Source organism: Bacillus sp. AF62, assembly GCF_050312695.1.
Lineage (GTDB): Bacteria > Bacillota > Bacilli > Bacillales > Bacillaceae_G > Bacillus_A > Bacillus_A cereus.
On sequence record NZ_JBNPJZ010000065.1, the window covers coordinates 1 to 57,671 of the forward strand.

Genomic DNA, 57,671 nt, shown 5'->3' on the forward strand with positions numbered 1-57,671 from the left:
CACTTGAAAATAGCAGACAGAGTTGCTTATTGGCAGGTGTAGCGATTTTATTAAAAAGATTTTAAACAGGTTCTAAGAGGCCATACCCCCAGAAGGGTAACGATAGACATTTTCCATTTTGGAGGTGGAACTGGCGTTTTCGGAGTAACAAACCAATAAGCCAAACTGCTTTCAGTTTTGTAAGTTGGATTATTGGCTTGAAATTGCTCGGCCGTTTTTAACAAATCCCGGCGAACATCTGATTCTTGCCAAGCACGTAGATGCTCATACGTATCAAAGCGAAAAATAACAGTATACTCTCTGGATTCGTTACTTGGGACTATTAGATTTACACCTAAATGTCCTGGGAATTTAGTAGCCGCAGCCTCAATTTCATGTCTCCATGTTTCAAACTGTTTTTCTCTACCTTCTTGAATTTCCCATGTAACAATCGTTGTTACTGGATTGCCAGCATCCATCGTGTTCCCTGTATAAGTCTCTTCGACAGCTACTCCTTCTTGTTTCATATTTTCCTGCTTGGAAGCGCGCCATGCACCATAGTATATGCGTATTCTACACCTTGACCATAAGCACCAGTGTGTTCCTTTACAATCTCCATTACAGCATCATAAGTGTCTTTGTGTGCCCAGTCACGTTGGTATTCAAGTAAAACTTGAATTGCTGTCACTGGAATTGCACCAGCTTGTTCTACACGACGCATAGCAGCGTTATGTGCTGTCAAACTAGTACCACCTGAAGCATCATCAACTGCATACACCTCATAGCCAGCTTTAATTGCTTCAAGCACAGGGAATGCAAGGCAAACTTCAGTCCAAAGTGCTGCAAATATTAATTTCTTTCTACCGGTTGCTTTAACTGCCTCAACAAATTTCGGATCTTCCCAAGAATTCATTGAACTACGTTCTATAATTTCATGGTTTGGGAATATATCAAGAATTTGTGGCCAAAAATAACCAGAAAAGCTGCGTGTTTCAACTGTAGTAAGAATAGTAGGTACGTTAAAAGTTTTTGCTGATTTAGCAAGCAGCATAACGTTATTAATCAATGTTTGTCTATCAATACTTGCAACTCCAAAAGTCATTTGAGGTTGAAAATCAATTAAATTAATGCACTGTTCTCCGGATTTAACAATTCTAAATTACTCATAATAAACAGCTCCTTTTGTAATTGTTTAAAATTAATATTATTGAAAAAATATGTTTTCTGTTAATTAAACCTGTAATCGTAAAAATAAAATATTTGCTATACCTTTTAATTTAAAAGAGAGTGCTGATTTAATCAGCACTAAATGTATACTATCTAGTTTTTTGAAAGAAAAGCTATTATGCATTTTGTTTACTAAGATCTCGCTGCGCGCCCATATAGCTTCCAATTATATTTTGATAGCCTGGAAGATTGCTAGCAAGCAAATTGCCAAAACCTTCGACATCGTTGCGCCAATCGCGTTGTAATTCGCAAGCTACGCTAAACCAGTTCATAAGTTGCACACCACTATGTGCCATACGAGTATTTGCAGCATCTGCAACTTGTTTACTGAAAGTTCCTGAAGCATCAGTAACAGCAAATACTTCATATCCAGCTTTTATAGCGGAAAGTGCAGGGAAAGCAACACAAACGTCCGTAACTACGCCCGCGATGATAAGTTGCTTTTTTCCAGTTTCTTCGATTGCTTTTACGAAATCATCATTATCCCATGCGTTAATTTGTCCAGGTCGAGCTATTTTTGGTGCATGAGGAAAGAGATCAACCAATTCTTGCATTAAAGGTCCGTTAGGTCCGTTTTCAAAACTTGTTGTTAAAATAACTGGTAAATCAAAAAACTTAGCAGTATGAGCAAGAGCTAAAACATTGTTCTTGAATTCATCAACACCATAGTCACGTACTAGACCGGACATAAGACCAGTTTGATGATCTACTAAAAGAACGACAGCATCATCTTTGTTAATACGAGAATAGAGATCAGTCATTATGTATTCCTCCTAAAAATTAAGTAATCGAAGAAAGTTTAAATAGTCGAATACTATCATAAGTTTCTTCGTTTATAACTAAGCTGACCAATAATATTGGTCATAGCAGCATTCACAGAACATGAAGTGCTATACAAATTTATAGTATTTGAAAACTGATTCATTAATCAATTCTAAATTATCTATAATTTGTATAGGTCGTAACTATAGTTGTTTTCACTATAAAATAGATTGGTTTTACCTATACATCCTATAGATAGAACAATATTGATAGTCACCTATTTTTGTTATTACAATTGAATATAAGTAATGTTCAGTAATTATTTTATGATGAAAAAGGTATTAGAGGGGGGATTGTTCCAAAAGGAGAAAATGAATGCATTGGAACAATAGAGTTTCATACTTAGAGTTCACAACATAAACGTGCATAAATAGATTGTGAGATTCATCCGGATTATTGAAGAAAAGGATACATATTAGAATACTTTTTGGAGGTAGAAGCATGGCTAAAATTACTGTGGGAACCGAAAATCAAGCACCAATTGAGATATATTATGAGGATCATGGCACAGGAAAACCAGTTGTACTAATTCATGGTTGGCCGTTAAGTGGTCGATCTTGGGAATACCAAGTTCCAGCTCTTGTTGAGGCTGGATACAGAGTTATAACGTATGATCGTCGAGGGTTTGGAAAATCATCTCAGCCGTGGGAAGGGTATGAATATGATACCTTTACTTCTGATTTACATCAACTATTAGAACATTTAGAGCTTCAAAATGTCACACTTGTTGGTTTTTCTATGGGTGGAGGCGAGGTAGCCCGGTACATTAGTACGTATGGAACAGATCGTATTGAAAAGGCTGTTTTTGCTGGAGCAGTTCCTCCATATTTATACAAATCAGAGGAACATCCTGAAGGGGCATTAGATGATGCTACAATTGAAGCATTCAAAAGCGGTGTGATAAATGACCGCCTTGCATTTCTTGATGAATTTACTAAGGGATTTTTCGCGGCTGGTAATCGAACAGATTTAGTTAGTGAACCATTCCGTTTATATAATTGGGATATTGCAGCCGGTGCATCACCTAAAGGAACGCTTGATTGTATTACCGCCTTTAGTAAGACAGATTTTAGAAAAGATTTGGAGAAGTTTAATATACCTACTCTTATTATTCACGGTGACTCTGATGCAACTGTACCTTTTGAATTAAGTGGAAAACGTACATATGATGCCATTCCTGGTAGTAAACTCGCTTTAATACAGGGCGGTCCTCATGGGTTAAACGCAACTCATGCTAAAGAATTTAATGAAGCACTCCTATTATTTTTAAAGGACTGATTACAACTATATAATTGTTAATTGATAAATTATAAACAAGTAAAAAATAAAGCTTTATAAAAGATGCTCTTGGATAAATCCAGGAGCATCTTTTTAAATGGTAATATTGAGATGTTAGGTTGATAAATCTCCATTAATTTTGGATTGAATATTCTTCTTAACAGCTAAAATGTATTGATTAGAGTTTTTTAGATTTCTTAGAAGTATTGTTATATTACTATCAAGATAATATTTTGAATAATCCTCAAAACAAAGAAATGTACATTTTTTTGAGGAAGAAATATCTTGTCAGAAAACAATAAAATCTTATTAATTTTTATAATTGGTAGAATTTTTATGGAAATAATTCTCTTAATATATTAAAATAACATCGTATTATGTCAGATTTTAATTAGGGGAGAGAAATTTTATGTTGAAAAAAATCATTCCAGTTGCTTTAGCATTAAGTACAGTTACTTTTACTAGTGTATTTGCTATGCCTTCAGCCCAAGCAAGTACAGAATCAAACCGCTACATAGATGTACAAATGCTCGGTATTAACGATTTTCATGGGCAACTAGACACGGTAAAAAAAATTAACAATAAAGATGCAGGGGGAATTGAGTACTTAGGGGCTTATTTACGTGATCGTGAAAAACAAAATCCGAATATATTAAAGGTACATGCTGGAGATGTTGTTGGAGCAAGTACTCCTGTTTCAGCATTATTACAAGACGAACCTACAATTGAATTTCTAAATGATTTGAAATTCGATGTTGGAACGATAGGAAATCATGAATTTGATGAAGGTGTTGAGGAAATGCATCGCCTTATTTATGGTGGATACCATGAGAAAACAGGTAATTTTAAAGGAGCAAAATTTCCATATGTTGCTGCAAATTTCTATAATAAATCCACCGGGCGTCTATTTTTACCACCATTCACTATAAAAAAGGTACAAGGAGTTCCAGTTGGCTTTATTGGAGTCGTAACAACGGATGTTCCTAACCTTGTTATGCCTACTATGCTAAAGAATGTAGAAATTACAGATGAAGTTGAAGCTATTAACAAATCCGTAAAGCAATTAAAAAAACTAGGCGTTAAATCTATCGTTGTTCTTGCACATAACGGAGGTACAACAGATGGGAACGGCGTAACAAATGGTGATATCGTCCGATTAGCAAATGAGACTGATCCAGAAGTCGATGTTATTTTTGGTGGCCATAGCCACACTTATGTAAATGGAACTGTTAATAATAAACTTGTCGTACAAGCAAATTCTTATGGTATGGCTTTTGCTGATGTTGATGTAAAGATTGATCGTAAGACACAAGATATTGTTGAGAAAAAAGCAGAAATTGTTACAACTTACCATGAAGGCATGGAGCCTGATAAAAAAATAAAGAAGAAGATGGAGAAATATCAAGCAAAAATCGCACCTCTTGTTAATGAAGTTGTAGGTAAGTCTATTGCTCCACTAGATCGCAAACTCAATACGGCTGGTGAATCTACTCTGGGAAATTTGGTTGCTGATGCCCAGCGTGCAACAATGCAATCCCAAATTGCACTTATGAATCCTGGTGGTATTCGTAATGACTTAGATGCTGGTGATATTACATGGGGAGAGATATATGGTATTCAACCATTCGGAAATCAATTAATAAAAGTAAATTTAACAGGTCAAGACATTCGTGATATTTTAAATCAACAATGGCAAAAAGATATAACAAGAATGCTTCAAATTTCAGGGATCCAATACACTTGGGATGCGAACAAGCCTAATGGAGAAAAAGTAACAAATATTCGCTTAACAAATGGAGAAGAAATTACTCCATCTAAAACTTACAGCGTCGTTGCTAACGCATTTCTAGCTTCAGGTGGAGATGGATTTGTATCCTTTAAAAACGGTAAAGATGCTGAAACAGGACCAACTGATTTTGAAGCATTAGTAGATTATATAAAAAAATCAAAAGAACCAATTCAGTCTGTTATTGATGGAAGAATTCAAAAAATAAATTAGTGTTTTATTAATCTCAAAAACAACTAGATTATCTGTGCGCTATACTTTTTAGTGTACAGGTAATCTATTTTTTTGATTTGAAATAGTCTAACTGTGGCCAATGGGTATACTGTCTAGATGCAGAGTGCCGAAAAAAATGAAGTGAACAAAAAATAACCCCTAAATTAACTCTATGATAAAGAGACTACAAACAATCAAAATTTGGAACTTCATATTAACCATATATTAACTACGTTAATAATACATACTGAAATTGAATACTTTAGATAACATCATTTATAACGAATATCTATACATTATAATATTATGCGATGAGGAGTTTACACTACAATGGATTGAAGCTTATGTAGTTTTATATTCGCATAAGTGAATTAAGAATTTCTTAAGAACCTATTAAGAAATAAGTGAGTTTTAGGAACTAGAATAAATGTATCTGAACAGTAATAAGAAAATGAATGTTTTAAATGGAAGTTGGCAGAGTATGTCAAAAAGCTATAAGTAAATATTTCAGGAGGTTTTTTATGAAAAAGAAAATAATTATTGCAATTGTTGCTTCTGCTATAACAATGACTCATTTTGTAGGAAATACTTATGCAGATTCGAAAACAGAGGTTTCTGTTACAGCTCCCTACAATACAAATCAAATAGCAAAATGGTTAGAAGCACATGCAAAGCCTTTAAAAACAACTAATCCAACTGCATCTTTTAATGATTTGAAACCACTTAAGGATATGGTAGGTTCAGCTTCAATTGTAGGTTTAGGTGAAGCTACGCATGGAGCTCATGAAGTTTTTACGATGAAACACCGTATTGTTAAGTATTTAGTATCTGAAAAGGGCTTTACCAATCTAGTTTTAGAAGAAGGGTGGGATAGGGCCTTGGAACTTGATCGATATGTTCTTACTGGTAAGGGAAACCCAAGCCAACATCTATCACCTACATTTAAGACGAAAGAAATGCTAGCTTTACTTGATTGGATTCGGCAATATAATGCTAATCCAAAACATAAATCTAAAGTACGTATCATCGGGATGGACATTCAATCAGTAAACGAGAATGTTTATAATAATATAATAGAATATATTAAAGCGAACAATTCAAAACTGTTGCCTAGAGTAGAAGAGAAGATAAAAGGTCTTATTCCTGTAACAAAGGATATGAATACTTTTGAAAGCCTTACGAAAGAAGAAAAAGAAAAGTATGTTTTAGATGCTAAACAAATTAGTGCTTTATTAGAGGAAAATAAAAGCTATTTAAATGGAAAGTCTAAAGAGTTTGCATGGATAAAGCAAAATGCTCGTATTATTGAACAGTTTACTACAATGTTAGCGACACCTCCTGATAAACCATCGGATTTTTATTTGAAACATGATATTGCAATGTATGAAAATGCGAAGTGGACTGAAGAACATTTAGGAAAAACGATTGTATGGGGACATAATGGACACGTTTCGAAAACAAATATGCTTCCTTTTATATATCCTAAAGTAGCTGGGCAGCATTTAGCAGAATATTACGGAAAACGGTACGTATCTATTGGAACGTCAGTTTATGAAGGACAATACAATGTCAAGAATAGCGATGGTGAATTTGGCCCCTATGGAACATTAAAATCGGATGATTCAAACAGTTATAACTACATTTTTGGACAGGTCAAAAAAGATCAATTTTTTATTGATTTACGTAAGGCGAACGGCGTGACAAAAACTTGGTTAAACGAACAACATCCAATTTTCGCTGGAATAACTACCGAAGGGCCTGATATACCAAAAACTATTGATATATCATTAGGTAAAGCGTTTGATATACTCGTTCAAATTCAAAAAGTGAGTCCATCTCAACTACATTAATAAATTTAGAATCATGTGCCTTAATGACAACTTGAGAAGTGTTTCATATAATACTATGAAATTTGTTTTATATAGTAAGAAGAATAATCGTATTAGAAAAAATCAGCAATTTAACCTGTTAAGAGTAAAATGAATCTTCAATATGTAAAGCGCAAAAAACACTGAAGCGAAAAGCATCGGTGTTTTTTGCGCTTTCGGGCACAGATGCTACTTCAACCCTAGTGTATAAGTGATTTTGAATGTAAGGAATTTGTAAGGAAAAGGTAAGAAAAAAGAGATTTTCATTGTGTAGGATAAAAATATAAGGAGGCGTGAAGGGGGGAACAAGTACGGCCTACATATAAAACAAACAATCAGTAACAAGAGTGTTTTGTGAAAATAATGAGTACAATGATTGCAAATGCATTGTTGCCTTTTCATCATTTGGAGAATGGATAGCTGTGTGGTTCGTATATGACACTTCTATCAACTATCTATACAATTTTAATAGAAGAGAGGAATTTTTTATGAAAACATGCAGTAAAATTACATGTGCAAGTCTAGCACTTTTAATAGGTGGAAGTTCCCTGTTATACATAACACCAACATCAGTTGTAAAAGCAGAACCTACGCAAAATGTATCTAGTTCGTTACAAACAAGTACGCAAAGCGATCGTACTTCCGTTAAGAAAGCAATACGAGATGAACTGCAACTTGGATACCCGGGAATACTCGCTCAAATTTCTAAGGGTGGTAAAACTTGGAGTTATACCGCTGGGATAGCGGATCTGAGAACTAAGAAACCAATGAAAGCAGATTTTCGTTTTCGCATTGGCAGTGTGACGAAAACGTTCATTGCAACAGTTCTACTTCAATTATCTGGAGAGAACCGTTTGAATCTAGACGACTCCATTGAAAAATGGTTACCTGGCGTTATTCAAGGAAACGGATATGATGGTAACCAGATTACGATCCGGCAAATATTGAATCATACAAGTGGTATTGCTGACTATATAAATTCAAAAGACTTTGATATTACGGATACAAAAAAATCGTATACGGCTGAAGAATTTGTAAAGATGGGGATTTCACTTCCCCCAGACTTTGCCCCAGGAAAGGGTTGGTCTTATTCAAACACAGGATACGTATTACTGGGGATCCTTATTGAAAAAGTAACTGGCAACAGTTATGCCGAAGAGGTTGAAAATCGGATTATTGAACCGCTTGATTTGTCAAATACATTTCTACCTGGCAATTCAAGCGTGATTCCAGGCACCAAGCATGCCCGTGGCTATTTGCAACTAGACGGAGCGAGTGAGCTAAAAGACGTTACTTATATTAACCCAGGTAGCTCGGATGGAGATATGATTTCTACTGCTGACGACTTAAACAAATTTTTCTCTTACTTACTAGGTGGCAAATTACTGAAGGAACAGCAATTAAAACAAATGCTTACTACAGTTCCTACAAATAGAGAGGGAACCGGATATGGTCTTGGAATCCTTGAAATTAAGCTTCCGAACGGTGTCTCGGTATGGGGACACAGAGGGGCCGTTCCAGGGTTTTCCACTTTTGTTGGTGGAACACTTGGAGGTAAACATACACTCGCTATCAATTCGAACAGTTTTAACATTAATAATCCAGAGTCTTTTAAAAACGTTTTAATTGCTGAATTTAGCAAGTAGGCAAAAAGGAAAAACAGAAAAATTTTGTCATTTGTAATTTCAATCGGAATGGATTACCGCTTGAAATGAGTATAGAAGGCGTTAAGTATCTAGGAATAATCAAACCAATCATGAGAGATGGCTAAGTAAAAGGATTGGTTTATATATTGTATTCTCTCCAGCCGAGTAAAGAAGTAACAGATATAATGAGTGATTATTATGTATATATTATTGTAGTCGTGTTTGTATCGTCACTGATTATAAATTTGTATAAGGTGCGAAGTCTAATTTAAGACTTCGCACCTTTGCTGTTTAACAGCTTTTATTACTAAGCTATTAATAATAGCAAAAAGGAGAATGTAACTAGTTATGCAGATGAATCTTGGCACAGGCGCTATGTAGGAGATTTTGCTGAAAATAAATTTAGAAGAATATATGAATTAGAGACATGAAAGCTGAAGTGAATTTTAGTAGTTTTTATGTTCATCAGTTACTTGAAATTCTAGCTGTTTTATATACAGAGTTTTTCCAGCCGTGATTGATAGTGTATATATATATTCATGTTACTGAGTATGCATTGAGTGAGATTTTTTAGAACTAAATACAGTGTCATCTCCTAATGGTGAAAACAGTATTTGAATATTGTAGGGCTCTTAAATGTTTTTAGATTTTTAAAGCCCGGTCATTTTAACCAAAATTTTCATAGAAATACCTTTAAAAAGAACGTTAGTTCGGATATAATAAGAACAAATGTTCTTTTGTTAGGAGTGATAACCTTGTATGATTATTCTCTTTTACCGAATCGGATTATTCTTTGTGTAGACCTTCGTAGCTTTTATGCAAGCGTATCATGTATTAAAAAAGGACTTGATCCAAGATATACAAAATTGGCTGTCGTAGGGGATGTGAATCAGAGCGGATCAATTGTATTAGCAGCAACACCGCCATTAAAAGCGTTAGGAATAAAGAAGATGGCTCGTTTGTACGAAATACCGAAGCGACCAGATATTATTATTGTGAATCCAATTATGCATACGTATATGAAGTGTTCAACTTTCATAACGGGTTTGGCTTTGCAATATGTCGCACCGGAAGATTTTCATCAATATAGTATCGATGAATTTTTTATGGATATGACTGCAAGTATTCATTTGTTTGCCAGTAATCCGCGCGAATTCGCATTAAAGTTTAAGCGAGAAATATATGAACATACAAGGATTGAAAGTACGATTGGTATTGGGCCTAATTTATTATTAAGTAAAGTAGCGATGGATGTGGAAGCGAAAAAGAATAGGGATGGAATAGCACAGTGGACGTATGACGATATACCCGAGAAGTTATGGAGTATTAGACCGCTCAGTAAATTTTGGGGTATATCGTATAAAACAGAAATGAAATTGAATCGAAAAGGTATACATACCATTGGAGAATTAGCTCAGTATCCTTTGAAATATTTAAAGCAATCATTCGGTGTAATAGGAGAAGAATTACATCTACATAGTAACGGAATTGATTTTAGTAGAATAGCAGAAAAATACGTTCCAGCGACAACATCTATAGCGAAAAGCCAAATATTATTGCGTGATTATTCGGTAGAAGAGTTCATAGTTATTTTATTAGAGCATATAGAAGAGGTTTGCTATAGGTTGAGACGAGAAAAGAAATGCGCACAAACAATTCATTTTTCAGTTGGATATAGCAAGGAATACGGTGGAGGAATAAAAAAGGCACATACGTTAAATAGAGCAACAAACTTAACGATGGATATTTATAATGTTTGTACATATTTTTTATATGAACGCCATACAGGAGAGCCGATTCGATCAGTAAGTGTTTCATTAACAAACCTTATTAATGAGGGGGAAGAGCAAATTTCGCTTTTCGATAACATTATACAAAGAGAAAAAGAAATACGATTAACGAAAGTTATGGATGAAATTCGAACACGATTTGGTAAGAACAGTATTTTACGAGGTATTTCTTACACAAGCGTCGCAACAGCAAGATATAGAAACACATTATTAGGAGGGCACAAATCGTGAAGAATGCTAATATGCCAAAAGGAAGAGGTATGGTATTAACAATAGTATAATATATGAGTAGAGATAACGTATACAACGATAGGTAGTTCTCTTTTTTTGTCTCTTTGTAGAAGCTATAATAATAGTAAAAAGAGATAGTATTTATAGTATAGATAGATTGAACAGTTGGAGGTGGAAAAATGTTTAAAGTACAAAGTATTATTACATCGTTTGGGGAAGAACGATGGATGGTTTTACATAACAATGGTGAACCAGTTATCCCAGTCATGAAATTTATAAAACATAAGGATTCTTTAGGAAAAGCACCTAATACGCTTAAAACGTACTGTTATCATTTGAAAATATTCTGGTGTTTTCTAAACGAAAAGAATAAAGATTACAGAGAAGTGAATCTAAGTTTATTAACAGAATTTATTCATTGGTTAAGAAAACCAACAGATGATATAAATACTATCTATTTAAATGACACAAAGAAGTTAGCGTACGCTAAAAGAACTGAATCTTCCGTTAACTTGATTACTAATTGTGTTATCGAATTCTTGGACTATCAATGGCGTAGTGGTCAAATCTTGTTTAATGTAAAATCCAAAGTTACAAAAGAAGTCCATAATACAAGGCGTAAGTATCGCAAGTTTTTAGATCATATAACACATACCCCAACAACAAACATTAATATCTTAAAACTTAGGGAACCTAAAAGAAAAATAAAAACAATTGCTATTAAGCAGGCAGAATTAATTCATATAGCATGTAGCAATATAAGAGACGAGTTAATAATTCGTATTCTATATGAAGGAGGATTAAGAGCTTCGGAGTTATTAAGTTTATGGATAGAGGACTTTAATATCAATGATGGTAGTATCACTGTTAGAAAATCCAAAACACAAGCTGGGGAAAAAAGGAAAGTGTATGTATCAAATGAAACAATGAATTTATTCCAAGATTATATTATCGATTATCATACTAATGATGTAGATTCTAACCATGTGTTTATTAATTTAAAAGGGAAAAATAAAGGGCAACCAATGCAATATTGGGCTTTGCAAGCTGTTATACGAATACTGTCTAAGAAAACGAAAATAGACTTTACCGCTCATACACTTAGACATACATGTGCAACACAACTTTATGATTTAGGTATGGACGCTGGTATCATTCAAAAATTATTAGGACATGCCCAGGTACAAACTACTTTAAACATGTATATTCATCCATCCGAAGAAACTATAAGAAAGCACTGGGATGAAGCCCAGCAGCATAGGAGAATGAGAAAATGAGTATAGTATCTGTTAATTTCAATAAAATACAGCGTAAAACTACGAGTGAGCTTAAAGGTTATTGGGCTCTAGATAAATGGACTGTCGAAGCGTTTCCTATACCAGATAGAAGGGGGAAACTTAAAGACAATATAAAATCTGTTGATTTCAGTAAAATTAGTAACAAATTTATTAAACTGGAGATAAAGTACTACTCTTTTTATTCTTTAACCAATGAAATTTGGCAGTTATCCAGCTTTATCTACGTGCATTTTAGTAAAATGTACTTTTTTTCAGAATTTTTAATCGGAAAATTCCCTCAAGTCACGTCGATAATTGATATTCCTTACACTACATTATTAGCTGAGTACAAGTTATATCTAGCTGAAAATAATAAGCCGTTAAAACAATCCCATCATCGCGGAGGAGAATTTATTTCACCTTATCTTAGAGTGTGTAAAAGTTTATACGATTTTTTTTCTAATTATTATGACGAACGACCTGAACATCAAAAAGATAAATGGAATGTAAAAAAGTTAGGGATCCCATATAATATGTCTCGAAGAGACATATTTCTTAATTTCACCAGTATAAAATTCCCCTTTCGGGAATTAGTTAAAAAATATGTATATCAAATATTACTTGTCCATCAACAAATCACCTTTGCGACAGCCCAAAATATTTTAAAGAAAATGTATTTGTTTTTTGATTTCATTGTAGAAACTCATCCAAAGTGGATAGATTTACAGAATCTTCAAAGGCAGGACATTGAAGATTTTTTATTCTATGTTAGAAATCGTAAGATGGGAGGAAAGAGTTATACGAAAAATCGTGTTCCTAGTAATCGTCATGTATTAGAGTGCCTTTCAAATGTAAGAAGAATAATTGAATATATGCAAAGTTTTGAATGGAAGGAAGCTCCTAAAACTCCTCTTAACAGGCTAATATTTTCGGAAGATTTCCCACGAAGAGAAAAGAAAAACTATCATCAGCATGTTAAACATGTACCAGATTTCATATGGGAGCAAGTATTGGAAAATCTACACAATTTAGATTCTGAAATTGCACGATTAATAGTCATTATGGAAGCAACAGGATTTAGGATTTCAGATGTGTGTCAGTTACAATTAAATTGTCTAGTATATAAGCAAGATGGTTGGTGGTTGGTAGGAGATCAACGAAAGGTAAATGTAAAAGAACATATAGTTCCTATTTCAGAGGAAATTGTGGAAATTGTTGAAATACAGAAAGAGTATATTAATAATCATAAAAAAAAGCATAATAACCAAAATCAATTTTTGTTCCCTGTTCTTACTGGGAAAAATAAGGGGATGGCTTTTTCACAAAAATCGGTTACTTATGCAATAAATCAACTAGCGGAAAAATATAAAATCTTGGATAAAAATGGAGAAATATTTCTATTTAAGAACCATGCTTTTCGACATAGATATGGGGTTAATCTAATTAACAATGGTATGAATATTCTTCATGTACAAAAGTTAATGGCACATACTAGTCCTGAAATGACATTAACTTATGCAAAAATTTCAGATAACACTCTTCGTAGAGAATGGGAAAAAGTTCAAAACTCAATACGTATTGACACAACTGGAGAATTAATACAAGCCAGTCTACCCGAGCAGGCAGAAGAAAACGGTTTGGAACTAGAATGGATTCGCCATAACATGGACTCTATTCGTTTAGATCATGGATTCTGTATAAAAAGTCCTAAGGTTAGCTGTGGATTTTTGGATTATTCATTAGAAACCCCTTGTATTAAAAATAATTGCAGGAGTTTTCATGTAGATACAACATTTTTAGATTACTATAATGTGCAGATATCAAAGATGGAAGAAGATATTATAAAGTATCAAACAAGCGGTCGTATTCGTTCTATTGAATTGGTTCAACCCAAACTTAATAAGTATAAGGAAATTAGAGATTCATTGAAAAATGAAATTGGAATTTTTGGTATGCCAAAACATAAACGTGAATATATAGGAGCGGAGCGGAAAATTAATGGGTAATAAACATCCAAATACAACGGGGTTATTGAATTACGCTTCTAAAAAAAAGAAGAAAACGCAATATCGAGTCAATAAAGTAATACAGTTAATGATTAAAGAAGGACAAAAAATTAATTTTAATTCAGTTTCAGAAAAAGCACGGGTTTCAAAAGCATATTTATACAGAGAACCCTTAATCAGAAAAACGATTGAAAACTTACGTCAACAGCAAGAAGGCATACATGATTTTAAGAAGATAAAAAGAAAGACATCGGATGCCTCCAAAGATGTAATCATAGAAACTTTAAAGAATAAGATTAACCTTTTAAAACATAAGAACAAGTTATTAGAAAGTGAAAATGAGCACTTAAAAACACAACTAAAAAAAGATTTGGGAAAAGTGTATGAAAATTTATAAATATGTGATACCCTTCTATCAGTTTTAAAATAACACACTTAATAGGGGTCACACGACATACCCATCAACCTAACATAAAATAAACTATCCCAAAAAAAAAATGAATAAGCTACACAAAATTCTTGTTTTGTTTTGGGGTAATTAATGGTTATAAACGAAAAACTGCGCTGTCCCAAGGAACATGAAAAATGACCCTTAGGACAAATCGGAAATTAAGGGAATTAAAAAAAGATGAAAAGGCGATTCTTTAAATAGAAAAGAGTCGCCTTTTCATCTGAAAATATTTCTTAAAGAAAAAACTTAACAAATCAAGGGCATTACATAAGCAATTTTCAATTGTTTTTTCGGTTTCAGTGCAAGAATGATTTCATAGAATTTCTAATCTAAACATTCAATGATTTTGAAAATACATCCTCCGCAATCTAAAAATGTTTAATGTTCGTAATTAACCTTATATTTTGATACCATTCGAGCCTTGCACCAGAGCCGAATATTGCAAATAGAGATACATGTTGAATAAATGTGTAACGTACCGAGTATAATACTAACATTTATTTATGACAAAATATGGTGGTAGATATGGCGAAGCAGATGGTTAATTTTTTTCAGATTGCTCTTGTCCTTATTGGTAGTACTGGAATTATTAATCACGTCATTATAATTCCGATGCTATTAGATCATTCTGGTCGAGATTCCTGGATCTCAATTATAATTTTGAGTTTAGTTTATATCATTTGGATTCCTTGTGTATTTATCGTTCATAAATATACAAGGGAAGAACATTTATTCTCGTGGTTAATGAGAAATTATGGCGGATTTATCACATATCCATTGCTTTCTATAATTGTTTTATATTTGATTATTCTAGGCACAGTCACATTAAAAGAAACACTAACATTCTTCTCTTTTTATTTACCAGAAACACCTAGAATATTATTGGGAGTACTTTTATCGATTATCTGTTTTTATAATATACAAAGAGGGGTTCAATCTATTGCACTCACAACAGGCATTTTATTACCGGTTGTATTTTTGCTTGGATTTTTTGTAATGATCGCAAACTTTCCACATAAAGATTATTCTTTACTTAAACCGATAATGGAGCATGGGATAGACCCAGTAATAAAAGGGATGATTTATCCAGCTGCAGGTTTTATCGAACTAATTTTCATTCTTTTTTTACAACATCATATGCGAACCAAAATTAAATTATCTCAATTGATTATAGTCGGAATCATTTTAGCTGGTATTACACTAGGTCCTACCATGGCAGCTATTGTAGAGTTTGGTCCATTTGTGGCTGCAAATCAGAGATATCCAGCCTTTGAAGAATGGCGACTTGTGTCAATTGGGAAGTATATTGAACATCTAGACTTTCTTTCTGTGTACCAGTGGCTTGTAGGGGTTTTTATTCGTATATCACTCGTTATTTTTCTCATTCCAGACGTGTTACAAGTTACAAAACGGAAAGCGAGTAATCAAATTAGGTTTGCATTGCTTATGTTTATGGTGATTATTTGTATACTACCCATCAGTGATGCCAGTTTTTATTGGTTTTTATCTTATGTTTTTTTACCAATTTCAGCAATAGGGTTATTCTTGTTTTCTATGCTTTTACTTGTATTTGTTTGGGTCTCTAAAAATAAGAAAAGAGCTTAGAATATTATATATTAAAGGGGATAATATAGATGAAAAGAACAGTGGAAGTAAATGAATCCATACTCCGTTTATGGTTTGAAGGCTGCAAAGATGTAAAAATAATGAACCGTAAATGGTGTGAAGGTTCAACTACAACAACGATTTTATTGGTGTATTGTCAACATGTAATTGATCATACAAAGTTAAAGCAAGCTATAGCTCCTGAAATGTGTAACGACCTTTTACAGAGCTCATTTAAAGATTCAAATCTTCTAGCATCTAACTCTCAGTTCCCAGTAACAACGTTAGAGTTAGAAAACTCAAACGAAAATGTTTCTCGGATGCTATTTGAAGGAAAGCTACTTATTATTTTTCAAGAATATAAACGAGGGTACACAATTGATATTGCGAAATTACCTACAAGATCTATTGAACAATCCAATACAGAAATGACAATTCGTGGAAGCCGGGATGGGTTTGTTGAAGAACTTAGTACAAATATAGGTTTAATTAGAAAAAGGCTCAAAACAAGCTCACTTAGCTACGATGAATTTATTATTGGAGAAAGGACGCAAACGAAGGTGGGACTTTTGTATCTAAAAGATGTAGCATCACAAGAAACAATTAGTCAAGTTCAATTAAAGCTAAAAGAAATTAATATTGATGGTGTGGTTTCAAGTGCCCAGATCGAAGAATTCATTACGGGGAATCAATTTAGTTTATTTCCTTTAATTGAATATACAGGTAGACCAGATTATGCAGTGAATTGTTTGTTGCATGGGCGCTTTATTCTATTAGTTGATAGTTCACCGACTGCAACGATTGCACCAGTTTCTTTCCCGTTTTTTGTAAATACTGCTGAAGATCAAAATTATTTTTACTTATTCGGTAGTTTTATACGATTATTAAGTCTTTTGGGAATAGGGATATCTATATTCCTTCCTGGATTTTGGGTAGCCTTAGTTACATATCACCCTGATCAAATTCCTTACACATTACTAGCTACATTAAGCTTATCAAGAGAAGGGATTCCTTTTCCGGCTCCATTAGAGGGACTGATTATGATTACCTTATTTGAACTGCTAAGACAAGCAGGCCTACGTATTCCTACTGCATTTGGACAAACTTTATCTGTGGTAGGTGGGTTAATTATCGGACAAGCAGCTATAAGTTCTGGATTTGTTTCACCATCGATGGTCGTCATGATAGCTATTTCCGTTGTTTCAACCTTTACTTTAGTCAATCAATCATTTACTGGGTCATTAAGTATTTTGCGGTATGGTGTTTTTTTAATGTCTTCTTTTTTAGGAATCATAGGTTTTATATTTTCCATACTTGTAATTGTAATACACGTAGCAAATTTACGTTCATTCGGTCTCCCATTTCTCGCGCCATATTCCCCTCCCGTGTTTAGTAGTATGTTACCGTCCACATTTCGGATCCCTTTCACCAAAATGAAGAAGCGACCAAAAGAACTTCATACGTATGATAATACAAAGCAAAGGACAAATAATGATGAAAATAAATAAAAAAGGGGGGCTATTCCTTCTCATGTTTCTTTTTTTACTCACAGGTTGTTGGGATAGACGAGAATTAGAGCATGTTTTATTTATAAATACCCTAGGAATTGACTTTAAAGACAATCATTATATTATTTATCCGCAGTTTATTAATTTTACCAATATGGCGAAAGAAGAAGGAACCGCAAGTCGTAATTACAGTCCCGTTTATATTGGAAAAGGGGAAGGGGAAATTTTATATGACACAGCTTTTGATTTTTATAAAAGTACACAACAGCAAGTTTCATGGGAACATATTAAAAGTATCGTTGTGACGGAAAGATTCCTCAAAAATGGTAATTTAAATCAACTTAATGATTTTCTCTCTCGTTTTTTTCAGTTTCGAAACACGATGTGGATATTTGGAACCACGGAACCATTAGAAAACATACTAGCAACGAATAATATATTTAATATTTCTTCTTTATATACTCTTATGAATTTACCACAAGAAACGATTAGACAATATGCAAGTGTGGATCCCTTGCGACTGTATACGTTTCGATCTAATTATTATGAACCCGGAATGACAACTCGAATTCCTTTTTTAGCTACAACTACAGAACATTGGAAAAAGGGGCATAAACCATTCCGGATGTTAGAATTTAATGGATATGGTTGTATAGCTGCTAAGTCCTATGTCAATCATTTAAATGATTCTGATATAGCAGGAGTTCGGTGGACTAACAAAAATACAAATCGAGCCCCTTTACTATTAAAATTTAAGAATCAAGCCATTGGAGAAATCACATTAAAAAATCCTAAAATAGATACGAAAGTTTCTATAGAAAAAGGAAAACCACATATTGTCATGAATATCCGGCTAGAAGGCGATATGTATCAAGTAATGAAGTCGATGCCTATACATAAGGTTAAAAAAATTGCTGAGAATCTAGTTGAAAAAGAAATTAGAATGACCTATCAAAAAGGGATGGAAAAGGGGATTGATGTTTATCAATTATCCCATCTAATGTATCGTGATCAGCTAACTTTATGGAAGAAATATCAAAAAAAAGGAATGATACCTCTTCAAAGCAATACATTAGATCTGAAAGTTTCAATAAATATATCCACCAATGGGAAATCGAAAATTACACATATAAAAAACACTGAAACTCAGGGGTAATCCGTTTGAATAGTAAACATGATTTTATTCCGTGTACCATTCATGTTAATGGGTGAAGAATTGATATGTACGAACATAATTATCGCATTACAAAAATAAGGATTGAGATTTGGTACAGCATCAATAATATGTAGCGTTCTGTTTGCTTTGTGGCATATTCCTACTTATGGTTTCGTACCACTGCAATTATTGATAACTATAGTCCCTGTTAGGCTATTACTGAATTATATATGGAAAAATTCAAAGAGCGTTTGGGTAAGTTGGATTTTCCACCTTGCTTTCGATATTATTGGATTTTTACCACTGCTTTTTAAATAAAAAAATCCCTTTACTTATAAGTAACAAACAATAACATAAGTAAAAAAAGAACCTTAGGGTTCTTTTTTACTTATTCTTATTCAGAACATGTAGGGATAGCACCACATCGCTATCAAGCTAATAAAATGAAGGTATGCATTTTCACTATTGGACTCATATTTTTGGAACCCTAAGTTTGCGGCAAAAAAAGAACCATAACCCCACCAACCTGGAAAAGTTATGGTCCATATCACAGTATTTTATTTTGTTAGTTTGATAGTGATGAGGTTATGCCCTGCACAGGTCTTAATTTTCTAGACATATTAAGACATAATAATTACTTGTCAAATAAAAAAATCTATTATAAGGAGGGGTCCCGTCAGGAAAATGCGGATTTACAACGTTAAGGAAATGGTAGCATAAAAAAACGATTTCCTTACAAATGTCGAAAACCGGTTTTTGGACTGACTTATGCAACAATCGCGCCCTATTGTGGAAGATTGCTTTTAACTAAAGGCCAATATTAATTGTAGATTTAACAATTAACCTTTTAATATATTCTTCATAATAGAGTTTTGAATTTTTTGGAAATCCTCCTTTGTTCTATCATGTTTAAATTATTTGCAAAAAATGCTAGTTCAAATTTATTCCCATCAATATCAGTAGAATAAACGGTGTCAGTTAATACAAAAACAGTTGAGCTACCTTTACGACCAAAATGTTTATATTGTGTATGATACGATTCTATTTAACATACTCATCAGTTTACAGTACATACGTGTTGTGGAGCTTAGGAGTTTATTTGATAATGCTTTTGTACATTTAATTTTAATAGCTTGGTTGCCTTTACTTTCTCTTCAATAGAAAACGGCTTTTCTAGTAAACGATTGTGCATTTGAAGGACATATTGGACAAATTCTTACATTTCCATATTTTCAATAACAGCAGCAATATTTTTAATAAATACTTGTTTTTCCTGGTGTAAATAGAGGAGAACATATGATGCACTTACAAGTGGATAGAATGCCTATAAACGATAATTTACGGCTTCAATCTTTAATTTCGTTAATAAAAAGTCTGTATTTGCATTGGAACTAAATGCAAATACAGACTTTTGCTACTTCATTTAATGTTATATCATTTGTTGAAATTGTTTTAAGCCAAGCTTCATGGGCGCCACCATCACAGTTAGCTAGATAATGTCGATCTAATTCCTCTTTAGTTACTTTTTCAAAAGGATTAATTTGATTATTTGCTACTTGGTAAGCACATTCAATTGCAATATTCGTTTTTACCGTACTAGCTAACGGCAATATTTGATCACAGGTGATGTCCTAAAGTACTTGCTTATTATATTTAGCATAAAGTGAAAATGAAGGATTTGTTTTATTTGTTTCTATAAAGTCTTTAACATTATTGTGTATCTAAAGTATTCATATCTTTATGAAACTTATAAAAAATCCCTCCCATTAGTATGACGAATCCTAACACAATACAACTGATTATATATATCATAATTTCCTCCTTAACTTTATTCTAATTTCTATTATGTATTTTTAATATAAGCGCTTATAAAAGATTGTAGCTCCCACTACCAACCTCACCTTAAAGTAGTTTGCAACTAATATACGATTGAATTTCTTATTTGTTTCAAAAGTTATCCAATAACTACTAACTAACTGTTTAACTGAAAAGACGCTTTCCTTTATTCAAGGAAAGCGTCCTATTGTTGAGTAACGAATGTCATTAGTTTTATGCGTTCACTCATTGCCCTTTTCAGAAAATCAGCTTAAAGATTAACTCTTGAAAGTATTAAAATCAATCCCATACTTTCAATTTATTTTGAATAAGTACGTAAAGGGAGAATCCTATACCAAAAGCAAAGTAAATACCAAAAATTGTTGTTATGATTTTAAATATACCTTCTAGCAATTTAAGACCTCCACGTATAACCAGCCTTTCTTCATATTTTCCTCTCCGTTTCTACTCACTTAGACCAGTTTTTTGAACGTAGGATTTTTCCCATCTTTTGCATCTTTTTTATGCATCCTGCAAAGTATTTGTCGTTATGAAAACGACAAGTATGAGTATAAGGTATGGAGCAACTCTAGAGTAAAGAGTTATTTTTTAAAATTTTGAGAGAGGTTTTGAAAAAATAAAACGCCTATCTAGCAAGATAGACGTAAAGTATGACAAACTTTAAAGAGGTTGATAACTCGCCTCACGTGTTTTTACCTTCACACTAATTTTTGTAATATAATCTTTTTCCTCTTTAGCTGCTATCGAGTGCAGTAAATATTCCTCATAAATATCACCATCTAACAACAACTGCTCCTGTTCTAAATAAGCAAGCAGCGTATGATAGGTCTGCGAGATTTCATCATAAGTTCCTTGATGATAAATAATCGCATAGTGTCCAGCTGGTTTTATTCTTGCTGACGGGTCATCTAGGCGACAAAATAGGTAGCTTACCTCTCCAGACTCTTTATTTAGAAAATCTTCTTTTGAATACACAATACCGTATGCGGCTGTACTTTTAACCCCAAGTTTTTTTAAAAATGGCGTAGATTGCTCGTAAAGTTCCTCCATTGATACCGACCAATCTATTTTCTCGTCGCTATACACAACAGGTTCGGCTGGTAATTGCTTCAGCAAAACTTTACCAAATAAAATCACCTCCATCTCTTTTGTCAGGGCAACCGTTCGTTCTAGGAAAAATTGAATGTCCTGCAATTTTTGGATTTCCTTTGCCACTTTTTCTTTCTGTTCCATCGCTAGTTGTTGCAAAATTTGGATGTTAGGCGCATCAAAATACGTTTTGAGTTCTTTAATTGGTAACTCAACGGCACGGAGCGATTGAATGCCTTCAAATTGGTTGAACTGATCAAATGTGTAGTAGCGATAGCCGTTTTCAAAGGTACCTGCAGGCTTAAATAAATCGATTTTATCATAATAAAGCAACGTATCTTTATTGATTTCAAGTAACTTGGCAAATTCCCCTGTGGAAAATGTTTTTTGGAATTTATTTTTCATTTCTTTTCACTTCTTTCTTTACTCTAGAGTTACTCCATACCTTACACTATTCCTTGTGAACTTAACAAGAAAACTTAAATGAGACAAGCAATCGTTATTGTGTTGAACGCACTAAGGTTGATGAAGGAGAGTGCCATGGGGTATATTGATCAATTAATTGAAAACTACGGGTACGCAGCTGTTTTTATTGTGCTTGCCCTCGGGTTATTTAGCCTGCCGATTCCCGATGAAGTGATGGTACTACTTGTCGGCTATTTTACGAAAATCGGGCTGTTACATTATAGTTTTTCTTTGCTAGCTGTTTTTAGTGGGTCATTTATAGGCATGCTTGTTAGTTATGAGATAGGAAAAAGAATCGGTCGTCCACTACTAACTTGGCTTGGTAAATGGTTGAGTTTCTCACTGAAATGGAGTAATAAGGCGGAAGGTTGGATTCAAAAATACGGAGCCCCGGCCATTATAGTCAGCTATTTTGTTCCTGGCATGCGACATGTTACGGGGTACTTTTGTGGAAGTTCGCATATGCCTCTAAAATCGTACATGCTATATGCTGGAGTGAGTGCTTTACTTTGGAGTCTACTATTTTTAACAGTCGGTCGAATATTTTAATCAGTTTAAAAGAAAGGGTTTTTTATAAATGACAAAACTAAATGAACAAATTACGTTAGCACCTGTACCGCAGGACGAGCTAGCAACATTTAAGGCAGAATTACAAGAGGCATTTATGAAAGGGTTACAAGATAGTTTTACAGATGCGGAAAATCCGACAGAAATGGGACCAATCCCGTCTGATGAAGATTTCGATCACTCACTTACTGCCAAAGAATCGGTCGTACGTCAACTTGTACTAAACGATGAAAGAATCGGTGGTGTCGTATTGAAAATTAATAACGAAACCCAGCGAAACGAAGTGGACTTCCTATATACAAGGGCAAATGCACATGGCAAAGGTCTTGGCACTAAAACGTGGGAAGCGATAGAAGCAGAGTTCCCAGAGACGGAGGTTTGGGAGCTGCACACACCATATTTTGAAAAGCGTAATATTCATTTTTACGTTAATAAATGCGGCTTTAAAATTGTCGAGTTTTATCACCAAGGCAACCTGGGGCCAAATGTTGAAGGCGAAGAGCCGGAATCGGATGAAGAGTATGAGTTTTTCCGTTTTGAAAAGGTCATGGCGAAAGTGAGCAGTGAATCATAATGAAAGGGAAAATCTCACAGCTTTGGATTTTGATGAATCGCAGTCAAATGGCGAATGGTCAATTAGTCCTTTTATTTTTTATAAGTATCGTAGAGGTGGCAGCTGGACTTGCTGTGCCACTACTAACAATGAAGCTTATTAATCAAATTTCAGATACTGGTTTTGCATTAACGTCACTCTTACCAGTCATTGTCGTTTTAATTGTACAGGCAATGCTTAGTGCCGTTACATTTTATATGATGCGTCGTTTAGGTGAAGGAGTTGTCGCGAATTTACGAACAGAAGTATGGGAGCATATGCTACATTTACGATTAACGTATTACGATGCACATGAATCTGGCGAAACGATGAGTCGAATTACGCAGGATACAAACGTCGTGAAGGAGTTTGTAACGGAAAAGCTCGTGTCGTTTGTATCGGGGCTTTTCGCGATACTCGGTGCAGTCGTTGTTTTACTGTGGATTGACTGGAAAATGACGCTACTGCTACTGATCGCCGTACCACTAACAATTTTTGTGACGTATCCGTTAGGGGAAAAAATGTACGCGATTTCGAAAGCCAATCAAGATGAGTTGGCAGGATTCGGCGGACGATTAGGGAGAATTTTAACAAACATTCGCCTCGTGAAAGCTTCGCAAACAGAGCAGCAGGAGCTAGCAGGCGGAAAAAAGCAAATTCAGCAGCTGTACAAGTACGGGTTAAAAGAAGCAAAAATTGTTGCGATTCTTTCACCACTTATGACGTTGCTCATGATGGTTGTTCTCATTGCGATTTTTGGGTACGGCGGTTCACAGGTGGCTTCAGGTGCCATTAGTTCTGGCGAGCTTGTGGCAATCATGATTTATTTAGTGCAAATTATTATGCCATTTACACAAATGGCGACATTCTTTACTGATTTACAAAAAACACTTGGCGCAACAGAGCGTATTGTCGAGGCCTTAGATGAGAAGCGTGAAGTACAAGACGGTGAACCGGTAACTGCTACGTCACAGCCGATTCATTTTGAAAATGTGTCGTTTAAGTACAACGAAAAGTACGTGTTAAACGGTATGACGTTTACGTTAAAGCCAAATGAAACAACGGCCTTTGTCAGCCGAAGTGGTGGCGGGAAAACGACGATGTTCTCCCTTATTGAACGATTTTATGACGTGACATCAGGTGCGATACTGTATGGTAAAGAAAACATTGAGCAATTTAACTTAACAGAGTGGCGTGAGCTGTTTGGCTATGTAAGTCAAAATGCACCGTTATTAAATGGAACGATTCGTGAAAACGTCATGTACGGGACGAATGGAGTAAGCGAACAAGAGGTACTTGCCGCATTAAAAGCAGCCTATGCCTATGATTTTGTCATGCAGCTGGACAAACGCCTCGATACAGAGGTTGGTGAAGGAGGTATTAAGCTTTCGGGTGGTCAAAAACAGCGTATTGCGATTGCTCGTGCGATTTTACGAAATCCGAGAATCTTATTACTTGATGAGGCGACATCGAACTTAGATAACGAATCAGAGCGTGAAGTGCAGCTTGCTCTTCAAGCGTTAACGAAAAACCGGATGACGATCATCATCGCCCATCGATTATCCACGATTACAAGTGCAGACCAAATCCTTGTCTTTGAAGAAGGACGCTTGTCAGGTCAAGGCACACATGAAGCATTACAAAAAATACATCCGTATTATCAACAGCTTTGGCATAATGGTCGTTTAACTGAAGATTAGACTAAGAGATGCAAAAATGTTTCTAGTAAGTTACTTTCGTGTACTCTTTGAAAGTAAAGACGTTAAAATAACTAATGAAATGGAAGTGGGACAGAACAAAATCCTACTTCCTAAATCTTAATAATTTTACATATTCAATTAGCCTTTAAATAACAACAAAACGAACTATATTTGTTTTAATGGACTGGCAAGAGCTATTTTCTTCGGAAAACAAGGAGAGCTTAGGGAACGAACCATACAGAATCAATTGCAAAGGGCCAGTGCTTTAAACATAATGATCAATGCCATCAGTATTTGGAATACCTTACATCTAACAAAAGTAGTTGAATATCAAAAACGGTCAGATAGTTTTAATGAAGAATTATTGCACCATATGTCACCTCTAGGTTGGGAACATATTAACTTACTTGGAGAATACCATTTTAATTCAGAAAAGAAGGTCTCGTTAGATTCTTTAAGACCATTGAAACTTTCTTAACGTTGTTAAAAATGGGGGAATCGGCTTGAAAATGGGCTTATCGTTGTAAATCCGCATTTTCCTGACGGTACCCCATGCCCATCAACTTAAGAATCTTTACTACCCCCAAGTGTAAAAAACGTTATTCTTTCTAAAAAGCTAAATAGAAAGGATGACGTTTTTTTATGAATCTCTCAATTCAAGATGAACTACAACCATTTGCAGAAGAATTACAGCGCTATATCACACCTGTGTTTTTAGAAGAATTGGCAAGAGAAATTGGATTTATTAAGCGAAAACGAAAGTTTTCAGGATCCGATTTAGCTACCATTTGTATTTGGATTAGCCAACGGGTGGCCAGTGATCCTTTAGTCCGATTATGTAGTAGGCTTCATGCAGCTACAGGTACTTTACTCAGCCCGGAGGGCTTAAATAAACGATTTACTGCAAAATCAGTGTTATTTTTAAAACATATCTTTTCTTTGTTGTTACAACAAAAAGTCTGTGAGCAAACTCACATTTCTAACCAACTTTTTACCCATTTTAAGCGCATTCGCATCATGGATGCCACCATGTTTCAAGTGCCTAATACCTTGGAACATATATATCCTGGTTCAGGGGGCTGCGCTCAAACAGCTGGGATCAAAATTCAATTAGAATATGATTTACATAGTGGACAATTTCTTAACTTTCAAGTTGGACCAGGGAAAAATAATGATAAAACATTCGGAACAGAATGTTTAGATACCTTACGGCCATGCGATTTATGTATTCGTGATTTAGGCTATTTTTCATTAGAAGACTTAGATCAAATGGATCAACGAGGTGCATATTTTATTTCACGTCTAAAGTTAAATACAAATGTATACATCAAAAATCCTAGTCCGGAATTTTTTCATAATGGTACGATCAAAAAACAGACGGAATATGTAAAAATCAATTTACAAATGATGATGGAGCGCTTATTACCTGGTGAGACCTATGAAGTAGGGAACGTTTATGTTGGAGATCAAAAAGTTTTGTTTGCCCGACTTGTTTTATATCGTTTAACTGAAAAGCAATTACGGGAAAGACGAAAAAAACAAGTAGAGAGTGAAAAGAAAAAGAGCAAATCGTATTCTAAGAAAAGTAAAATATTATCAGGATTGAATGTATATGTAACAAACACTCCGTGGGAGTGGGTTTCGATGAAGCAAGTCCATGAGCTATACTCTTTACGCTGGCAGATAGAACTTGTTTTTAAAACGTGGAAATCGTTATTTGATATTGATCATTGTCGCACTGTCAAACGAGAAAGAATAGAGTGCCATTTATATGGAAAACTTATCGCTATCTTCTTATGTTCTTCTACAATGTTTAAAATGCGCCAACTTCTGTTACAGAAGAAGGGAAAAGAATTAAGCGAGTATAAATCGATTGGAATGATTCAAGATCACCTATCTCTCCTCTATCAAGCCATACAGAAAAGCACCCAAGAAGTAACAAAGCTTCTGATCCGCCTGTTCCACCTTCTAGAGAAAAACGGGCGGAAATCTCATAGATACGAGAAGAAAACAGTCTTTGATATCATGGGTGTTCATTATGAGTATAGTATAGCTAGGGAACAAAAGAAAGCTGCATAATTTTAAAAATAAAACTCGGTAGAGTTTATTTTGCATGCGTATTTTTAAGAATAACCAATATGTTGAACAGTTTTTAGCTATTTTGAAGGGAAACCCCTTTTATTTTTGTTCTTAAGTTGATGGGCATGTGACGGTACCCCTAATAAAGCAGGTTTTGAATATTTTTATTTTAAGAAATAGGATTTAAATCATAATGATACATATTAAAATCTTTTGCAAATACCTCTTGGACCAATTGAATCGTTTCTGCGTCATAAAAACTATCATAAGTAGGGAATCGTGGGAAAATGGGGGTTGTAATATCAGCTTCTGCATAAACTCCTTTGTAAATCATCTTACTCGCTTGATAATGCCAAGATTTTGATAATAGATCTAATGGTGATTTTTTTAATTTATACTGCTCTTCTAGTTTTGAAATGCCTGTGTTGAAATTTTCTAGATAAATATAGTTTGTAACAAATTCTTCTTCTCCTTCGATATATTGTTGAGTATAGTGAGCGTCAACCTCATCTAATTTGGTCATATGAGCTCTTAGGTAATACAAAAATAATTTAAAAGAGATCGGTTTGTTGCATGTCTCATCCCCATAAAGGAATAATCGAATAGGTCTCCATGCAGGATGGTAAATATTTGGAGGAGAAATAAGAGAAGTAAAAGAACTTACTGCTCTTTTATAAGGGTTTCTTACTAGTTTGTACGTCTTCTTTTCTTTTATTTGTAATGCGGTAGCTACATGTATCAAATAATTTGTAGAGTTCTTATATACATCATACTCATAATTATGGATGAACGAATCATATTTTATTGCTTCTTTAAGTAAATTAATTTGATAAAAAAACCAATGTGCTAGTGAAGTACAACCGCTTTTTTGACTCCAAAACAAGATAAGAGGAAAATCTTTATGAAAATGAGGTACACGCCCTTGCTTAAGGGTAAAATTATATAGTTCTGTATGATCCATTTTGACCTCCATTCTTATATAGCAAAAACCTAAAATATTTTTAATAAGTGATAACTAACTTTAGTCCACTAACCCCTATAATGATAGCTAAAAATACTTGAAGAGGTTTAACAGGGATCTTAGTGGAGAATTTACTACCAAGTATGACACCTGGGATAGAACCAATGAGTAAGTGAATTAATAAGAGATAATCTACGTTTCCTAAATTTATATTTAGTATGCTTGCAACCGTCACTAATAAAAACGCATGTGTAATATCCGTGCCTACTAATTCGGATGGTTTCAGTCGATATAAATATATCATTATAATAGCGAATAAAGAGCCTGATCCCACAGAAGTAAGTCCCACGATAAAACCGAGTATTGCACCAATAATAATTGTTAGGCTCTTTTTTTGTGTCATAGTCTGTTTTTGAAAATAATTTTGTGTAGATTCATTATAGAAAAATGCTTTTATAAAAATAGAAATTGCCGCAATAATTAAAACATAACCTAATATATATTTTATAATTCCCTCTCGATTATAATGAAAAATTGGTAAGAAATGAATTGTTACCACTGCGATAACTGCACTAGGTATACTTCCAACGGCTAGATATTTTACTAATCTAAAATTGATGGTCTTCTGTTTCCAGTGTTGGGATATACCAAACATTTTAGTGATAGAATTATATACTAGATCCGTTCCAACAGCCACAGAAGGACTTATACCTAATGTTAGAAGAAATGGAGTCAGTAATGCAGCTCCGCCTATCCCTGTTAATCCAACCAATCCCCCTATAATGAAACCCATCATTATAATAGAAATACTCATTATAATTCCCCTTCCATACCGCTGGCTTTTCATAGTGGTTATCGTTTTTAAAGAAACTCTATACATAGTGGGGTGATAGGTATATTAGTTAAAAATTAATTTCATTCTTCTTATATCCATATGCTTCAAAATCGTCAGTAAATATTTCTGAAACCAGGTTTAGAGCTTCTTCATCATAAAAACTTCGATAGGTTGGTAATGAAGGGAAGTGTGGGTTGGTAATATCATCATCTGCATAGTTTCCTTTATGAATCATTTGATGTGCCCTATGGTGATTAGAGTTTGTAAGGAGTGATACATCAGAAGAAAGTAATCCATATTCTTTCTCCAGCTTTGGAATTATTGTATTAAAATTCTCTAGTTTTATATTTTGTTTGATGACCTTTTCTTCTCCCTCAATATATTGTTGTGAAAAATGTTGATCTACCTGAATGGATTTAGCCCCTATTTCTTTTACATAATATAAAAATTGTTTAAATGAAATTCCTTTCGATTCATCTTTATCATTATAAAAATATTCTCTAATCTGTTCCCATTGTTTCGAGGCGTAAGGGTTGTCATAAAGTATTAAAAATGAGCTTACAGCTCTTTTATAAGGGTTACGCACAAGTTTTATGGTATCCTTACTTAGTTCCAAGAGTTGCATTTCTAAATTTGTGTAGTAATCAACTTTATTTTTGTATATTTCAGATTCATAGTAATGAATGAACGGTGCATATTTCATTGCTTCCTCATATAACCCAATTTGGAAGAAAAACCAATTCGCCAGAGAAGTGCAACCACTTCTGTGACTCCAAAATAAAATTATGGGGAAATCCTTATGAAAATGTGGAATACGTTCGCCATATTCAATTAATTCTTTAATATTGTCCTTCATCAGCCAAACCCCTTCGTTATTCTGATATTTATTGAACACTTAAATACAATGGTAACTACTCATACTATTGTATTTAAACACCACTGTAAAGGTACTTAAGTTGGCATATAAAATCCCAGTGTATTAAAAATAGCTTACATATGTGTCTTAATTTTCCAGGTGTATCAAAATGTAATAATTGCTTAACAAACTTTAAAATATAGAAATCTATTATAAAGAGAATTATGTATGAAGATATGTGTACAACGATAGAGGCATTAATATCGTTACAATAATCGAAAAAAAGTCTTGATAAAATGATAAAGTGGCAACCGTTCGCCAGTATGCCGGAGCAGTTCGCAGTTATTAAAGAAATGATAAAGGAGCAAACGAAAGCCTCGCGTCCAATTGTAACGCAAGATGCAAAAGAAATGAATGAAAATAAGCTATTAACTTCATTTTTAGGTGAGGAAGAGGTTTTACTTACATATTATAAAGATGGTTATTTATATAAAAATTACATAACAGTAGTGGATATTAATCCATTAATAGAGACGATTACTTGTACGGATGCTTTTTGTAATAAGCGTACTTTTAAGTTTTTTGATGTAATTGAGATTGATTAAAGTATGTTTCTATGCAGCAGGCGTATTTTTTTAGCCTACTGCATAGAAAGGTCAGTTACAGTATTATGCTTATACTAAAAATAAGATACCCTTTATTACCATTGACGATAGTTGCATTTCAGATGAAAGAATGTGGGGAAACCCCCCCCCCGTTAACAATAGAATTAGCATTAACAGCAGTTATAGGGTTTCTTAAAATTATGAATATCAGTTGTTAGATGGTGCGATATTTATTTAGAAAAAGCCGTTTTAGATACTAATAGATATAAGTAAGACAAGACTTAATGACTAAAGAAAATAAGCATTTTACACTTCAATTATAATAGGGAGGATCATTGGTTTTCTTTTTGTATGTGAGTATATAAAGTGACCAAGTGATTCTCGTATTTCTCTTTTTAGAACATTCCATTGATTAATATGTGCTTTTTGTAATCTGTTGACAGTTTCTACAACTAATTGATTAATTTTATTTAAGAAATCTTCAGAGTCCCGAACATATACAAACCCACGAGAAATTGTATCAGGGCCAGAAATTATTTTCTCTTCTGTTTTACTCAAGGTTATAACTATTACAAGCATACCATCTTCAGAAAGTTGTTTGCGATCGCGCAATAAGGCGTTTCCAACATCTCCAATACCTAATCCATCTACATATATATTACCCGCAGTTATACGTCTTGTTTGAATAGCAGTTTGATTTTTAATATCAACAACATCTCCATTGCCGATAACATAAATATTATCTTTCTTGACACCAACAGACTCTGCCAATTGACGGTGATGATGTAACATTCTAAATTCACCGTGTATGGGAATGAAGTATTTAGGCTTCATTAAAGTAAGCATCAATTTTAATTCCTCTTGATATGCATGTCCAGAAACGTGCATTCCTGTTGAACTTCCAGATCCATAAATAACATTTGCTCCTAATAGAAATAAGTTATCTATAATACGTGAAACATTACGCTCATTTCCTGGTATGGGGGATGCAGACAAAATGACTGTGTCACCTGGTAAAATATCAACTTGTCGATAGTTGCCACTAGACAATCGAGACAGGGCAGCCATAGGTTCACCTTGACTACCAGTGCAAAGTATAGCGACTTTTTCGGGTTCCATTTGATTAATCTCATTCGCTTCGATTAACATTCCTTCAGGTATATTCAAATAGCCTTGTTCTAAAGCGACAGAAACTACGTTCACCATACTTCTTCCGAGGAGGGCAAGCTTTCTATTTGTTTTTAAAGCGGCATCTACTATTTGCTGGACACGATTCACATTAGAAGCAAAGGTAGATATAATAACTTTTCTGTGAGCCTTTACAAAGGCTTCTTCAATTTTTTCGCCTACTAACCGTTCTGATGGAGTAAATCCAGAACGTTCGGCATTCGTACTTTCTGAGAGGAGAGCTAAAACCCCGTTACTTCCGATATTAGCCATTTTGTGAATGTCTGGATATTGATTGTTTATGGGAGTCAAATCAAATTTAAAATCACCTGTATGGACTACTGTACCTTCTGGTGTATGAAAAGCAATCCCGAGGCAATCGGGAATACTATGATTTGTTTTGAAAAAAGATAGGTTTATCTGTCCAAACTCAATTAAAGACTCAGAGTCAATAACAATTAACTGTGTCGAATCTTGAAGTTTATGTTCTTTTAATTTAATGCCGATTAAGCCTAAGGTTAATTTTGTTGCATAAATTGGTACATTCAATTGTTTTAAAAAATACGGAATACCTCCAATGTGATCTTCGTGTCCATGTGTAACAATTAAACCTCTAATTTTATCTTTATTTTCTTGTAAATATGTAACATCAGGTATTATTAAATCTATGCCTAATAAACTCTCGTCGGGAAACTTAGAACCACAATCAATGATTACAATGTCATCTGAATATTGTATGACATACATGTTTTTACCAATTTCATTAACACCACCTAAAGCAAAAATAGATAGTTTATCATTTATTGTACTCAAATGAAAATCCTCCTCTTAAAATCAAATTTACTTGAACCTATGTAAAGGTTTGTAACCAACTATTAATAAATAGTTGGTTACAATTATCTCAAAGACCCATATCTTTTAATCCAGGACTATGCTCATTTGGCACTTCAGGAAGTTCTGGTACAGGAAAACCTTTTGGCGGGTCAGTTACTTCTAATGTTCCTTTGTTTCTACTTGGTGATTCACCTTGGAATATTTCTCCCATTCTTGTTGGGCCTAAGCTAAAATTAAATTGTGCGTTATGGAATCCCATGTCTACATACTTTTTGCACTCTGGGTATTTATTAATATCATAGTTCGGTACAGGAAAGAGTTTCCCCCATTCAACACCCAATGTCTCTAATGCTTTTGCGAAAGCATTTTGATGTGCATTATCACGCACAATTAAAAATGCAAGTGTTTCTCTAAATGTTTGATTTGAACTCATTTCATAAATTCTAGTTTTTTGAAGTACACCTGTAGATTCAAGTACGACATTATCTAGTAAATCGCTAATTAAGTTTCCATGACTATATACCCAAGATCCATTCCATGGGTTGCCAGCTGCATCAACAGGCAATGAACTTTGAGCACCTACAATAAAGTGGTGAGGATTTGCATGTTTAACCGCTTCATCAAGTGGTGCGTTGTCAACACCAGCATTTCCTGGCGTAGGTTCACCAGATCCAGTTAATAGTTGATTAATTGTATGTTGTACAAGTTCTACATGGCTGATTTCCTCTAAAAAAACACCTCGAAGTAAATCACGATATTGCTTCTCTTTCCCACTAAAATTTGAGCTTTGGAAGAAGTATTGCATCATTGTACGCATTTCGCCATAATGCCCACCTAATATTTCTTGTAAAACTTTTGCGGCAGCTGGATCTGGCTTGTCCGGCTTGATAATATTAATCAGTTCTTCCTTATAATAAAACATGAAGTACACCTCTTTTAAGTTAGTTAACATTGTTATCGTGTCCGTTAGTTGGTTACTTAATACTGTAATTCATTTTTTTACCAATAAAGTATTGCCTCAAAATACAAAGTTTTTTGGAAATAACTATTTTCGATGTAAGATGAAAATGGGGGATAGATACTTAGCATTTAATAAAAAAAGATAAGATTACGAAATGTAATCTTATCTTTTCATTAAGAATCATGAATTGTAGCTTCAAGGCTTCAGAATGACTTTAATACAATCATCTTCACGATTATTAAAAATCTGATAACCGTAGCTCGCTTCTTCAAGGGGAATTTTGTGTGTAATAATCTCTTTTGGATCAAATTCTTTATTTGTTATTTTTTCAAATAGTTCCGGCATAAAATGAATGACAGGTGCTTGTCCCATTTTAAGATTAATATTTCTAACCCAAAATGCCCCGAGTGGAAAGGCATTATAATTGCCACCATAAACGCCGGTCATTTGAACCGTTCCATATTTTCTTACGGCTTTCGTAGCGATTTGAATAGGACCGAGAGTTCCACCTTGTAATTTTAATTTTTGTTCCAGAAATTCTAGAGGCGATTTTTTTCCATCCATCCCCACACAATCAATAACTACATCAGCACCGCCATGTGTAATTTCCTTTAAATGTTCTCCCATATCGGGGAATTTTGTAAACTCAAATACCTCAACATTGTTAATCTTTTTTGCATAATTCATCCGATAATCTAAGTAATCCACTGCAATTACACGTTTAGCACCTTGCATCCAAGCGAATTTTTGTGTCATTAATCCAACAGGTCCACAACCAAGGACGATAACAGTATCACCTGGCTTAACGCCTGCGTTTATTACACTCCAATAGGCTGTTGGTAAAACATCTGATAAAAATAGTAGGGATTCATCTTCAAGTTCGCATGATTCCGGTATAACAAATGGAGTGAAATTACCAAATGGAACTTTTAAATATTCTGCTTGTCCTCCTGGATGATTACCAAATTTCTCTGTATAACCAAAGTATCCACCAGAGTCGTAATGAGGGTTTGAGTTATCACATTGACTTTCCATTTCGTGTTGGCAATAGAAACAATGTCCACAAGAAACGTTGAATGGGATGACGACACGATCGCCTTTTTTCACTTTAGTGACATCTGGCCCGACTTCTTCAACGATTCCCATTGGTTCATGGCCGATAATGTATCCTTGCGGTAAGGGCATGTTGCCTTGATATAGATGTAAATCAGAACCGCAAATAGCGGTTGAAGTAATTCTTACAATAATATCATCTTTTTTCTCTAACTTTGCATCATCAACTTGTTTAACTTGTACTTGATTTGGTCCTTGATAGGTTACAGCTTTCATCTCATATCTCCTTTTGGATTATGTCTCAAAACATAATTTTATTTAATCTCTTGGTGAAATAGAAATCTTTCTTTTATTTACTGAAGGGAATTAGGAAGTATATATAGTGTTGTTATGAAAGTATGTTATATCAGTTATTCTTTCTTATATGTTTTGCCCTACTTTAAGAAAAAAATCAATTTTTATCCATAACCTAATTACCATAAAAAGGATAATTGTTTTTTCATAATTTGTAGCATATTAACAACATCGGAGGTGAAACAATATGGCAAACAATAATAGTGGAAGCCGTAATGAAGTATTAGTTCGAGGCGCTGAACAAGCTCTTGATCAAATGAAATATGAAATTGCACAAGAGTTTGGTGTACAACTTGGTGCAGATACAACAGCTCGTTCAAACGGATCTGTTGGTGGTGAAATTACAAAACGTTTAGTAGCAATGGCAGAACAACAACTTGGTGGTAGAGCTAACCGCTAAGTAAATTGGCATAAAATATAGCAAATATATAAATCAATTTCTTTTGTGTATTCATAAAAATAAAAACCCTTATATTAAACAGATTCTCACTCAAAGATTATTGATAATCTTCTTTCATAATCTTTGAGTATTTAATTTGTAAACTACTTTCCTAAACAATAAACACGCGGTGTTGGAAAGGTGTTTTCCATGCATAGTAGAAAATCTTTTGCAGGAAAAAGTATACTTAAAAATTTGATTTCAATATTGAAATCAATATTTATTATGATATTTTCGAAAGGTAGGAATTTAAAAATGGGTATATTAAGTGGAAATCCTCAAAATGAACCTTTACATTACGGTGAAGTATTTGACATTTGGAGCTATCTTCTTGCTGCACAGGGTGCAATTGCCAGCCATCAAGTATTTATGAATCACACAGGTGACGAAGATTTGAAGAAGTTTTTAGAAAGCTTAATTGAAAATGATATGAATTCGGAAATAGAAGAGTTAAAAACTCTTTTAAAGGTGAATGGCGTAGCTTTACCGCCTGCTCCTCCAGAACGACCAGTTGCATCGATCGAAGACATTCCTCCTGGAGCACGTATTAATGATGTTGAAATTGCTGCTGCTGTTTCTACAGGATTAGCAGCTGGACTTGTGACATGTAGTCAAGTAATGGGAAAATGTCTTCGAGAAGATGTAGGCATGTTATTTGGACAATTTCATATGAAAAAAGCGCAGGCAGGTGTAACTCTGCTACGTTTAAGTAAGAAAAAGGGATGGGTAGTTCCACCTCCATTACATGTAAGAAATTCTGATCAAGCGTAATAAACAAAAATAAAAAAGTGGCGTTGGCCACTTTTTTATTTTTTAGATGTATCATCAAGCTTGGATCTATTTATTTTAGAAGAATCTATATATTCATCTGACATTTCCATAGCATATTTATCATGGCGAATATGATTGTGATTTTTTAAATTATCATCGTTATGCAGTACTAGCCTCTTCATATAAATGTGGAAGAAAACTTCTGTTCCACCAATAATTAAAGCAGCTATAAATGAAGAAACTCCAATATTACGAGTAGCATCTAAATCAGTAAACAAGGATATTAGTAACCAAATTCCAAAGAAGCTTAAGCCTAAATCTGCTATTGTAGCAATCATATTTCCGTATTTAGGTAAAATGAAGAGATCTCCAATTAAATAGGAAGCTCCTGTAAGGAAAAGAGAAATTAGTAATACTTTAGGAATTGAAATGCCTTTAAAGATACTAAGTATGATTAGTAATACTGCAGTTATCGCTGTATATTTAATTAATAAAGCAACAATATGTTTCATCATTTTCCTCCATTGTTTAAACGTATATGGAATAAAGTATTTCATTAAAAACGGATTATGCTTTTATATAGCGTAACCCGTTTTAATCACCCTTTAATGGTAAGAAGTACAACCTGGGTAAGAAGCAGGCTTATACTATGGATAGTATTTGCGGAATATCGAGCTTTATTCACAAAGGGTAGTTCCATTCTTATAATAGAGAGGTTGCCTAAGTACAGTTTTTTTCATATTAAACTTAATATTTTTTGGTGTTTTGATTTTGTATCATATTCTGATTCATTAATATAAAAATAAACAAAGTATTTTCGCGTTTAATGCATCTTTTTATCTATATATTTTCCGTAATCAGGTACAGCAATTTTATCAAATTCTTGAACGAGTGTTTTGAGGCTTTTTGACAGCAATTCACCTGACATTGGTATTCCATGTCCAGTAACAGTGACTAGAGGCTTTAATTTTTCTAATTTAATGACGGATTCTTTAGCAGCTTTCCAGTCTGTTGTTAAGTAACGAGGTGGACCGCTTATTTCCTGTTCTTGAGTTATTACTTTATACAGATACTCCTGTTTTACTGTAACAAAAGCGTCCCCAGCAATTAAAGTTCGGTCTTTTTCTCGGAATAATGAAATATGCCCTGGAGTATGTCCTGGTGTATGAATCCATCTAAACTCTGGCATATGGGGAACAGTTCCATCGGTAGGTAGCGCTTTTACATTATTTCCTAAGTCAATTGGTTCGTTTGGGAACAGAGGAGACATTTTCGCTACCATACCACCTTCAACTGTAGGGTCTGGTTCTGGATAGCTTTGTTGTCCAGTCAGGAATGGTATCTCCATTTGATGGGCATAGATCGGAACATCCCAATATTTGATGAGTTCAATTATTCCCCCAACATGATCAAAATGCCCGTGAGTTAAAATAATTGCTTTTGGGCGACTATTGGTACCAAATCGATCCTCAGCGATAGAGATAATTTCATTTGCACATTTAGGCATTCCAGCATCAACTAAAACAAAATCATTGGTCTCAGGATTTCCAACAAAGCATATATTGACGATTTGAATCGTGTAACAAAATAAATCAGGCAATACTTCGATGCCGTGACCACTTTCAATTGAAGTTGCTGGAATAAACTTGTAATCACTTCCATAATTCATTTCATTGTCCAATTTTTCTCCCCCTTAATATATTTTAATACGACATTATAGTTCCCTAATCTTGAAAATTCATTTTGACGAATTTTAGAAAAGAATTAATATGGGATTAAAAAACAATAATTTAGTCCTGGAATTAAGAGGGATTCATATCAATTTATATAAAATGCAAACAAAAAATATTGCTTTTAAAGTCACAGATTCTACTATTTTTTGAGGCGAATTTATGGATTAATAAAAGGTTTATAAGGATATTAAAATATGGGTTTATATAAAAAATACATAACAAAGGTCGATAGAAATCCATTATGTCTAATGATTGCTTTTCATAATCAAAGAATGTTTAAGTTTGGTGATGTAATTGAAGTGAATTAGAGAGGGAAATAGAAGTGATAATCTCTTCCTAACTTAATTATATCATGTAATTTACGTTCAAAATAGACTGTTTCTTCTCATTTACTACTGTTACAATCAAGAACACATGAATAGTAAGGAGAGGTGCCAAATGAGTTCTTTCGTTCTCGATTTTCAGGAAATAGAAAAAACGCAGCTTTTTCTCGTTGGTGGAAAAGGATTGAATTTAGGGGAGTTATCCAATATTCAAGGGATACAAGTGCCAGAAGGATTTTGTGTTACAACGGTAGGGTATGAACAGGCCATCGGAAAAAATGGAGCGTTTAAAACTTTATTGAATCAATTAGCAATGCTAAAAATTGAGGAACGAGATCAAATTGGTGAAATTAGTAAGAAGATTAGAGAAGTCATTATGGCGGTGGAAATTCCAGTTGATGTAGTGGAATCAGTAGTGCGTTATCTCTCGCACTTTGGCGATGAACATGCGTATGCAGTGCGTTCGAGTGCTACTGCTGAAGATTTACCGTATGCCTCGTTTGCTGGTCAACAAGATACGTATTTAAATATTATTGGAAAAGAAAACATTTTGCAGCATATTAAAAAATGCTGGGCTTCTTTATTTACAGATCGAGCGGTTATATACCGAATGCAAAATGGTTTTGATCATAATCAAGTTTCTATATGTGTTGTCGTTCAAAAAATGGTTTTCCCTGAGGCTTCAGGGATTTTATTTACTGCGGATCCGATTACTTCGAATAGGAAGGTGTTATCAATCGATGCCAGCTTTGGACTTGGTGAGGCGCTAGTATCTGGATTGGTTTCTGCCGATAATTATAGGGTAAAAGAAGACGAAATCGTCGAAAAGGTCATCGCAACGAAAAAATTAGCCATCTATGGACGAAAAGAAGGCGGAACAGAGACAAAGAAAATTGCTCCTAATCAGCAAAAAGTTCAAACACTTACTGAACAACAAATTTTACAACTAGCACGCATCGGAAGACAAATCGAAGTTTATTTTGGTTGTCCGCAAGATATTGAATGGTGTTTAGTTGATGATACATTTTATATAGTCCAAAGCAGGCCGATTACGACTTTATATCCAATTCCAGGAGTAAATGATGGGGAAAATCATGTGTATATATCGGTTGGTCACCAACAAATGATGACCGATGCGATGAAACCACTTGGGTTATCTTTTTTCTTGTTAACGACTAGTGCCCCTATGCGTAAAGCAGGAGGCAGGTTATTTGTTGATGCTACGCAACAATTAGCTTTACCTGCTAGCAGAGATTACTTAATAAACACTTTAGGAAAATCGGATCCACTCGTAAGAGATGCATTAACGACTATAATCGAGCGAGATGATTTTATTCAATTGCTACCGGATGATGAAAAAGAAAAGGATCTTAGTAAAAATGTGCCATCTGCAAGTTCGCAACAACAACCTGAAAACGATCCGGAAATCGTTACGAATTTAATAAAGAATAGTCAATCATCAATAGAAGAGTTAAAACGAAACATGCAAACGAAATCAGGGGTGGATGTACTTGATTTTATTTTAGAAGACATTCAGCAATTAAAGAAAGTATTATTTAACTCGCAAAGTATAGCTATCATTATGGCAGGTATGAATGCTTCATCATGGATTAATGAAAAGATGGAGCAATGGCTAGGTGAAAAAAATGCAGCAGATACACTTTCTCAATCCGTACAAAATAATATTACTTCAGAAATGGGTTTAGCATTATTAGATGTTGCAGATGTGATTCGGCCGTATCCAGAAGTCATTGCGTATTTACAGCATGTAGAAGATGACAGCTTTTTAGATGAATTAATTCAGTTTAAAGGCGGGGAAAAAGTTCGGGATGCAATCGATGCCTTTCTAAATAAATATGGAATGAGATGCAGCGGAGAAATCGACATTACGAAAACGCGCTGGAGTGAACAGCCAGCTACAATTATACCGATGATTTTAAATCATATAAGGGACTTTGAATATGGTGCGAGTAAACGGAAGTTTGAAGAAGGGCTGCAGGAAGCTTTGAAAAAAGAAGAAGAGCTGTTAGAGCGATTGCAGCACTTGCAGGATGGGGAACAAAAAGTAGAAGAGACGAAGAGAATGATTTGTAACCTCCGCAATTTCATCGGTTATCGTGAATATCCGAAATACGGCATGATTCATCGTTATTTCATATATAAGCAGGCATTACTGAAAGAAGCAGAGAAACTTGTGCAAAATAATGTTCTGGATGAAATAGAAGATATATACTATCTAACTTTTGAAGAACTTCACGAAGTCGTCCGCACAAATAAACTAGATTACAAGAATATTCATAAACAAAAAAATGCGTACAAATTATATAAAAAACTAACACCCCCGCGTGTTATCACGTCTGATGGAGAAATCATTACAGGTAAGTACAAACGCGAAAATCTGCCGGCTGAAGCAATTGTAGGTTTGCCTGTTTCTTCTGGAGTGGTTGAGGGGAGAGCGCGCGTTATTTTAAATATGGAAGACGCGAATTTGGAAGATGGAGATATATTAGTTACGGCATTTACTGATCCTGGCTGGACACCTTTGTTTGTTTCTATAAAAGGGTTAGTCACTGAAGTCGGCGGGCTTATGACGCACGGAGCAGTTATTGCACGTGAGTATGGCCTGCCAGCAGTTGTTGGAGTAGAGAACGCTACGAAATTAATAAAAGATGGGCAACGAATTCGGGTACATGGAACAGAAGGGTATATTGAAGTGCTGTAGTTGTATTTTAGATAAATAAAGAAATCGTCCACTAAATATAGTGGACGATTTCTTTATGATTTTAATAGTTTTATCAACTTTCATCAATATTTTCTGAAATATTGATGAATCAGAATGTATGTTCATCTAAAATAAAGGATTTTTTCAAAAATATTACAAATTCAGACAATGAATTGATTATTGTCTGAATTTTCTGTAATATATAAACGTTGTATCGTATTTAATATTAGGGAGGAATGGGGATGAAGAAAAAGCCTTTTAAAGTGCTGTCTACGTTTGCGGCGGCAGCTGTACTTAGTTGCACATTTGGGTATGGGGGTCAATCTGTTTATGCGGCAACGCCGTCTAATGGAGGAACTTTAAGTCCGATTGATGAAAATTTAATTCAAGAGGAGCGTTTAGCAGATGCGCTCAAGAAACGCGGTGTAATTAGTGAATCTACGTCGAAAGAAGACACATTAAAAGCTGTTGAAAAATACGTAGAGAAGAAAAAAGGAGAAAATGCGGGAAAAGAACCAGCAGCGGGGGATAGTGTTACGAGAGAAGCTGCTGACTTTTTGAAAAAAGTTAAAGATGCAAAAGCAGATGAGAAAGAAAAAGCAGATCAACCTGCTAGTGGTCCAGTAGCGGGACAAGAGCCGGTTAAAAGGGGATTAAACGGCCAAGTACCAACTACTTCAGCAAAGCAAAAACAATATAACGGTGATGTTCGTAAAGATAAAGTTCTCGTATTGCTAGTAGAGTTTGCGGACTTTAAGCATAACAATATTGATCAAGTACCAGGTTATATGTATTCAAATGATTTTAATCCAGAACATTATCAAAAAATGTTATTTGGTAATGAGCCATTTACACTCTTTGACGGTTCAAAAGTACCAACATTTAAACAATATTATGAAGAGCAATCTGGTGGTAGTTATACAGTAGATGGCACAGTAACAAAGTGGTTGACAGTTCCTGGTAATGCGGCAGATTATGGCGCAGATGCAGGAGATGGCGGTCATGATAATATGGGACCAAAAGGACCTCGTGATTTTGTAAAAGAGGCATTAAATGCGGCTGTAGAAAGTGGTATTGATTTATCTGAATTTGACGAATACGATCAATATGACAATAATGGTGATGGCAATAAAAATGAACCAGATGGTCTGATTGATCACTTAATGGTCATTCACGCTGGAGTTGGGCAAGATGGGGGCGGTGGTAGACTAGGTGATGATGCAATTTGGTCACATCGTTGGCACCTTGGAACACCATATCCAATTGAAGGAACAAAAGCAAAAGTTGATAACTGGGGCGGTAAGATGGCAGCATACGACTACACAATTGAGCCAGAAGACGGAGCAGTTGGTGTATTCGCACATGAATTTGGTCATGATTTAGGTCTTCCAGATGAGTATGATACGAAGTACACAGGAGCAGGTGAGCCAATTAACTCCTGGTCTGTTATGAGTGGCGGTAGCTGGGCTGGTAAGATTGCAGGAACAACGCCACCGAGTTTCTCTCCGCAAAACAAAGAGTTCTTTCAAAAGAACATAGGTGGAAACTGGGCCAATATTGTAGAGGTTGACTATAATAAATTAAATCGTGGTATTGGCTATGCGACGTATTTAGATCAAAGTGTAACGAAATCAAATCGTCCTGGACTGATTCGCGTTAACTTACCAGATAAAGAGGTGAAAGGTATTCAGCCTGCATTCGGTAAGAAGTACTACTATAGTACAAAAGGTGATAACCTTCATACAACATTAGAAACGCCAGTGTTTGATTTAACAAATGCAACAAACGCGAAGTTTGATTACAAATCAATGTATGAAATCGAAACGGATTATGACTTCCTTGAAGTACATGCAGTGAAAGAAGATGGTACGAAAACGTTAGTGGATCGAATTGGTGAAAAGAATGTGAAAAATGGTCTAGACACAACAGATGGTAAATGGGTAGATAAGTCTTATGACTTAAGCAAATTCAAAGGCCAAAAAGTAAAATTAGTATTTGAATATATTACAGATGGTGGTTTAGCGCCGACCGGTTTTACTTTTGATAATGCTACATTAACTGTAGATGGAAATGTGGTGTTCTCTGATGACGCAGAAGGCGAAACGAAATTTAAATTAAATGGTTTCGTTGTAGCAGACGGTTTTGATAAGAAAAAGCATAACTACTATTTAGAGTGGAGAAACTATGCTGGTGCTGATCAAGCGTTAAAATATAGCAGTGGTGTACCGTATAATACAGGTCTTCTAGTATGGTATGCAGACTCTAGCTTTACAGATAATTGGGTTGGTTTACATCCAGGTGAAGGTTTCTTAGGAGTTGTTGACTCTCACCCAGAGGCAATTATTGGAACGCTAAACGGAAAACCAACTGTTAAAAATAGTACACGATTCCAAATCGCAGATGCTGCGTTCTCCCTTAACCAAACACCAGCATGGAAAGTCGTATCTCCAACACGCGGAACATATGATTACAAAGGATTACCAGGTGTAACGAAGTTTGATGACTCTAAATTGTATATAAATGATTTAATCCCAGATGCAGGACGTAAATTACCGAAATTTGGATTGAAATTTGAAGTAGTTGGACAAGCAGATGATAATTCTGCAGGTGCAGTTCGTTTATATCGTTAATAATGTAGAAGCTGTTGAAGGGGAAGTCCTTTCAACAGCTTTTTTTACAGAAACATAAATTTCAAGTTATTAATAAAATAATAGAAATTACTGAGCAAGTTGGCTTATTTTTTTAAACCAGCTGCATAAAAAGGTCCATGAACTGCAATAGTTGATAAAAAGCGAGCAATCTCCTCAGGTGTTTCTTTTTGTCCATTATTTAACCATTGTTGGATGACACCTATATGTGCAGATGCCATATAAGAAGTTAAGTATTCGCTTGGAACAAGTAAATTCTCCTTATTAATGAGAGGACCATTCGTATCTTCAAATAATGTTTTCCACATAAAGTCTTTCAGTTTTGTTTGGAAAGATAAATCTCCTTTCGGACTTAGTACAGCTTTCATAAAATCACTATTTTCATTTAGAAATTCAAGAATAGAAGTGATAAGTATAAATGGCATTGTTGGAGAAGGATTTGATCCAAGGTCAGCAATAACTTCCGGGAATTTCTGTTTAGCAATTTTAGAAAACTCGTACATAATGTCTTCTTGGCATTTTGTCATTAAATCAAATTTATCTTGATAGTGCGCATAAAAAGTACCGCGATTAATGTTTGCTTTCGTTGTAATATCTTTCACTGTAATGGCGTCAAAACCTTTTTCTTCAATTAGCTCCACCAATGCATTTCGTATGGCAGTTTTTGTACGAACAACACGCAAATCTAAATTATTATCGCGCAAAGCATATCCCTCCTTAATTTTACTCAACACATTTAGAAAATGTGTCTTATAACCGACACATTCACGATTTTTGATTATTGTATAAGGTTCAACTCGAACATATAATTCAAAATATAAATAAACAACACGTTGTTGGTTATTATAGATCAAATTAAAGGAGGAGAAAAGAAAATGTTTAAAAATAAACTTTTATTTTTATCACCAGTTATTGCACTACTTGTTGTTTTTATTTTTTCATTAACGTTATTTCCAACTGTTCAACCGCAGCTGAAAAACTTGCCAATTGCAATTGTAAATGAGGATCAAGGTGTAGAAATTCCAAATCAACCGAAAATGAATATGGGGCAAACAATTGTTGGTATGGTGAAAAAATCATCGGAATCAGATGGAGAACCTGCGGTAAAGTGGGTAGAAGTGAAGAATAAGGAAGCAGTTCAAAAAGGGTTAAATAATAAAGAGTATTATGCAGCGTTAGTCATTTCGAAAGAATTTAGTGCAAAACAAGCATCGTTACGCACACCACAGCCATCTTCACCTGAGATAGAAATATATATTAATCAAGGAATGAATACGGCTGCATCAACTATGGCAGGACAAATATTAAATGGCGTGGTTGATAATATGAACAATACTGTTCGTACACAAATATTAGAAGGGTTGAAAGCAAAAGGAGCTACTGTAACAACAGATCAAGCTGAGAAATTAGTAACACCTATTGTAAAGAACGTGAAAAATGTGAATGAGGTCGGCAAAAATAGTGCGAACGGTAATTCACCAATATCATTGTTCCAGCCGTTATGGATTGCAAGTTTAGCGAGCGCAGCGATTATTTTTATTGCGATTAGTAAAATACCGGTAAGTTCACGAAAAGAAAACTTTATATTGAAAGTAAAACAAATCGTAACAGGAGCTATTGCGGCACTTGTAATTGGATTTGGTCTTACATGGATTGCAGATGGGATGGTAGGATTAAATATTTCGAACTTCACGGATACAGCTCTATTCTTATCCGTTACTTCTTTTAGTTTCTTCTTAATGATATCTGCGGTACTTTCATTAGTTGGGCTAAAAGGAATCGGTTTATTCGCTTTATTACTATTCTTCGGGGCGCCGTTATTATCATTAGCACCTGAGATGTTGTCTCCGTTTTATCAAGACTGGGTTTACTCATGGTTACCAATGAAATTTATGATTGAAGGCCTAAGAGAAATCTTCTTCTTCGGAAAAGGGTTAAGCTGGAATACACCTGTTACTGTACTCGTTTGGATTGGTATAGTAAGTATGGTTACTATATTAGCAACTGCATTCAAACGTAGTGTAGTTGTAGTAAAAGGGCATAAAACAGAATTGAACGCTTAAAAAAAGCCGTTTCACTAAATTAGTGAAACGGCTTTTTTGTGATGAAATCTAAAAGCTGAAGAATGAGTATCTGCTGTTGTCGCCTTAGAATTAAGTCGGAATCTCTAAAGATCGCGTACGTTCCAAACAATTTCGCCACGTTCGTCATCCCACGTACTGTGATGCCGCTTAAATCCTATCTTTTCTAGTACCCGGAGGGAAGCGATATTCCAAGCGCCTACAGTCGACCAAAGTCTTTGGCGTCCAGTAGCAATCGCCGCGTCCAGCACAACAGATGCCGCCTCAGTCGCATAACCTTTACCATGAGCGCTGCGGAACAACTCGTATGCAATCTCTGGCTCTTCAAGTGTGGAACGTCCAATAATTAAGCCACAGTATCCGATGAAATCACCTTCATTGCGCCTTCGAATAGTGAGAAGGGAAATGCCATTTTCCTTTGTCTTCTTGCGCATCTCAATGAGCCGGTTACGAACGGAATCAACGGCTGGAATGTCCACACCACGTTCGCCAATTAATTTGCTCAGCCAAACGGAATCGGATTCCTCCCACATACTAAGCTCAAGTCTTTCGGTTTTCAGCTGGAAGGCCATAGGTTTAAATAAAGATGGCATAGTGGTACCTCCTAGTTATATGATTGGATTCATAATAGCTTCGCATCTCAACACCACATCTGGTTGGAAACCTGATTCATTCGCGAATTTATAGCCACAGCGTACAAAAAAATAGTGATATTTTATCCGCTATTTGTCGTGTAGTAAATTCTCCACTGAATATAGTTTCACTTTATGAATAAGCAATTCCTTTGTAAAATAGACCCTTTTCTCAAACTTTACTTTCAATCTAAAGTCGTCCCGTTATATACACAGGCTCCTACTATTTCTAAATGCATAAAATGTTAAGCGAAAGTATGGAGGGATACGATGTATAATTCGAATTATTATGATTGGTATAGACAAAATGATAAGTTGATTAGTGATATTGAAAAAGCTATAAACGGAGAGTATAGTGCTATAAGCTGCTATGCAAAATTAGCGAATATGGCTCCAAATCAAGTAGAACAAAAACAAATTCTTGAAATTCGTAATGATGAAATAAAGCATTTCCACAACTTTGTACAAATTTATACGAACTTAACTGGTAGGCAGCCAAAACCACAAATTACTGAAGACTGCCCAAATACGTATTTACAAGGATTAGAGTTCGCTATACAAGATGAACAAAAAACAGTAGATTTTTATTTGGAAATTTCAGATGAGACATCGGATGTATATTTGAAAGAGTTGTTACGGAGAATAGCTGCGGATGAACAAAATCATGCAGTATGGTTTTTATATTACTTCGTGAAGTCGAAGTGAGCATTAAGAATGAATGATGTGGTGCATATATTGAAAAATATTTTAAAACGTAGTGCAACAATTGAATGAAATATTTAAATGTAAGCAGAAGGAAACCGTTTCGCTAGTAGTGGAGCGGTTTTTTTTGATGTACATATGTATCGACAAAATATAGTAATTACATTTCATATATAATGTATGAAACGAAAATGAATAAGTTAGGAGCAAGCATATGAAAAGAGGGATTACAGTAGATATTCTAGATGGATATGATAATTTACTTTGGAAAGTATTAAAGCCAATTGATATTACTGTATTTGATTGGCAAGTCATGGGAAGGGAGGAAGCTTATATAATAATAGGGAATGAATTAGGTCCAGAATTATTTTCAGAAGATAACGAGATCATGGAAGGATCAGAATTAAAAAAGCTAATAAAAGATAACATATATTATCTTTTATTTTTAGATCTAAAAGCATGTCCAAAAGGAGAGGTAATAGGAGAAATTGCAACATTTGAAGAATTTAAGGAGAGTTAGTGTGAAGTAGTCGTATTAGCAGCGGATGGCGAGTATATACAAATTTATGCGAAAAACCAAGAAGAGATTGAAATGATGTATGAAAACGCAGTGAATCAAGGATTTTATGTAGAATATATTACAGATGAAAATGATGGAAGGACTCGTTTGTCAGTATGGTAGCAATTTGAAAGGGGAACGGCAATATGGAGAGAAATATAAGTAAAGAATATGCAATTCGAATTGCTACTGAAAATGAAAGTGATAGTATTATCATTTTATTAAAAGAAGTAGCACAATGGCTACAATATAAAGAAGTGGATCAGTGGCAGTATCTTTTAGGAGAGGAAGCTACGGCTGAAATACTAGAATGTATAAGAGAAAAATATACATATGTTGTTCTGAAAGAAGATGAAATAGTTGGTACGGTTACAGTTTCTCCTAAACAAAATGAATGGGATGAGCGTATTTTTGGTAAGGAGGAAGTTTCTAATTCTTTATACATTCATCGATTTGCGGTGAAACGGAAGTATAAGGGAAATGGAATAGGAGAATGGATTTTACGGTGGGTAGAAGAGAATGTACAACATGACAAAGAGTATTTGAAGTTAGATTGCGTGGGGCATAATCGTACGTTGAATGATTTTTATAAGAAAAATAGTTTTGAATATGTTGGGAGTACGGATGGACTTAGTAAGTTTCAAAAGAAAAGGAGAATGTGAATGCATCCAATTAACGTAAGTTTAGTTGAAAAGTTAATACAGGAACAGTTTCCTGAATGGGCCCATTTAGAAGTGAAACCTGTAAAGTTTAGTGGACATGATAATAGGACGTTTCACTTAGGGGATGAGATGAGTGTAAGATTGCCAAGTGATGTGGCATATGCACCGCAAGTAGAGAAAGAAAATAAGTGGTTACCACTATTAAGTAAGGGGCTTTCTTTACCGATTTCTACCCCACTTGCGAAAGGAAATCCGTCTGAAGCGTATCCATTGCCTTGGTCTATTAATAAGTGGATAGAGGGGAAAACAGTTACGAAACAAAACGTTCGTGATTTAAATGAATTTGCAGCGGATTTAGGATCTTTTTTAGTAGAATTGCAATCTATTGATGCGAGTAACGGACCTTTAGCTGGAACACATAATTTTTACCGGGGCGGACTTATATCGGTATATGATGAAGAGGCGAGAGTTGCTATTGAAAATAATAAGGATGTTTTTGACGAGGCATTATTAAAGCACCTTTGGAATTTAGCACTTAGTTCAACATGGGATCGTAAGCCAGTTTGGATTCATGGAGATGTAGCACCGGGGAATTTACTCGTTAAAGATGGAAAACTTTGTGCTGTAATTGATTTTGGTATTTTAGGCGTAGGAGATCCTGCTTGTGATGCAGCGATGGCTTGGACGTTTTTTGATGAAAATAGTAGAAATATATTTAAAGAAGTATTACGCATGGATGAAGAAACGTGGAATAGAGCGAGAGGATGGGCACTTTGGAAGGCGTTAATTACATATGATGCGAATAGGGATAGTAATGAAAAAGTGGCAGAAGAATCGTATCGTATCATGCAAGTGATTGTGGATGATTATGAGAGGTAATAGAAAAGCCTATTTTAAAATAGGCTTTTTCATATGATTAAATAGTAGAAATAGAAAGAAGGAATATAACATGATTATACAGAAAATTTAGATAATAGGAGGTGTCGAATTTTGAGTGAAATTGAATTAAAGAGTAATGTAATTAAGACAGGGCGAGAGAAGGGGATTATTCTTCGGTTTATACTTGCTAGTCTCGTTGGAGTGTTTATGTTTTTCGTTCCTGTTACGATAAACGGTGCATCGTCTATTATGATTGATCATATCGTATCGTGGATTAGGGCTTCGGTTCCTGGCGTAGTACCTTATTATGCATTATTTGTTATGGCGATTGGTGCGATTTATCCATTTTATACGAAGAAATGGAATGCATCTATCGTAGACATTTGTTTTTCTATTTTAAAAGTAGTTGGCGTTGTTTTTGGCATATTATATTGTTTAAAAGTAGGACCAGCTTGGTTTTTTGCGCCAGATGTTGGACCGTTTTTGTATGAGAAGCTAGTCATATCAGTAAGTTTGCTCGTTCCAATTGGCTCGGCGTTTTTAGCGTTATTAGTCGGATATGGATTGCTTGAATTTATCGGTACATTTTGTCGTCCGATTATGAGGCCATTATGGAATACGCCGGGGAGATCGGCGATTGATGCAGTTGCGTCCTTCGTTGGAAGTTATTCTCTTGCCCTTCTTATTACGAACCACGTGTATAAAGAAGGAAAGTATACGACAAAAGAAGCGGCGATTATCGCTACAGGATTTTCTACAGTATCCGCTACATTTATGATCATCATCGCAAAAACATTAGATATTATGCATTTATGGAATGTTTATTTTTGGACTACACTTGTTGTAACATTCATAGTGACTGCTATCACCGTAAGAATCCCGCCCCTTAGTAGAAAACCAGATACATATGTAACAGAAGAAGGGTTCCCAGAGCCTGTTTATAAAGAGAAAATGTTGGAACGTGCTTGGGAAGATGCGTTAGAAGTATCAAAATCTGCACCGAGCATTATGAAAAATATTGCAGTGAATTTAAAAGACGGATTTATTATGACGATGGGAATTTTACCATCTATTATGTCAGTAGGATTAATTGGTATCGTCTTAGCGAAGTTCACGCCAATATTTGATTGGATCAGTTATATTTTCTATCCGTTTACATGGCTATTACAATTACCGGAAGCAGACTTAGCTGCTAAAGCTGCATCAGTTGGTATTGCAGAAATGTTTTTACCGTCATTATTAGTAGTAAGTGCACCACTTGTGACAAAGTTTGTCATTGCAGTTGTTTCCGTATCATCTATACTGTTTTTCTCCGCTTCCATTCCTTGTATATTATCAACAGATATTCCGTTAAAAGTATCTGAACTTATTATTCTGTATGTGCAGAGAACGATTTTAACGTTGCTTATCATTACGCCGATTGCTTATTTGTTGCTTTGAACTATAATGTAAGTTCTAAATATATGGCGTTTACTAAATTGTGTAAATGAATATTTATCGTAAAATCGTAGGTAGCGCAAAATTATAAGTGCGATGCTTGAATAAAGGCATCGCATTTTTTATTTTTAGATGTACTATATGTTTATGGTATGAATTTATTTTTATGTATATATTAATAAAATGATTTTATTGATATGTTATAGTAACAACAAAGGGGGCTTAAAAATGGAAATTATTCACGAAAGAGCAAAGTTGCGGTTAATGGATAATACTGATGTCGAAACTTTGTTTTCGATTGTAGAAGGAAATCGGGATATTTGGGCGTATTTAATCTCTAAAATGGATAGTGTGCAAGATATGCAACAATACGTTCAAAAAGCGATAAAGGGTTACGGAAGAGGTACTCAAATACCTTTCATAGTCGTAGATCAACAGTCGAATAAGATTGTAGGAAGTACACGTTTATATAATATTTCAGTAGAAGATAAGACGGTTGAATTAGGGCAAACGTGGTATCATCCGAGTGTGCAACGTACGAGTATAAATACAGAGTGTAAGTATATGCTTCTTCAGTATGCTTTTGAAAAATTGCATATGCTGAGAGTGCAAATTAAGACGGATGCAAGAAATGAAAAAGCACAACGAGCAATTGAAAGGTTAGGCGCAGTAAAAGAGGGTGTGCTTCGAAATGAAAGAAAATTACCGAATGGTTATGTGAGAGATGCGGTGGTGTACAGTATTATCTCGAGTGAATGGCCAGGCGTAAAAGAACAATTGTTAGAAAAATTAGAGTTGTATAAAGAAAAGTTATAATTCGTGTTTTGAAAGGTATATTGTTCGTGAGACATGAAAAATATACCTTTTTTCTTACAAAATGCTACTTTATTTTAATTCCTTTTGTTTCATCGTTCCCTTCTGAGAAAAAATTCGTTACAATGTAGTTGTATGGTAATAAACTTATGAATTTAAAAAATGTAATGAAAACCGCAAATGAAAATGAATTGATAATCCTCAATTTTAAATGAAAACCCTTTTATACATAAATAACAAGTAAAGTTCCTTCTTTTAAATAAACTCAAACAAAACGATTTGATATAAATGTTTTTTATAGAAGTATGGATGATGTACGGAGGCAATTACAAATGAAAGAAAATAAGAAGAGTAAGAAAAGACGAATCTTTCAAGTATTTTTACTAATGATTTGTTCTGCTATTTTATATGTAAGTTATGCAGCTTACGATATTTGGAGTTATCGTTTTAAAGCAAATGATGACGTGAAAACGGATGCTGGTATCGTACTAGGAGCAGCTTCATGGAACGGAAAACCATCTCCTGTATTTAAAGAAAGAATTAATCATGCGATTTCTTTATATAAGAACGGAAATATTAAAAAGATTATTTTTACAGGTGGTACAAAGTTCGAGGCAGAACTTGAGGAAGCACGTACTGCAAGAGTATATGCAATGAAACAAGGTGTAAAAGAGGAAGATATTTTAATTGAAACTAAATCCCTTTTCACTGAAGAAAATTTAAAAAATGCGAAGCAAGTTGGAATAGAGAACGGCATACAAACATACACGATTGTAAGTGATCCACTTCATATGAAACGCGCAATGAGAATCGCAAAACATATTAATATTGAAGCGTATGCTTCACCAACGCCGACATCAGCATATAAAACGTTAGATACAGAAATACCATTCTTCTTTAAAGAATTATTCTCGTATATTGGATATGTAACCTCTTTGCCGTTAAAAGCATTGAAGGGGGACTAATATAAGAAAAGGATCTATCCTTAAATAGGAACTTTTCTTATTAGTCAAAAACATTGTATTTTTATCGGAATAGTGAAACAATAGAGAGGTAGCTTCATATAATCATAATGACAAAATGAACGGTTTATGAATCGAGCATAAAGGAGATTATAGTATGGCACTCTCATTTGTTGAAACAGAAGAACAGTCTTTAATTATTGAGAAAATAAATAAATTGATTCCCAAGTTCATGGAAAGGGAGCATCAACTAAGTGAATTAGGATCATTTCCGTATGAAAATATAAATGATTTGAAAGATATCGGATATACGAAATTAACGTTACCGAAGGAATTTGGTGGTAGTGCGATTTCTTTATATGACTTCGTTTTATTTCAAGAAAAAATCGCGGAAGGCTGCGGAGCTACTGCATTATCGATTGGCTGGCATCTTGGCATTGTGAAAGAGCTAGTGGAAAATCGCTCTTGGAATGATGAGATGTTCAAATGGTTTTGCGAAGAAGTAAGCAATGGTGCGCTCTTTAACAGGGCAGCAACAGAACCGAAAACAGGGAGTCCGACGCGTGGCGGCAAACCAGAAACAATAGCGGTTCAACAAGGCGAGAAGTGGGTTATAAATGGAAGAAAAACTTTTACAACGATGGCGCCAGTACTTGATTATTTTATTATTTCAGCGAGTATTGAAGGCCAAGAAGAAGTTGGTGAGTTTGTCATTCCAAGAAATACACTCGGTGTATCTATTGAAGAAACGTGGGATAGCGTTGCAATGAGAGGGACTGCTAGCCACGACCTTGTCTTACAAAATGTAGAGATAGAAAGCCGCTTTTTTACGGATGTGAAGGGCGGAAAAGTAAAACAAAAGGGTATTGGCTGGTTGCTACATATACCAGCATGTTATTTAGGAATTGCACAATCAGCAAGAAATTATGCAGTTCAATTTGCGGGATCATACAAGCCAAATAGTTTAAATCATTCTATTAGTTTATTGCCGAATGTTAGAAGATTAGTTGGAGAATTAGAACTTGAGCTTATGCAAGCTCGTGTCTTTTTATATCAAATTGCGAAAAAGTACGATGAGGCAGAAGATAAACTATCACTGCAAGAAGAATTAGCAGCCGTGAAATATGCTGTAACAAATGCGGCGATATCCATAGTGGATAAATCGATGCGCATCGTAGGAGCAAAAAGTTTATCAGAAAAAAATCCGCTCCATCGTTACTATTTAAACGTCAGAGCAGGACTGCATAATCCGCCGATGGATGATGCAACATTGTCTATGCTGGCAGATGCGGCGTTTCGGTCGTAGTTTTTAAAGCTTACATTTTATTGTTTATGGATAATATAGTTGTTTTGAAAGCACGGGTTTGATTAGTAATCAAACCCGTGCTTTTTATATGTATAAAGTACTTGGTTGAGATGTAAGTTTTTAATATAAATGATTATCATGGTGTTGTGATTGTTTCTTGTTGAAAAATTCTTATTGTAATGCCAGTTTGGAGGCTGTATAAACATTTTTTGTATTTAATCCCAAATTAAAGGTCTTTCCAAGTTAACCATTCGCAAATATTGTAAAAATTGACCCGCATGGACCGCATCATGATAGGCAATTCGTAATAGCATATCACCTAAATATCGTTGATAGCCAACATCACTTCTATCAATAAGTCTTGAATCTAGCTCGGCTATGCTTATTGATTGAACATATTCTATGAAGTCAGTAAAGTGTGATTGTGCCAATTCAATTTCTTTTTTTACACAAGTAATTGGCTCGTCATCATACGGGGTACGTATGTCGTTTATTGAACCGTTGTTTTTTATAATCATATGATAGTAAAAAGTTGAGCCCCATACGTGACGAATCATTTCACCAAAGGACATAGCCTCAGGATCAGGCTTCCAATTAAGAAAATTATCGGGAAGAGAATTCCATAATTTTTCTGAGCGCCTTCTCGTTTCTTTTAAATTTAATATACTAAGATCAATTGCATTCATAATACATTCTCCTTTACTATTAAACTTAAAATAATTGTATCAATTTAATAGTTAGGGTATCATCGAAATATGAATGTATATCCGAATATCTCATATATAGCTAAACTAATTGCTGAACCTACAAGAGCAATCATCTTAGATTGTCTAATGAATAATCAGGCACTACCTGCTAGTGAATTGGCTTATATGGCAAAAGTGTCACATCCAACAATTAGTTCGCATCTTTCTAAATTAGTAGAAGGGAATTTACTTACAGTTGAACAACATGGTAGACATCGTTACTATCGACTTGCTAATCAAGAAGTTGCAGAAGTGCTTGAAAAGTTAGGGACAATTGCACCAACAGTTCAAGTTCGCTCTTTAAAACAATCAAGCCAACTAAAACAAATTCGTTATGCTCGAACTTGTTATGATCATCTTGCAGGCAAACTCGGTGTAGAGATAACTGAAAAATTACTAGATAGGAAATTTATAATTTTAGAGGATGGAGAATACATTGTAACGGAACAAGGTAAGGAATGGTTTCTGAATTTTGGAATAAATGTTGATGAGGCAGATACAAAAAGGAGGGTATTTGCAAAACCTTGCCTTGATTGGAGTGAACGGCGTTACCATATTTCTGGTTGGTTAGGGTCTGCAATTGCAAAACTGCTCTTTGAACAGGGATGGATTACGAAAACGGATAAGAACCGAGCTGTCCATCTTACAAAGAAAGGTGTAAATTTATTGGAAGATCAATTAGGCATTGATATGAAAACTGAGGAAAGAAAAGCTTGAAATTAGAAAAGTCCGTCAAAACGAAGGGCTTTTTTCATTATGGTAGGAGTGTACATGAATAATAGGATGTTACCAATAATCGTTGCCAATAAAAAATCTTTCTTTTTATTCTTCTTTTTTAAGTTTTAAAGGAGAAAGCTAGGCTTCTTATTTTTACTAATGTTATAATAAGAAAAAAGCACGAAAAGAGGTCATCTCATGCTAGAGGTTATTGCAACATGTTTAGAAGATGTAAAACGAATTGAAAGCGCTGGCGGGAAGCGGATTGAATTAATTTCATCTTATACAGAAGGTGGTTTAACACCGAGTTATGCTTTTATAAAAAAAGCGGTAGAAGCGGTAAGTATACCAATTCATGTTATGATTCGTCCGCATGCGAAGTCTTTTACATATACGGAAGAAGAAATTGAAATGATGAAAGAAGATATTATAGTTGCGCAGAAGTTAGGAGCAGCTGGTGTAGTATTAGGCGTATTAAACGAACGAAATGAAGTGGATGAAGAGAAATTAGCGGACTTACTATCTGCTGTAGATGGAATAAATGTAACGTACCACCGTGCGATAGATGATATAGAAAATCCAGTAGAAGCAATGAACACTTTAAAGAAGTTTCATAAAGTGACTCACGTTCTAACTTCAGGTGGACAAGGAAATATAGTAGAGAATATTCCGGTGCTTACAGAAATGCAAAAGGTAAGCGATGGTCAAATTCAGCTTGTAGCTGGAGCTGGCGTGACGAAAGAAAATATAAAGCGATTGCTAGATGAAACTGGAATTTCGCAAGCTCATGTCGGTACAGCGGTAAGAGAAGGAAAATCATGTTTTTCTGAAATAGATCCTAATTTAGTACAAGAATTAGTTGAAATAATAAAATAAGTGCTTAAGAAAGAGGAGAAACGATGAAGGAAAATACGAAGAAAGAATTATTCTCTTGGGCTAAAACGATAGGTTTTACCCTTGTATTAATTGCTATTATTCGCGGTGTTTTATTTACACCTTCTTTAGTGCAAGGTGAATCAATGATGCCCACTTTAAAAAATAACGAACGAGTTCTAGTGAATAAGATTGGTTATAGTATAAGTGGATTAGATCGCTTTGATATTATCGTCTTCCACGGAAAAGAAGGATACGATTTAGTAAAACGAGTAATTGGTTTGCCAGGCGATACAGTTGAGTATAAAAATGATGTTTTATATGTAAACGGAAAAGCGATGGAAGAACCATATTTAAAAAAGTTTAAAGAAAAAGCAGTAGGCCGTGTATTAACTCCAGACTTTACGTTAGAACAAATCACTGGGAAAACGAAAGTGCCAGAAGGCCAAGTATTTGTTTTAGGGGATAATCGTGAAGTTTCTAAGGATGGTCGCATGTTTGGCTTTATTTCAGAAGATGAAATTGTCGGAAAAGGACAAGCTGTTTTCTGGCCGTTGGAACAAGTAAGAGCGTTATAAAGTGTGGTGAAGTATGGGAGAGATATTCTTCCATACTTTTTTATTTGCTTAAAATCTATTGATTGAATTGAAGGAATATTTTATAATTTTAAATTATATGTTTGTTTCGAAAAACGGAATTTAAGTTCCGTAATTCGGAACGAAAGGGAGATAGAATGAGTATAAATAAAACGGCAGTTAAGACAATGGATATTTTAGAGTTGTTTTATGCGCATGAAGAGTTAAGTTTAACTGAGATGGTTCAGCTTACAAATATGCCGAAAACATCTGTTTATCGTTTAATTGGCTCGTTAGAAGAGATGGAGTTTTTACAAAAAAACGAAAAGGGGAAATATCGTTTAGGGGTCGTATTTTTACGGTTCGGTCAACTTGTTTCACAACGATTATCAGTAAGGAATATAGCAATTCCTTATATGAAAGAACTTAGAGATAGTTTAGGACAGGCAGTTAATTTAATAATTCAAGATGGTAATGACGCAATTTATGTTGAAAAGATGGAAGGTGTTCAGCCAGTACGCGTGTATACGGCGGTTGGAAGAAGAGCACCGCTTTATGCTGGTGCATGTCCGAGAATTTTACTATCGTATTTTTCTGAGGACGAGAAACGGAGATACATAGAGGAAGTGGATTTAAAACAGTTTGCAGATGGAACAATTGTGGATAAGGAACAATTGCTAGAAGTGTTGCAAATGGCAAAAAAGGAAGGCTACACAATTAGTTATTCTGAGTTAGAAAATCATACAGCCGCAATAGCAGCGCCCATTTACGCAAGTGATGGAACGGTTGTAGCAGGTATGAGTATTTCGGGATTAGCAATTGAGTACAGCGAAAGTAACATTTCATATTTTATCGCTAAGGTGAAAGAAACAGCACATCGCATTTCGAAAGAACTCGGCTTTTTGGCATAGAAAGAGGGAGTAGGATGAAATTTTCTGCGTTAGGGGATCAAGCAATTATTGTTACATTTGGTGAAGAAATTAAGATGGATATATATGAGAAAGTACAGCGGTTATTTCAAGCACTGCAGCAACATCCGTTTGCAGGAATGATTGAGTGCGTTCCGTCGTTTACTTCATTAGCTGTTTACTACAATGTATACGAAGTATGGAAGAGAAATGAGAGAAGTGAAAGGTCATATGATTACGTTCGCCAGTATATAAAGGAGCTGTGTGATTCTTATAAAGAAGAAGTAAAACAGGATGTGAAACATATTTCTATACCAGTGTGCTACGGGGGAGAATATGGGCCTGATTTAGAAGAGGTTGCACATTATAAAGGTTTACAAGTAGAA

General features: G+C 34.7%; 47 protein-coding genes and 5 pseudogenes (1 of these 52 running past the window's edge). 36 read left to right on the top strand and 16 right to left on the bottom strand.

Annotation, left to right across the window (positions count from 1 at the left end; all coding sequences use genetic code 11):
- Positions 1 to 74: 74 nt before the first annotated feature.
- The 3 genes and pseudogenes from ACQRBL_RS14715 to ycaC form a co-directional block, all read right to left on the bottom strand.
- Positions 75 to 506, bottom strand: a pseudogene (locus tag ACQRBL_RS14715) (antibiotic biosynthesis monooxygenase); the annotation flags it as partial.
- A pseudogene (locus ACQRBL_RS14720) lies at positions 503 to 1,146 on the bottom strand (hydrolase). The pseudogenes ACQRBL_RS14720 and ACQRBL_RS14715, both read right to left, overlap by 4 nt.
- A 176-nt stretch (positions 1,147 to 1,322) precedes the next feature.
- Positions 1,323 to 1,967 (bottom strand): isochorismate family cysteine hydrolase YcaC, encoded by a 645-nt coding sequence (gene ycaC, locus ACQRBL_RS14725; protein ID WP_000131213.1) that lies wholly within the window; start codon positions 1,965 to 1,967, stop codon positions 1,323 to 1,325.
- Positions 1,968 to 2,469: 502 nt separating this feature from the next.
- Between ycaC and ACQRBL_RS14730 the strand changes: the two genes are divergently transcribed.
- From ACQRBL_RS14730 to ACQRBL_RS14785, 12 genes and pseudogenes are all read left to right on the top strand, one after another.
- Positions 2,470 to 3,306, top strand: coding sequence for a bromoperoxidase (locus ACQRBL_RS14730; protein ID WP_023522382.1), 837 nt, complete (start codon positions 2,470 to 2,472; stop codon positions 3,304 to 3,306).
- Between the two features lie 409 nt (positions 3,307 to 3,715).
- On the top strand, positions 3,716 to 5,305 hold the full coding sequence (locus tag ACQRBL_RS14735) for a bifunctional metallophosphatase/5'-nucleotidase (RefSeq protein WP_411995963.1): 1,590 nt from the start codon (positions 3,716 to 3,718) through the stop codon (positions 5,303 to 5,305).
- 521 nt (positions 5,306 to 5,826) lie between these two features.
- Positions 5,827 to 7,155: an erythromycin esterase family protein gene (locus ACQRBL_RS14740; RefSeq protein ID WP_023522378.1), complete on the top strand. Its 1,329-nt coding sequence runs from the start codon at positions 5,827 to 5,829 to the stop codon at positions 7,153 to 7,155.
- Between the two features lie 506 nt (positions 7,156 to 7,661).
- Entirely contained in the window at positions 7,662 to 8,819 is a 1,158-nt protein-coding gene (locus ACQRBL_RS14745; protein ID WP_023522377.1) for a serine hydrolase domain-containing protein, read from the top strand.
- A gap of 755 nt (positions 8,820 to 9,574) precedes the next feature.
- Entirely contained in the window at positions 9,575 to 10,840 is a 1,266-nt protein-coding gene (locus ACQRBL_RS14750; protein ID WP_097920286.1) for a Y-family DNA polymerase, read from the top strand.
- Between the two features lie 179 nt (positions 10,841 to 11,019).
- Positions 11,020 to 12,117, top strand: a complete 1,098-nt coding sequence (locus ACQRBL_RS14755) for a tyrosine-type recombinase/integrase (RefSeq protein WP_340872550.1) — start codon at positions 11,020 to 11,022, stop codon at positions 12,115 to 12,117.
- The gene (locus ACQRBL_RS14760; RefSeq protein WP_411995962.1) at positions 12,114 to 14,123 is read left to right on the top strand and encodes a tyrosine-type recombinase/integrase; all 2,010 of its coding nucleotides are present in this window, start codon (positions 12,114 to 12,116) and stop codon (positions 14,121 to 14,123) included. Before ACQRBL_RS14755 ends, ACQRBL_RS14760 begins: the two co-directional genes overlap by 4 nt.
- Positions 14,116 to 14,520, top strand: coding sequence for a DUF6262 family protein (locus ACQRBL_RS14765; protein ID WP_340872552.1), 405 nt, complete (start codon positions 14,116 to 14,118; stop codon positions 14,518 to 14,520). The genes ACQRBL_RS14760 and ACQRBL_RS14765 overlap by 8 nt, the downstream gene beginning before the upstream one ends.
- A 591-nt stretch (positions 14,521 to 15,111) precedes the next feature.
- Positions 15,112 to 16,179, top strand: coding sequence for a spore germination protein GerXB (gene gerXB, locus ACQRBL_RS14770; RefSeq protein ID WP_151635402.1), 1,068 nt, complete (start codon positions 15,112 to 15,114; stop codon positions 16,177 to 16,179).
- Positions 16,180 to 16,208: 29 nt separating this feature from the next.
- The gene (gene gerXA / locus ACQRBL_RS14775) at positions 16,209 to 17,687 is read left to right on the top strand and encodes a spore germination protein GerXA (RefSeq protein ID WP_411995961.1); all 1,479 of its coding nucleotides are present in this window, start codon (positions 16,209 to 16,211) and stop codon (positions 17,685 to 17,687) included.
- The gene (locus tag ACQRBL_RS14780) at positions 17,674 to 18,843 is read left to right on the top strand and encodes a Ger(x)C family spore germination protein (protein ID WP_411995960.1); all 1,170 of its coding nucleotides are present in this window, start codon (positions 17,674 to 17,676) and stop codon (positions 18,841 to 18,843) included. Before gerXA ends, ACQRBL_RS14780 begins: the two co-directional genes overlap by 14 nt.
- A gap of 12 nt (positions 18,844 to 18,855) precedes the next feature.
- A pseudogene (locus ACQRBL_RS14785) lies at positions 18,856 to 19,161 on the top strand (CPBP family intramembrane glutamic endopeptidase); the annotation flags it as partial.
- Between the two features lie 1,073 nt (positions 19,162 to 20,234).
- Here the strand turns inward: ACQRBL_RS14785 and ACQRBL_RS14790 are convergent.
- Together ACQRBL_RS14790 and ACQRBL_RS14795 are read right to left on the bottom strand one after the other, a co-directional pair.
- Positions 20,235 to 20,453, bottom strand: a complete 219-nt coding sequence (locus tag ACQRBL_RS14790; RefSeq protein ID WP_411995959.1) for a hypothetical protein — start codon at positions 20,451 to 20,453, stop codon at positions 20,235 to 20,237.
- Between the two features lie 886 nt (positions 20,454 to 21,339).
- A complete protein-coding gene (locus ACQRBL_RS14795; RefSeq protein ID WP_340872563.1) occupies positions 21,340 to 22,173 on the bottom strand; it encodes a MerR family transcriptional regulator in 834 nt (277 codons plus the stop codon).
- A gap of 120 nt (positions 22,174 to 22,293) precedes the next feature.
- On the opposite strand from ACQRBL_RS14795, the gene ACQRBL_RS14800 reads away from it, so the two are divergent.
- The 5 genes and pseudogenes from ACQRBL_RS14800 to ACQRBL_RS14820 all read left to right on the top strand — a co-directional run bounded on the left by ACQRBL_RS14800 (position 22,294) and on the right by ACQRBL_RS14820 (position 27,171).
- Positions 22,294 to 22,782, top strand: a complete 489-nt coding sequence (locus tag ACQRBL_RS14800; protein ID WP_411995958.1) for a DedA family protein — start codon at positions 22,294 to 22,296, stop codon at positions 22,780 to 22,782.
- A gap of 28 nt (positions 22,783 to 22,810) precedes the next feature.
- The gene (locus ACQRBL_RS14805) at positions 22,811 to 23,374 is read left to right on the top strand and encodes a GNAT family N-acetyltransferase (RefSeq protein WP_411995957.1); all 564 of its coding nucleotides are present in this window, start codon (positions 22,811 to 22,813) and stop codon (positions 23,372 to 23,374) included.
- Positions 23,374 to 25,092: an ABC transporter ATP-binding protein gene (locus ACQRBL_RS14810; RefSeq protein WP_411995956.1), complete on the top strand. Its 1,719-nt coding sequence runs from the start codon at positions 23,374 to 23,376 to the stop codon at positions 25,090 to 25,092. The genes ACQRBL_RS14805 and ACQRBL_RS14810 overlap by 1 nt, the downstream gene beginning before the upstream one ends.
- A 178-nt stretch (positions 25,093 to 25,270) precedes the next feature.
- Positions 25,271 to 25,570, top strand: a pseudogene (locus ACQRBL_RS14815) (Tn3 family transposase); the annotation flags it as partial.
- 164 nt (positions 25,571 to 25,734) lie between these two features.
- Positions 25,735 to 27,171 (top strand): IS4 family transposase, encoded by a 1,437-nt coding sequence (locus tag ACQRBL_RS14820; protein WP_411995955.1) that lies wholly within the window; start codon positions 25,735 to 25,737, stop codon positions 27,169 to 27,171.
- Between the two features lie 169 nt (positions 27,172 to 27,340).
- On the opposite strand, the gene ACQRBL_RS14825 is transcribed toward ACQRBL_RS14820, so the two are convergent.
- The 3 genes from ACQRBL_RS14825 to ACQRBL_RS14835 all read right to left on the bottom strand — a co-directional run bounded on the left by ACQRBL_RS14825 (position 27,341) and on the right by ACQRBL_RS14835 (position 29,823).
- A complete protein-coding gene (locus ACQRBL_RS14825; RefSeq protein WP_340872573.1) occupies positions 27,341 to 28,132 on the bottom strand; it encodes a sulfotransferase family 2 domain-containing protein in 792 nt (263 codons plus the stop codon).
- Positions 28,133 to 28,172: 40 nt separating this feature from the next.
- Positions 28,173 to 28,946 carry a sulfite exporter TauE/SafE family protein gene (locus ACQRBL_RS14830; RefSeq protein ID WP_326234870.1) on the bottom strand — a complete coding sequence of 258 codons (774 nt, stop codon included), beginning with the start codon at positions 28,944 to 28,946 and terminating at the stop codon, positions 28,173 to 28,175.
- An 88-nt stretch (positions 28,947 to 29,034) separates the two neighbouring features.
- Positions 29,035 to 29,823 (bottom strand): sulfotransferase family 2 domain-containing protein, encoded by a 789-nt coding sequence (locus ACQRBL_RS14835; RefSeq protein WP_340872577.1) that lies wholly within the window; start codon positions 29,821 to 29,823, stop codon positions 29,035 to 29,037.
- Between the two features lie 296 nt (positions 29,824 to 30,119).
- Between ACQRBL_RS14835 and ACQRBL_RS14840 the strand changes: the two genes are divergently transcribed.
- On the top strand, positions 30,120 to 30,428 hold the full coding sequence (locus tag ACQRBL_RS14840) for a YolD-like family protein (RefSeq protein WP_411995954.1): 309 nt from the start codon (positions 30,120 to 30,122) through the stop codon (positions 30,426 to 30,428).
- 306 nt (positions 30,429 to 30,734) lie between these two features.
- On the opposite strand, the gene ACQRBL_RS14845 is transcribed toward ACQRBL_RS14840, so the two are convergent.
- The 3 genes from ACQRBL_RS14845 to ACQRBL_RS14855 all read right to left on the bottom strand — a co-directional run bounded on the left by ACQRBL_RS14845 (position 30,735) and on the right by ACQRBL_RS14855 (position 34,719).
- The gene (locus ACQRBL_RS14845; RefSeq protein WP_063547820.1) at positions 30,735 to 32,408 is read right to left on the bottom strand and encodes a ribonuclease J; all 1,674 of its coding nucleotides are present in this window, start codon (positions 32,406 to 32,408) and stop codon (positions 30,735 to 30,737) included.
- 88 nt (positions 32,409 to 32,496) lie between these two features.
- Complete coding sequence (locus ACQRBL_RS14850; RefSeq protein WP_411995953.1) at positions 32,497 to 33,351, bottom strand: manganese catalase family protein; 855 nt, start codon at positions 33,349 to 33,351, stop codon at positions 32,497 to 32,499.
- 234 nt (positions 33,352 to 33,585) lie between these two features.
- Positions 33,586 to 34,719, bottom strand: a complete 1,134-nt coding sequence (locus ACQRBL_RS14855) for a zinc-dependent alcohol dehydrogenase (RefSeq protein ID WP_000649092.1) — start codon at positions 34,717 to 34,719, stop codon at positions 33,586 to 33,588.
- A gap of 265 nt (positions 34,720 to 34,984) precedes the next feature.
- On the opposite strand from ACQRBL_RS14855, the gene sasP reads away from it, so the two are divergent.
- Together sasP and ACQRBL_RS14865 are read left to right on the top strand one after the other, a co-directional pair.
- Positions 34,985 to 35,197 (top strand): small acid-soluble spore protein, SasP family, encoded by a 213-nt coding sequence (sasP, locus tag ACQRBL_RS14860; protein ID WP_023522370.1) that lies wholly within the window; start codon positions 34,985 to 34,987, stop codon positions 35,195 to 35,197.
- A 294-nt stretch (positions 35,198 to 35,491) separates the two neighbouring features.
- Entirely contained in the window at positions 35,492 to 36,007 is a 516-nt protein-coding gene (locus tag ACQRBL_RS14865) for a DUF3231 family protein (RefSeq protein ID WP_000512134.1), read from the top strand.
- A gap of 35 nt (positions 36,008 to 36,042) precedes the next feature.
- Here ACQRBL_RS14865 and ACQRBL_RS14870 read toward each other — a convergent pair whose 3' ends face one another.
- Both ACQRBL_RS14870 and ACQRBL_RS14875 read right to left on the bottom strand, forming a co-directional pair.
- Positions 36,043 to 36,519 (bottom strand): YndM family protein, encoded by a 477-nt coding sequence (locus tag ACQRBL_RS14870; protein ID WP_411995952.1) that lies wholly within the window; start codon positions 36,517 to 36,519, stop codon positions 36,043 to 36,045.
- Between the two features lie 311 nt (positions 36,520 to 36,830).
- Complete coding sequence (locus tag ACQRBL_RS14875; RefSeq protein WP_411995951.1) at positions 36,831 to 37,688, bottom strand: MBL fold metallo-hydrolase; 858 nt, start codon at positions 37,686 to 37,688, stop codon at positions 36,831 to 36,833.
- 490 nt (positions 37,689 to 38,178) lie between these two features.
- On the opposite strand from ACQRBL_RS14875, the gene ppsA reads away from it, so the two are divergent.
- Entirely contained in the window at positions 38,179 to 40,785 is a 2,607-nt protein-coding gene (gene ppsA / locus ACQRBL_RS14880; protein WP_411995950.1) for a phosphoenolpyruvate synthase, read from the top strand.
- 242 nt (positions 40,786 to 41,027) lie between these two features.
- Positions 41,028 to 43,415, top strand: a complete 2,388-nt coding sequence (locus ACQRBL_RS14885; protein WP_065484257.1) for an immune inhibitor A domain-containing protein — start codon at positions 41,028 to 41,030, stop codon at positions 43,413 to 43,415.
- A gap of 104 nt (positions 43,416 to 43,519) precedes the next feature.
- On the opposite strand, the gene ACQRBL_RS14890 is transcribed toward ACQRBL_RS14885, so the two are convergent.
- The gene (locus tag ACQRBL_RS14890; protein WP_023522365.1) at positions 43,520 to 44,137 is read right to left on the bottom strand and encodes a TetR/AcrR family transcriptional regulator; all 618 of its coding nucleotides are present in this window, start codon (positions 44,135 to 44,137) and stop codon (positions 43,520 to 43,522) included.
- Between the two features lie 171 nt (positions 44,138 to 44,308).
- Between ACQRBL_RS14890 and ACQRBL_RS14895 the strand changes: the two genes are divergently transcribed.
- Positions 44,309 to 45,496: a YhgE/Pip domain-containing protein gene (locus tag ACQRBL_RS14895; protein WP_097920291.1), complete on the top strand. Its 1,188-nt coding sequence runs from the start codon at positions 44,309 to 44,311 to the stop codon at positions 45,494 to 45,496.
- 104 nt (positions 45,497 to 45,600) lie between these two features.
- Here the strand turns inward: ACQRBL_RS14895 and ACQRBL_RS14900 are convergent, their stop codons facing one another.
- Positions 45,601 to 46,107 carry a GNAT family N-acetyltransferase gene (locus ACQRBL_RS14900; RefSeq protein WP_023522363.1) on the bottom strand — a complete coding sequence of 169 codons (507 nt, stop codon included), beginning with the start codon at positions 46,105 to 46,107 and terminating at the stop codon, positions 45,601 to 45,603.
- A 309-nt stretch (positions 46,108 to 46,416) separates the two neighbouring features.
- Here ACQRBL_RS14900 and ACQRBL_RS14905 point away from each other — a divergent pair, with 309 nt between their 5' ends.
- From ACQRBL_RS14905 to ACQRBL_RS14940, 8 genes and pseudogenes are all read left to right on the top strand, one after another.
- Positions 46,417 to 46,851, top strand: coding sequence for a ferritin-like domain-containing protein (locus tag ACQRBL_RS14905; protein ID WP_023522362.1), 435 nt, complete (start codon positions 46,417 to 46,419; stop codon positions 46,849 to 46,851).
- Between the two features lie 211 nt (positions 46,852 to 47,062).
- Positions 47,063 to 47,530: pseudogene (locus ACQRBL_RS14910) on the top strand (DUF2691 family protein).
- 23 nt (positions 47,531 to 47,553) lie between these two features.
- Positions 47,554 to 48,069 (top strand): GNAT family N-acetyltransferase, encoded by a 516-nt coding sequence (locus tag ACQRBL_RS14915; RefSeq protein WP_023522361.1) that lies wholly within the window; start codon positions 47,554 to 47,556, stop codon positions 48,067 to 48,069.
- Positions 48,070 to 48,948 carry an aminoglycoside phosphotransferase family protein gene (locus tag ACQRBL_RS14920; protein ID WP_023522360.1) on the top strand — a complete coding sequence of 293 codons (879 nt, stop codon included), beginning with the start codon at positions 48,070 to 48,072 and terminating at the stop codon, positions 48,946 to 48,948.
- 111 nt (positions 48,949 to 49,059) lie between these two features.
- The gene (locus tag ACQRBL_RS14925) at positions 49,060 to 50,388 is read left to right on the top strand and encodes a YjiH family protein (protein ID WP_097920787.1); all 1,329 of its coding nucleotides are present in this window, start codon (positions 49,060 to 49,062) and stop codon (positions 50,386 to 50,388) included.
- Between the two features lie 225 nt (positions 50,389 to 50,613).
- The gene (locus tag ACQRBL_RS14930) at positions 50,614 to 51,201 is read left to right on the top strand and encodes a GNAT family N-acetyltransferase (RefSeq protein ID WP_000402585.1); all 588 of its coding nucleotides are present in this window, start codon (positions 50,614 to 50,616) and stop codon (positions 51,199 to 51,201) included.
- 329 nt (positions 51,202 to 51,530) lie between these two features.
- The gene (locus ACQRBL_RS14935) at positions 51,531 to 52,163 is read left to right on the top strand and encodes a YdcF family protein (RefSeq protein WP_000662215.1); all 633 of its coding nucleotides are present in this window, start codon (positions 51,531 to 51,533) and stop codon (positions 52,161 to 52,163) included.
- Positions 52,164 to 52,317: 154 nt separating this feature from the next.
- A complete protein-coding gene (locus ACQRBL_RS14940) occupies positions 52,318 to 53,466 on the top strand; it encodes an acyl-CoA dehydrogenase family protein (RefSeq protein ID WP_023522358.1) in 1,149 nt (382 codons plus the stop codon).
- 215 nt (positions 53,467 to 53,681) lie between these two features.
- Here ACQRBL_RS14940 and ACQRBL_RS14945 read toward each other — a convergent pair whose 3' ends face one another.
- Positions 53,682 to 54,152 carry a DinB family protein gene (locus tag ACQRBL_RS14945; RefSeq protein ID WP_097920786.1) on the bottom strand — a complete coding sequence of 157 codons (471 nt, stop codon included), beginning with the start codon at positions 54,150 to 54,152 and terminating at the stop codon, positions 53,682 to 53,684.
- 69 nt (positions 54,153 to 54,221) lie between these two features.
- Between ACQRBL_RS14945 and ACQRBL_RS14950 the strand changes: the two genes are divergently transcribed.
- The 5 genes from ACQRBL_RS14950 to pxpB all read left to right on the top strand — a co-directional run.
- Positions 54,222 to 54,929 carry an ArsR/SmtB family transcription factor gene (locus tag ACQRBL_RS14950; protein WP_065484251.1) on the top strand — a complete coding sequence of 236 codons (708 nt, stop codon included), beginning with the start codon at positions 54,222 to 54,224 and terminating at the stop codon, positions 54,927 to 54,929.
- A 198-nt stretch (positions 54,930 to 55,127) separates the two neighbouring features.
- Entirely contained in the window at positions 55,128 to 55,805 is a 678-nt protein-coding gene (locus ACQRBL_RS14955) for a copper homeostasis protein CutC (protein ID WP_065484248.1), read from the top strand.
- A 23-nt stretch (positions 55,806 to 55,828) separates the two neighbouring features.
- Positions 55,829 to 56,380, top strand: a complete 552-nt coding sequence (gene lepB, locus ACQRBL_RS14960; protein WP_000662498.1) for a signal peptidase I — start codon at positions 55,829 to 55,831, stop codon at positions 56,378 to 56,380.
- Positions 56,381 to 56,535: 155 nt separating this feature from the next.
- Positions 56,536 to 57,288 carry an IclR family transcriptional regulator gene (locus ACQRBL_RS14965; RefSeq protein WP_023522355.1) on the top strand — a complete coding sequence of 251 codons (753 nt, stop codon included), beginning with the start codon at positions 56,536 to 56,538 and terminating at the stop codon, positions 57,286 to 57,288.
- 14 nt (positions 57,289 to 57,302) lie between these two features.
- On the top strand, positions 57,303 to 57,671 hold the 5' portion of the coding sequence (gene pxpB, locus ACQRBL_RS14970; RefSeq protein ID WP_000672267.1) for a 5-oxoprolinase subunit PxpB. The gene runs 345 nt beyond the window's last position; only the first 369 of its 714 coding nucleotides appear in the window; its start codon is at positions 57,303 to 57,305; its stop codon lies off the right edge, out of view.

What these genes read in the sequence shown, in the direction of transcription:
- ACQRBL_RS14745 (WP_023522377.1), top strand. Translation starts at nt 7,662, where the DNA reads ATGAAAACATGCAGTAAAATTACATGTGCAAGTCTAGCACTTTTAATA.
- ACQRBL_RS14840 (WP_411995954.1), top strand. Translation starts at nt 30,120, where the DNA reads ATGATAAAGTGGCAACCGTTCGCCAGTATGCCGGAGCAGTTCGCAGTT.
- ACQRBL_RS14955 (WP_065484248.1), top strand. Translation starts at nt 55,128, where the DNA reads ATGCTAGAGGTTATTGCAACATGTTTAGAAGATGTAAAACGAATTGAA.
- ACQRBL_RS14765 (WP_340872552.1), top strand. Translation starts at nt 14,116, where the DNA reads ATGGGTAATAAACATCCAAATACAACGGGGTTATTGAATTACGCTTCT.
- ACQRBL_RS14920 (WP_023522360.1), top strand. Translation starts at nt 48,070, where the DNA reads ATGCATCCAATTAACGTAAGTTTAGTTGAAAAGTTAATACAGGAACAG.
- ACQRBL_RS14850 (WP_411995953.1), bottom strand. Translation starts at nt 33,351, where the DNA reads ATGTTTTATTATAAGGAAGAACTGATTAATATTATCAAGCCGGACAAG.
- ACQRBL_RS14730 (WP_023522382.1), top strand. Translation starts at nt 2,470, where the DNA reads ATGGCTAAAATTACTGTGGGAACCGAAAATCAAGCACCAATTGAGATA.
- ACQRBL_RS14945 (WP_097920786.1), bottom strand. Translation starts at nt 54,152, where the DNA reads ATGAATGCAATTGATCTTAGTATATTAAATTTAAAAGAAACGAGAAGG.
- ACQRBL_RS14735 (WP_411995963.1), top strand. Translation starts at nt 3,716, where the DNA reads ATGTTGAAAAAAATCATTCCAGTTGCTTTAGCATTAAGTACAGTTACT.
- ACQRBL_RS14935 (WP_000662215.1), top strand. Translation starts at nt 51,531, where the DNA reads ATGAAAGAAAATAAGAAGAGTAAGAAAAGACGAATCTTTCAAGTATTT.
- ACQRBL_RS14940 (WP_023522358.1), top strand. Translation starts at nt 52,318, where the DNA reads ATGGCACTCTCATTTGTTGAAACAGAAGAACAGTCTTTAATTATTGAG.
- ACQRBL_RS14810 (WP_411995956.1), top strand. Translation starts at nt 23,374, where the DNA reads ATGAAAGGGAAAATCTCACAGCTTTGGATTTTGATGAATCGCAGTCAA.
- ACQRBL_RS14740 (WP_023522378.1), top strand. Translation starts at nt 5,827, where the DNA reads ATGAAAAAGAAAATAATTATTGCAATTGTTGCTTCTGCTATAACAATG.
- ACQRBL_RS14820 (WP_411995955.1), top strand. Translation starts at nt 25,735, where the DNA reads ATGAATCTCTCAATTCAAGATGAACTACAACCATTTGCAGAAGAATTA.
- ycaC (WP_000131213.1), bottom strand. Translation starts at nt 1,967, where the DNA reads ATGACTGATCTCTATTCTCGTATTAACAAAGATGATGCTGTCGTTCTT.
- sasP (WP_023522370.1), top strand. Translation starts at nt 34,985, where the DNA reads ATGGCAAACAATAATAGTGGAAGCCGTAATGAAGTATTAGTTCGAGGC.
- ACQRBL_RS14915 (WP_023522361.1), top strand. Translation starts at nt 47,554, where the DNA reads ATGGAGAGAAATATAAGTAAAGAATATGCAATTCGAATTGCTACTGAA.
- ACQRBL_RS14825 (WP_340872573.1), bottom strand. Translation starts at nt 28,132, where the DNA reads ATGGATCATACAGAACTATATAATTTTACCCTTAAGCAAGGGCGTGTA.
- ACQRBL_RS14755 (WP_340872550.1), top strand. Translation starts at nt 11,020, where the DNA reads ATGTTTAAAGTACAAAGTATTATTACATCGTTTGGGGAAGAACGATGG.
- ACQRBL_RS14900 (WP_023522363.1), bottom strand. Translation starts at nt 46,107, where the DNA reads ATGCCATCTTTATTTAAACCTATGGCCTTCCAGCTGAAAACCGAAAGA.
- gerXB (WP_151635402.1), top strand. Translation starts at nt 15,112, where the DNA reads ATGGTTAATTTTTTTCAGATTGCTCTTGTCCTTATTGGTAGTACTGGA.
- ACQRBL_RS14855 (WP_000649092.1), bottom strand. Translation starts at nt 34,719, where the DNA reads ATGAAAGCTGTAACCTATCAAGGACCAAATCAAGTACAAGTTAAACAA.
- ACQRBL_RS14865 (WP_000512134.1), top strand. Translation starts at nt 35,492, where the DNA reads ATGGGTATATTAAGTGGAAATCCTCAAAATGAACCTTTACATTACGGT.
- ACQRBL_RS14830 (WP_326234870.1), bottom strand. Translation starts at nt 28,946, where the DNA reads ATGAGTATTTCTATTATAATGATGGGTTTCATTATAGGGGGATTGGTT.
- ACQRBL_RS14780 (WP_411995960.1), top strand. Translation starts at nt 17,674, where the DNA reads ATGAAAATAAATAAAAAAGGGGGGCTATTCCTTCTCATGTTTCTTTTT.
- ACQRBL_RS14905 (WP_023522362.1), top strand. Translation starts at nt 46,417, where the DNA reads ATGTATAATTCGAATTATTATGATTGGTATAGACAAAATGATAAGTTG.
- gerXA (WP_411995961.1), top strand. Translation starts at nt 16,209, where the DNA reads ATGAAAAGAACAGTGGAAGTAAATGAATCCATACTCCGTTTATGGTTT.
- ACQRBL_RS14965 (WP_023522355.1), top strand. Translation starts at nt 56,536, where the DNA reads ATGAGTATAAATAAAACGGCAGTTAAGACAATGGATATTTTAGAGTTG.
- ACQRBL_RS14800 (WP_411995958.1), top strand. Translation starts at nt 22,294, where the DNA reads ATGAAGGAGAGTGCCATGGGGTATATTGATCAATTAATTGAAAACTAC.
- ACQRBL_RS14950 (WP_065484251.1), top strand. Translation starts at nt 54,222, where the DNA reads ATGAATGTATATCCGAATATCTCATATATAGCTAAACTAATTGCTGAA.
- ACQRBL_RS14885 (WP_065484257.1), top strand. Translation starts at nt 41,028, where the DNA reads ATGAAGAAAAAGCCTTTTAAAGTGCTGTCTACGTTTGCGGCGGCAGCT.
- ACQRBL_RS14760 (WP_411995962.1), top strand. Translation starts at nt 12,114, where the DNA reads ATGAGTATAGTATCTGTTAATTTCAATAAAATACAGCGTAAAACTACG.
- ACQRBL_RS14895 (WP_097920291.1), top strand. Translation starts at nt 44,309, where the DNA reads ATGTTTAAAAATAAACTTTTATTTTTATCACCAGTTATTGCACTACTT.
- ACQRBL_RS14835 (WP_340872577.1), bottom strand. Translation starts at nt 29,823, where the DNA reads ATGAAGGACAATATTAAAGAATTAATTGAATATGGCGAACGTATTCCA.
- ppsA (WP_411995950.1), top strand. Translation starts at nt 38,179, where the DNA reads ATGAGTTCTTTCGTTCTCGATTTTCAGGAAATAGAAAAAACGCAGCTT.
- ACQRBL_RS14805 (WP_411995957.1), top strand. Translation starts at nt 22,811, where the DNA reads ATGACAAAACTAAATGAACAAATTACGTTAGCACCTGTACCGCAGGAC.
- ACQRBL_RS14795 (WP_340872563.1), bottom strand. Translation starts at nt 22,173, where the DNA reads ATGAAAAATAAATTCCAAAAAACATTTTCCACAGGGGAATTTGCCAAG.
- ACQRBL_RS14930 (WP_000402585.1), top strand. Translation starts at nt 50,614, where the DNA reads ATGGAAATTATTCACGAAAGAGCAAAGTTGCGGTTAATGGATAATACT.
- ACQRBL_RS14870 (WP_411995952.1), bottom strand. Translation starts at nt 36,519, where the DNA reads ATGAAACATATTGTTGCTTTATTAATTAAATATACAGCGATAACTGCA.
- lepB (WP_000662498.1), top strand. Translation starts at nt 55,829, where the DNA reads ATGAAGGAAAATACGAAGAAAGAATTATTCTCTTGGGCTAAAACGATA.